Consider the following 55,761-nt stretch of genomic DNA (forward strand, 5'->3'; position numbering starts at 1 on the left):
TTTTGGCGTGATGAGCGGGCATGTGCGAAAGACTCTCAGGCTCTCAGGGCCGTTGCCCCACCGCACGGCGAGCCGCCGCCTGCGCGGCCTCGTGCTCGGCCGTCACGTTGCCGATGCCGGCCAGCTCATACGGCCGCTCGATGTCCAGCGCCGCCTGCTCGGCCAGTTTCAACTTGGACACCGATTCCTCCAGCAACTGGCTAAGGTTGCCGTCGCGCGGCGCACTCATCACCATCTGGTAGACCTCTTCGAGCCGGATCGGCATCGCCACCAGCGTCGCCTCCAGCGCACTGCGGCGCGATGCGATGCGCGCCTGCCGCGACAGCGCCTCTTCGTACTCGGCCTTGGCGCGCCGCAGCTGGGTCTGCTCTTCCTGGTCGAGCTGGCCGCCGGCCAGCCGCTCGCTGACCGCGCGCAGCTTGCGCTGCACACTGGAAACGAAGTCGTTGCCCTGCGGGCTGCGCAGCACCGCGTCGCTGACGCACATGCGCAGATAGTCCAGCGTCAGGTCGTCCAGCTGCTCGACCTCGCGCGTGGTCAGGCTGGTGCTGCGGTCGCTGGCGGTGCGGTACAGCGAGGCCACGCGGTTGCACATCTGCTCGAAGCTGCGCAGGTGGTTGGAGCCGCCGTGCGAATGCACCTCGCGCAGCAGCGTCTCGCGGCGGGCTTCGCGCTGCTCTCGCCGCACCCTCTCGTTGACCGCGAGCTGGAAGTTCGGCAGGCCCGGCACGATGGCCAGGCCGATCATCTCCAGCGCGGTCAGGCCCAGCAGACCCAGCACCAACGCGTCGCCACCGAACGGGAACGACGCCAGCACCGAGGCTGCGGCAACGCCCATCACCATCAACTGGTTCTTGCGGTGCCAGAGAAAAGCCTTCCAGTACGAGGGCTTGTCGTCGTCGCCGCTCATGCGGCCCCCTTTGTCGTGCGCTGGCTCACACGCTGACCCTCAGGTTGCCGTGTGCGCCGGAGGCGCGCAGGTGACCGACGACCTGCTCGTGCAGCCGGCGCGCCTCGGCACTCATCAGCCAATCGCCGCTACGCGGCTGCCTCAGCGGGATGTGGAAGTCCTCGATGATCCGCGCCGGCTGGCCCGACAACACGATGACGCGGTCACCGAGCAGCAGCGCCTCCGTCACGTCGTGGGTGACGAAGACGACCACGCAGGGGTGGGCCGCATGCAGCTTGCACAGCAGTGTCTGCATGTTGGTGCGCGTCTGCGCATCGAGCGCGCCGAAGGGCTCGTCCATCAGCAGCACCTTGGGCCGCAGCACCAGCGCCCGCGCCAGCGCGACGCGCTGGTTCTGCCCGCCCGAGAGCTGCGACGGGTACTGGTCGCGCTTGTCGGCCAAGCCCACCTCCTGCAGCATCTGGTCGACCCGCTCCTTCGCGTCCTTCTCGGTCACGCGACGTTTCCACTCGCTGAACGTGAACGGGTACATCACGTTCTGCCAGACGGTCAGGTCGGGCCGGTTGGCATAGTGCTGGAACACCATTACCGCATCCGGGTGCGGGCCGGTGCAGGGTGTGCCGTGGATCTCGACCCGGCCCGAGGTCGGCGTCTTGACGTTCCACGGCCGCACGCCGCCGAGCATGCGCAGCAGCGTGGACTTGCCGCAGCCCGAGGCGCCCAGCAGCATGTTGATCGACGGCGCTTCGAAACTCAGCGAGACGCGGTCGAGCACACGCAGCGTGCCGCCGTCGGCGCGGGCGTACTCTTGCACGATGTCGGTCGCGGCCAGCAGCGGCTTCGCGGCAACCGCGGGCGCAACGGGAGGCAGCGCGCTCATTCCTTGGTTTCCCACTTGTACAGCGCCCGCTTGAGCGCCATCAGACCCTGGTAGGTCAGCAGCGCGACCGCCATGATGACGATGATGCCGGCGAACACCTGGTCAGTTGCGCTCAAACGGCGCGCGTTGGCGATCAGCTGGCCCAGGCCTTCCTGCGCGTTCACATACTCGGCCACCGTGATGTACGTCCAGCTGACCGACACGCCGACGATGATCGCGTCCATGATGCGCGGCATCGCCAGCGGCACCAGCACCTTGCGGATGCATTCCCACGGCGTGGCGCCGATGTCCTGCGCGCTGACGAGGTAGCCTTCGGGCACCGCGCGGATGGCGTCGCGCACCAGCGGCGTCAGGTAGACGATCGAGCCGACGAACAGGAAGGCGATCTTCATGAACTCGCCGATGCCGAACCACATCACCATGATCGGCAGCAGCGCCGCCACCGGTGCCGAGCGGAACGGGTCGATCAGCGGCGAGAAGATGGCGTTGATGCGCGGCGACGCCCCCATCAGCACGCCCAGCGGGATGCCGATCACGATGACCAGCAGCGACGCGGTGGCCACGCGGCCGACCGACCAGAGCGTGGCCGAGGCCAACTGGCTGTGGCCTTCGTACCAGCCGAGGTAGGCCATCGCCTGCGCCACCGCCCACGGCGACGGCAGCTGGTTCTTGCTCAGCAGGCCCGAGGCCGACAGCGCCGTCCACACCAGCAGCACGGCCAGCACGCTGCCCAGGCCGAGCAGCCGCTGCTGCGCCGGCGCCAGCGTGCGGTAGGGGTTCCAGAAGTCGGTCATTGGGGCCCCTCGCCCGACGAGTACGTCGGCCGATCCCCCGAGGGGATGCGGGCCGGCTTGGGAGCGGCCCGGCGCTCGGCCCGCCAACAGACGGTCCAACTCGGATGCCTCATGCTATTTGCTGAACACCGCCAGGCGGGTCGAGCGGTTCAGCGAACGACAGGTGTCCAGCGTCATGTCGGCGGCTTCCGGGTTGGTTTCGTCGCACAGCGGGCGCGTCGAGCCGTGGCCGGTGACGCGCAATCTCGCGCGCGGCACTTCCCACTGCTTTTCCAGGTAGTCGGCCACCGACTTGGCGCGCGCCAGCGACAGCGACTGGTTCGCCGCCGCCGAGCCGACCGAGTCGGTGTTGCCGCTGAGCTCGAAGTAGGCACTGCCGTTGTTCTCGATGAACGGCACCATTTCCTTGTCGATCACCTGTTGTGCCTTCTTCGACAGCTCGAACGAGCCCGACGCGAAGGTCACCGACACCGGCTTGGTCACGACGGCCGGCGTGGCCATCGCCACGGCGCGGCCCTGCTCGGAGTAGGTCTCGGTCGGCTTCGCGGCCTGGGCCTGGGCCTGGGTGTTGCGCTGCAGCGCCTTCTTGATGAAGCGGAAGTCGAAACTGTCCTGCGGCGGGATCACCGGCGACTTCGGGTTCGCGAGCGAGCCTTCGGCGCGGTAGATCTGGTCGAAGCGGGCGTAGACCCGCTCGTAGTGGTTGACGCCACCGGCCAGGCCGAGGATGCGGGCGTTGTCGGCCAGGTCGGTCCACAGCAGGTTGGCGAACAGCGACTTGATGAACGGCGCGCCTTCCTTGGCCGCCAGCAGCTTGAAGAACTCTTCGGTCTCGACCAGCGCCTGCACCGCGTTGTCGGGGTTGGCGCGGGCCGCCGTCACCCCATCCATCCAGCCGTCGACGAAGGCCTGGAACACGGCCTCGTTGTCGGGCTTGGCCAGCTCGCGCTGGTCGCAGACCATCATGTCGTAGATCAGGTTGTTGGCGGTCTTGGTCGAATAGACGACGTGCGCGCCCTTGACCTCGCGCAGCGCCAGCGACAGGTCCGGATCCCACAGCACCGCAGCGTCGACATTGCCGGCGGTGAATGCGGCGCGCACACCGGCGGTGCCCTCTTCCGGCTTGATGAAGATCGGCTTGATCTGCTTCTTCTGGCGTGCGGTCAACGAGGCACTGTCGATCGCATCGATCAGCATGCCGTGCGACGGCGTGTACTGCAGCAGCGCCACCGACTTGCCGGCCAGGTCTTCGATCTTCTGGATGCTGCCGTCCTTGGCGATCACTGCGTCACCGCCCTGGGTGTTGTCGACCAGCATCACGCCCTTGCCGTCGTGGCCGGAGTTGCGCAGGTTCGGATGCTCCTGGGCCCAGAAGTCGGACGTACGCCAGGCGCATTGCGCGGTCTTGGCTTCGAACAGGGTGGTCAGCGTCGGGATGTCGTCGTTGATGACGAACTCGACGTTCAGCCCCAGCTTGGCGTAGATCGAACCGGGCTTGGTCTTCAGGCTGTTGCCGTTGGCCACCAGCGCCGGCGCATAGCCGTGGAAGCTGACCAGGCTGACGCGCAGCGGGTTGCCGGCGCTGCCCAGCTTGCCGCTGGCCGGCGCCGCCGGTTTGGCGGGCGCAGCGTCGGTGCCTGCAGGCGCGCCGCCGCCTTCGGCCGCGTTGCCGCTGCCGCCGATGGTGGTGCCGGCCACGGTGATGCCGCCGTTCTTCAGCTTGTCCTTCAGCACGAAGTTCCAGCCGATCGAGCCCACGAGGCCCAGGCCAACGATCAGGAGAAGCCCTTTGGTAAGGCCCGTCATCTGGTATGCCATGCCCGCCGATTCCTTATGGGGTGAGGTTGGTTTTGAACTGCGCGATCAAACCGCGAAAGTCAGCGGCCGCACGCGACAGCGTCGCCAGCTCCTGGCTGACCGCTTCTTTCTTCATCTGCAGCGCAGACTCGATCGCCGCGCTTTCCTGCGCGCCGCGCGTGACCTCGCGGGTCAGCAGGCCCTCGAGGTCGGCGATCTGGCGCTTGACTTCGGCCACCGCCGCGTCCTGCTTGCGGCGCAGCTCGGCCAGCTCGGCCTGGGCCTGGGTTTCGGCCTGACCCAGGCCGGCGCGCAGGCCGGAGGCGTGCTGTTCGATCGCCGCGATCTTGGCCGCGGCGTCGCCGAGCGGGTCGTCGATGGTCCAGGATTCGTCGGCCGCGTCGATCGCGTGGATCGTCTGGCGGCGCAGTGTCTCTTCCATCGCGTTCAGGCCGGCCACCAAGCGCAGCAGGCGCTCGGCCGGGTAACTGCAAGCGGGCACCTGGCTGGCGGCGTAGACCTGTTCCAGCGTCTGGCCATCCGGCACCGGGGCCGCGGAGGCGAGGCCGGTGTCGGTGGTCGGAGCGCTCGCCGACGCCGCCGGTTCGGCGGCCGCGCCGCTGTCTGCGGGCGCGTCCGGGCTGGGCGGAACGTGGTCGTCGCCCAGACCTTCCTGGCGGACCAGGCCGGCCCTCTCCAAGAGGCTCATCATTCCCTTCATCGGCCCTCCTGCTCGCTTGATGCTGTTGGCAGCGCGAATCCTCTCACATCCGCCCGCCCCGGCGCACAGATGAGCCGAAGGCGGATAGCGGCGTCAGATCAGGGCGGCGTCCAGGATTTCAACCCAGTGTTTGACCGGTCTTGCGCTGGCCGATTGCAGGTGCTGGATGCAGCCGATGTTGGCCGAGACGATGGTGTCGGCAGCGATCGGCGCCAGCGCCTTCAGCTTGCGGTCGCGCAGTTGCAACGACAGCGCCGGCTGCAGCACCGAGTAGGTGCCCGCCGAGCCGCAGCACAAATGGCTGTCGACCGGCGCCTTCTGGACGTCGAAGCCGAGCGCGGCCAGGTGGGTCTCGACGCCACCGCGCAGCTGCTGGCCATGCTGCAAGGTGCACGGCGGGTGGTAGGCCAGCGGCACCGGTTCGCTGCGGCGCGCGGCCAGCTTGGGCAGCAGTGCGGGCACCAGGTCCGGCAGCAGCTCGCTCAAGTCCCGGGTCGCCTCGCTGATGCGCCGCGCCTTGTCGGCATAGGCGGGTTCATGGGCGAGCGCATGGCCGTACTCCTTCACCGTCACGCCGCAGCCCGACGCGTTCATCACGATCGCTTCGACCCGGCCGGCGTCAGTCAGCCCCTCGACCAGCGGCCACCAGGCGTCGATATTGCGGCGCATGTCGGCCAGCCCGCCCTCGTGGTCATTCAAATGTGTACGGATCGCGCCGCAACAACCGGCGTCGTCGGCGACCAGCGTCTGGATGCCGGCCGCGTCGAGCACGCGGGCAGTGGCCGAGTTGATGTTGGGCATCATCGTCGGCTGCACGCAGCCCAGCAGCAGCAGCACCTTGCGCGGGTGCGTGCGGGTCGGCCAGCGGTGCGCATCGGCCCCGGCGCGCTGCGGCACCTTGGCCTTCAGCGCAGCCGGCAGCAGCGGGCGCACCAGCTGGCCCAGCTTCATCGCCGGGCCGAACAGCGGCGAGGTCAGGCCCTCTTTCAGCAGCCAGCGAGTCGCGCGTTCGCTGGCCGGCCGCTCGACCTTGGCTTCGACGACGCGGCGACCGATGTCGACCAGCTCACCGTAGCGCACCCCGCTCGGACAGGTCGATTCGCAATTGCGGCAGGTCAGGCAACGGTCCAGGTGCAGCTGCGTGGCCCGTGTCGGCTCGGCGCCTTCGAGCACCTGCTTCATCAGGTAGATGCGGCCCCGCGGCCCGTCGAGCTCGTCGCCCAGCAACTGGTAGGTCGGGCAGGTCGCGGTGCAGAAGCCGCAGTGCACGCAGCTGCGCAGGATCGCCTCGGCCGCCTTGCCGTCGGGCGTGTCTTTGAACTCGGAAGCGAGGTTGGTCTGCATCAGGCGAGTTCGTACGCAAGCACCCAGTAGTAGGTCGACTCGCTCCAGCGTGGATCGCGAGCGCGCGGGCCGAGCAAGGCAAAGGCTTCGTCGCGGGTCGGGAAGTTCTTCAACACCTCGTGCGTGCTGCCGTCGTCGAGCCGGCGCTGCTGGTAGGTGTTGCCTTCGGCGTCGCGGCGCGAAATCGGCGTCACGCTGCCGGCGACGAAGCGGTTGTCGCAGATCACCACCCGGGCGCCAGCGTCCAGGCGGTCGTGCAGCGTCGCCAACCAGCCGGCCAGACGTGCCAGCGGCACATGCGACCACCAGAAGCCGGCGAACGCAGCGTCGAATCGCGTATCGGCGGGCAGCCCGTCGAGCGTGTAGGCGTCGACCGTGCGGAACTCGACCGTCGGCGGCATCGGCTTGGCCTGGGCCACCGCCATCGTCTCGGGGTTCAGGTCGGTCGCCAGCCAATGCGTCGCACGGGTGGCGCCATGCGGCGTCCACCAGCCGGTGCCGCAAGCGATCTCGAGCACCCGGCGGCCGGCGAACGGCTCGGGCAGCCAGGCCTCCAGCGCGCGGACGTCCGACTGCCGCTCGGGCTTGAAGTAGACCTTGTCATACTCCCGCGCACGGCGGGCGTAGTAGTCGGCCATCGTGGCCTCGGTCGCGTTCGTTGTCGAGATCATGGGGTGTCGCCGAGTCGGCCGGGGTTGAACAGCTGGAGCGGGTCGAACGCGTCCTTCAGCGCGCGCTGCAAGCGGGCCTGCACCGGCGGCAGCGGGTGGAAGGCGCCGCCGGTCTTGTCGCCGCGCCAGACCGTCGCGTGGCCCAGCGCGTCGGCCGCAGCGTCGCGCACCCGCCCGGGTGGCTCGTCGCTGATCAACCAGCGTTGCGCGCCGCCCCATTCGATCAGCTGCTCGCCGCGCAACTCGATGCGCGGCGCCGTGGCTGCGACGGACAGGCGCCACAGCCGCGAGCCGGCGGCGACCGCGGCCTCGACCTGGTCGAAGTACTCGTCGTGCTGGTCGCGCAAGCCGGTCCAGAAGCCCTCGGCCAGGCCGTGCGCGATGGTCTCGCCGCCCAGACGGCGCGCCGCGGCAGCGACCGCGGCCTGGGCCCCCTGCAGGCGCAGGATCAGCGCACCATCCCACCACGCGCTGGCCGACAACGGCAGCGGCTGCCCGGCCCATTCGTTGACGTGGCGCAGCGCATTGGCCTGGTCCATGTCGAAGCGCAACGTGACGCGACCGGGGGCGACCGGCAGCACCTTCAGCGACACCTCGCAGACCACCCCCAACTGCCCCATCGAGCCGGCCAGCGCACGGGAGATGTCGTAGCCGGCGACGTTCTTCATCACCTGGCCGCCGAAGCTCAGGATCTCGCCACGGCCGTTGATGATCGTCGCACCGAGCACATAGTCACGCACACCGCCCACCGCCGCGCGCGCAGGCCCGGCCAGACCAGCCGCGACCATGCCGCCGACCGTCGACCCTTCGGCATAGTGCGGTGGCTCGAACGGCAGGCACTGGCCCTGCTCGGCCAACGCCACCTCCAGCTCAACCAGCGGCGTGCCGGCGCGCACCGTCACCACCAGCTCGGTCGGCTCGTAGGCGCTGATGCCCGCCAGCGGCCTGACGTCGAGTGGCTCACCGCGCAGCGCGCCGCCATAGAAGTCTTTCGTGCCACCGCCGACGATGCGCAAGGGTTGGCGCCTGTCGGCCGCGTCGCGCACGGCGTCGACCAGCATCTGCACGGCAGCGTCGGCAACCACGTTCAGAACCGCTCCAGGTTCGCAAAGGGCAGCAAGCCCTTCTTCACATGCATCTTCCCGTACTCGGCGCAGCGCTGCAGCGTCGGCAGCAGCTTGCCGGGGTTCAGCAGCTCGTGCGGATCGAACGCGTTCTTCAACGCCCGCATCTGCGCGATCTCTTCGGGGCTGAACTGCACGCACATCGAATTGAGCTTCTCGACGCCGACGCCGTGCTCGCCGGTCACCGTGCCACCCATCGCGACGCTGGTCTCGAGGATGTCGGCGCCGAACAGCTCGGCGCGGTGCAGCTGGTCAGCGTCATTGGCGTCGAACAGGATCAGCGGGTGCAGGTTGCCATCGCCGGCGTGGAAAACGTTGCAGCAGCGCAGGCCATACTTGGTTTCCATCTGCGCGATCGCGATCAGGATGTCGGCCAGCCGCTTGCGCGGGATCGTCGAGTCCATGCACATGTAGTCGGGGCTGATGCGCCCCGACGCCGGGAACGCGTTCTTGCGCCCGCTCCAGAACTTCAGCCGCTGCGCCTCATTGGCCGAGACCTCCATGCGCGTCGCGCCACTGCCGGCCAGCACGTCCATCATGCGGCCGATCTCTTCTTCGACCTCTTCGGGCGTGCCGTCGCTCTCGCACAGCAGGATGGCCTCGGCGCCGAGGTCGTAGCCGGCGTGGACGAAATCCTCGACCGCTGCAGTCATCGGCTTGTCCATCATCTCCAGCCCGGCCGGGATGATCCCGGCGCCGATGATCGCGGCCACTGCGTCGCCGGCTTTGCGGATGTCGTCGAAGCTGGCCATGATGCAGCGCGCCAGCAGCGGCTTGGGCGTCAGCTTGACGGTGACTTCGGTGATGACCGCCAGCATGCCTTCGCTGCCGACGACCAGCGGCAGCAGGTCGAGCCCCGGCGCGTCGAGCGCGTCGCCGCCGAACTCGACCCGCTCGCCGTCGACGGTGAAGCCCTTGACCTTCAGCACGTTGTGCAGCGTCAACCCGTACTTCAGGCAGTGCACGCCGCCCGAGTTCTCGGCGACGTTGCCGCCGATCGTGCAGGCGATCTGGCTCGATGGGTCGGGCGCGTAGTACAGCCCCAGCGGCGCCACCGCTTCGCTGATCGCCAGGTTGCGCACGCCACATTGCACGACCGCGGTGCGGCTGAGCTTGTCGAGCTTCAGGATGCGGTTGAACTTGGCCAGGCCCAGCGTCACGCCCAACTCGTGGGGCATCGCACCGCCCGACAGTCCGGTGCCGGCACCGCGGGCCACCACCGGCACCTTCAGGGCGGCGCAGGCCTTCAGCACGGCGCCGACCTGGCTTTCGTTCTCGGGCAACGCGACGACCAGCGGGCGCTGGCGGTAGGCCGTCAGCCCGTCGCACTCGTAGGGCGTGGTGTCTTCGCTGGTCCACAGCAGCGCGTGCGGCGGCAGCACCGCCTGCAGCGCAGCCACCACCTCGCGCTGGCGGGCGGCGCGCGGTGAAGCGTCGACAGGCGGGGAAACGGTCACCGCAGACATGAGCGCCGACTGTAGCAACGCGAACTGAATCGCGGCTGAAGTCGAATCGGTGCGTGGGGTCGATTCAGCTGGGGCTTGGGATGCGCTGAATTGATGGGTGTCAACCGCCAGCCATCAGGAGCGCTTGCGCGTCGCCGGCTTCTTGGCCGCCGCGCGCGTGGCCGCCTTGACGCCGCCGCCCACCGCCTGGGCCGCGACCTTGGTCGCCTTCACCGGCACCTGCGCGCCCAGTTCGACCGCGCGCTTGATCGTTTCGCCGGCGGCATCGAAGCTTTGCTTGACCATCGCGCCTGCCAGGTTCTTGGCCGCGTCGGTGGCGCTGTCTTTCATCGCGCCGGCGGCCAGCGTCGTGAACTGCTTGGTCAGCGCGCCCCACCACTGCATCGGGTCGACCGTGCCCATCGGCGTCTCGACCTGGGTCTTGGACGAAGCGGCGGCACGCGCCTTCCTGGCGGCGGGCTTGGGTGCCGGGGCTTCGGCAGGCTCGGCCGCCTCGGGCTCCGGCACCTTCAGCTTGATGGAGTCGCGCAGCTCGCCCATCTGCACGTTCATCGTCTTCAACGTCGACAGCGTCATGCGCTGCACTTCCAGCGCCTGGATCGTCGCGCCCAGCATGCGGGCGTTCTGCTCGAGCCAGAACTGCACCGTGCGCAGCTCTTCGATGCGCTTCTCCAGCTCCTCGGGGTTCAGCGTCGGCGCAATCCACTGGCCCATGTTGGGCAATGCGGCGCCGGCGTTCTTGACCAGCCCCTGCAGGAAATCGAAGCCCGGAACCATCTTGGTGAAACCGGCTGCATCGGCCATTGCACGCCTCTTGTCGCTTGCTGGGATGGCGGCGATGGTACGCCCGGCCGGCGGCACGGGCGCTTTGGTGGGAACCCGGGCGCGGCGGCTTGTTTCGTCAGCGCGACGCCGCCGAGGCCGCCGCCGCGGGCAACCCGCCTTCGATGCGCTGGACATCGAAGCCGTGCGACTTCAGCAAGGCCGGCACGCCTTGCTCGCCGATCAGGTGCAAGGCGCCGACGGCCACGAAGAGCCGCTCGCCAGCGTCGTGCCGGGTCTGCAGCTGTGCCGCCATCGTGACATTGCGCTCGTCGATCAGGCGACGCATCAGGCGCTTGTCGTCGTCGCTGTCGACGCACCGGCACCAGTCGGCATAGCTGCTGAGCTCTGCCCAGTCCGAGCGGGCCCAGGCCTCGGCCAGGCGCTGCAGCGTCGGCAGGGCGTGACCGCTGTCCAATTCGTCGAGCGCATGGCCGACGAAGGTTTCGGTCTCGGCCGGCGTCGGCTGCAGCAGCAGGCCGATCTGGGCTTCGGGCGTTTCGAGCGACAGCACCGGCTTGTGGAGGCCGCGCGCATAACCGGCCAGGAAACCATCGATGCCGTAGGCCGGCTCCAGCCCGGCACGCCGACCGGCCATCACCGTCAGCGTCACGGCTTGCATCTCGGGCTTCAGCGCGGCGAGCTCCTGGCCGGCGCAGGCCTTGTCCATCTGCGCACGCAGGCGACGCTGCAGCGGACCACTGATCACCGGCTGTCCCGGCGCGGCGGCCAGCACGGTCATCAGGCGGCGCTGGATGTCCGGGTCCAGCATGTCCAGCTCCAGCGCGACCCGGTCGACCGATTGCAGCGCATTGCGCACCTGCGGCCCGGGGAACATCCAGGGCTTGCGGGCGACGTGCAGCGTGCCGTACAGCCAGGAGGTCTTGCCGCCCTTGCTGACACGCCAGAGAAAGCCGCGGTCGATCGCGTCCTGCATGCCGCGCTGCACGTCGTCGGCAGTCAGTGGCTTCGGCTGTGGCGGGCACGCGTCGGTGGCGGGCGCAGCCTGCAGGGCCGGCGGTGCGGCCCACAGGACCAAGGCGACGGCAACGCCAGTGACCCAGGCGGCGAGCGTCATGCCAGCTCCACCACGGTCTGCTCGATCGCGCCGAACAGGCTGTGACCGTCCCTGCCTTTCATCTCGATGCGGATCGTGTCGCCGTACTGCATGAAGGCGGTCCTGGCTTCGCCCTGGTCGATCATCTCCAGCGCGCGCTTTTCGGCGATGCAGCTGTAACCGCGCGAAGCGTCCTTGTTGCTCACGGTGCCGGAGCCGACGATCGCGCCGGCGCGCAGGTTGCGGGTCTTGGCGACGTGGGCGATCAGCTGGCCGAAGTGAAAGTTCATCTCCGGCCCGGTCTCGACCAAGCCGACCTTGCGGCCATTCCAGGTCGACTGCAGCGTCAGGTGAACGCGGCCTGCCTGCCAGGCGTCGCCCAGTTCGTCGGGCGTCACGGCCACCGGGCTGAACGCCGTCGCCGGCTTGCTTTGGAAGAAGCCGAAGCCCTTGGCCAGCTCGGCGGGCACCAGGTTGCGCAGCGTCCAGTCGTTGACCAGCATCAGCAGCCGCACGCCTTCGAGCGCCTGCGCCGGCGACACGCCCATCTCGACGTCGCCGGTGATCACCGCGACTTCGGCCTCGAAATCGATGCCCCAGTCGGCGCTGGCGAACCGCGCATCGTCACAGGGGCCGAGGAAGTCGTCGCTGCCCCCCTGGTAGACCAGCGGGTCGCCGAGGAACGACTCCGGCATCTCGGCGCCGCGCGCCTTGCGCACCAGCTCGACATGGTTCAGATAGGCCGAGCCGTCGGCCCACTGGTAGGCGCGTGGCAGCGGCGCCATGCACATCGCCGGGTCGAACGGGAAGGCGTGCCGCGCCTTGCCATGGTTCAGCGTGGTGGTCAGGTCCTGCAACTGCGGTGACAGGAAGTTCCAGTCGTCCAGCACCTGCTGCAGTCGGGTGGCGATGCCGTTGGCGTAGTGCGCGGTGGCGAGGTCACGCGAGACGACGACCAGCTGGCCGTCGCGCGAACCGTCCTTGTAGGTGGCGAGCTTCATGTACGTGGAATCGGGGCTGGGCCGCCAGGCAGAGGCGGCCGAAGTTGATGGCACCATTGTCCGATGCCCTGGCCCGCCTTCACCTTCCCTGCCCCGACGCAACTGCCGGCACGCGCGCCGGCAGTGAACTGGCGCCGCCGCGGCCAGGCCGCCGCCGTGGTGCTGGCGGTGCTGCTGGCCCATGGCTGGTTGATCGGGCCGGTGCACGAGCCGATCGGCCGTGCACCCGGGCACAGTCCGGCCATTCAGCTGGTGACGCTGCCGCCGGCCAAGGCACCGGCACCGGCGCCTGAGGTGATTGCGGCGCCAACGCCAACGCCCTCACCGCCGGCCGAACCACCGCCGCTGCTGGCGGCGCCCGAGCCGGCGCCCGCCAGCGAACACCGCCCGCCGCCCGATGGGCCGATCGACTGGATGGCGGGCCCGCGGCCGCCCGAGTCGGTGGCGGGCACCGAGCCGACGCCGGCCGACGAAGCCGGCTCGACGCCAGCGGCGCCGGTGCCCGGCACGGTGGCCAGCGCACAGGACATCGAAGGCGGCGGCCGGCCGCCGATCTACACCACGCAGCGGCCTGAGCAGTCGTTCAAGCTCGACTACCGCGTCGAGCGTGGCGACGACGCCGGCACGGCGCAGCTGAGCTACGACCTGCAGACCGGCGGCATCTTCCGGGTGCGCTTCACCGCCGAGGTCAACGGCAAGGCGGTGATGGACTGGATGTCGCGCGGCTTCTTCAATGCCGCCGGCTTTGCGCCTCAGCGCATGGTCGAGCGCCAGCGCGGGATCGACGCGCGGGCGGTCAATTTCCAGCGCGACGAAGGGGTGATCACCTTCTCCAGTTCGAGCCGCGCGTTCGCGCTTCATCCTGGCGCTCAGGACCGCACCAGCATGTTGCTGCAGCTGGTCGCGATCGCCCAGGCCCAGCCGGGCGGGCTGCGTGCCGGCCAGCACATCCGCATGCAGGTGGCCTCGTTGCGTGGCCATGTCGGCGAGTGGGATTTCGAGGTGGTCGGCGACGGGCAGGTCGAACCGAACGGTGTGCCGATTCCGGTCGTGCACCTGAGGCGCGAACCGTCACAGCCCTACGACCAGCGGATCGAGCTGTGGTTGGCACGTGACGCCGGGCACCTGCCCGTGGGACTGCGCTTCACCCAAGTGCCCGGCCGCAGCAGCGAGGCTTTTTGGCTCAGCACCCCATTGCCCGCGGTCGAAGCGCCCTCCTCGGCGCCCCCTCGCAGCGACCCTTGAATCCAGCCGCCTTGTCTCCATTTGCCTGGCATGGGGGCCTGCTTGGCCTCGGGCAGTACATGGAGCATCACCGCATGAACCTGGTCTACAACTCCGACAGCTACGCCGTCGTGCAGATCTCGCTGGAGCAGGCCGACAGCGCCCCCGGCGACGGCGAAGGGGCGTCGACCAGCCACGCAGACGTGGTGCGCGGCGGCTACGAGATCGTCGACAAGGCGGCCAAGAAGGGCATCTTCATCGATGGCGCGCTGGCCCAGCGCTTCCGCGAGGGCGTGCAGGCGCTGGCCGAAGAGCACGAGCCCAGTACCGAAGAGATCGACGACTACATCGCCGGCTACACCCAGCTCGCACAACAGCCGCTGACCCTGCACTGATCAGCCACCGGGCACCGCGTCGGCACGACCGACGCGGCGGTCCACATCGCTCGCGGACTTTCAGACTCTTTCGTCGAAGGCACCCTGCACGCCGAGCGCCGGGCCACTCCCAAGCCGTCCGCGGCCCCCCCCCCCGGGGGAGCGGGCCGATGTACTCGTCGGCCGAGGGCTCCATCTGGCGGGGCTTGCCCTCGCGCGGCGGCTGCGCCAAGATCAGCGCCACTTCGACGGCGACGGTGCGCCCTGCGCCCAGCCGCCGCCGGTGGAGGAGACGAAGTGGTCAAGCGTCTAGCCGATGCGCGCGTGGTGCTGTCGCCCGGCCTGGCCGATGCGCCGGTGCTGGACCGCCTGTGCACGCATTTCGTGCTGACCTTGACGCTGGCCCAGGCCGGCCGGCTGAACCTGCGGCGCGACTGGGGTGGCCTGATCGGCCTGACCGGCCGCCACCTGGTCTGGCCGCTGCCAGTGCTGCACCGCCTGCGCGCCTTCCTGCAGCGCCGCTGCGCCGCCAACGAGCACTGGACGGGCCACGAACGCCTGACCGACGATGGTTTCATCGAGCGCCACGGCGCCTGGCATGGGCCGTACGAGGAAGGCTCGCTGTTCTTCTACATCGACGAGTACATCAAGGACGCGCCGAAAGACCTGCTGGCGATGCTCAACGCAACGGCCGACTGGCTGGAGCGCGACCTGAAGAAGCACGCCACGCTGGTCGAGAAGAACATCGATGCGCTGGGCCAGCTGCTGCAGCTGAACCCAGCCGAACGTGCCCTGCTGCTGTACGGCACGCTGGCGCGCTACCAGCGCGAACTGCGCGGGCTGCTGGTCGAGTTCAAAGTCTCGAACGCGCAGGAGGCGTTCGCGATGCTGGCGCGCGTCGCGCAGGTCGACGAGCGCGAGGTGGCCGAGGCTTTGCGCGCCGGCTCACGGCTCGAGCGCATCGGCATGGTCGAGAACCTGATCTCGGAGCACAACATCACCGATCTGGCCGACCTGATGAAGGTCAGCGAACAGCTGCCGCCGGTGCTGATGCGCGAGTACCGCGACCCGAGCGACCTGATGGCGGTGTTCACGCGACCCGCGCCGCGCACCGAGCTGGCCGCCGGCGATTTCGAGTTCGTCGCCGAAGAGGTGCAGGTGCTGTGCGCGCTGCTGCGCAATGCCGTCGAGCGCAAGGCGGCCGGCGTCAACGTGTTGCTGTACGGCCCACCCGGCACCGGCAAGACCGAGCTGGCCAAGGTCTGCGCGGAAGCCGCCGGGCTGGAGCTGTACGAGGTCGAGTACGCCGACCGCGACGGCAACTCGCTGACCGGCCGCGACCGTTACCGCTCGCTGCAGATCAGCCAGGTCTTCCTGAAGGGCGGCGCCCATGTCGCGCTGCTGTTCGACGAAGTCGAGGACGTGTTCCCGGCGATCCCCAGCGACACCGCGCAGCTGATGGCGCGGCTGGACGCCGGCGATGGTGCCTCGTCGGCGAGTGTGAGCGGCAAGGCCTGGGTCAACCAGATCCTCGAAGCCAACCCGGTGCCGGTGATCTGGATCACCAACCGCATCGAGCAAATCGACCCGGCGTTCCGCCGCCGCTTCCAGTACCACCTGGAGCTGAAGTCGCCGCCGCCGGGCGCACGCGAGGCGCTGGTGGCGCGGGCGCTGGCCGGCTCGGTGGTCAGCGAGGGCTTTGCGGCACGCCTGTCGAGCCGGCGCGGGCTGACACCGGCGCAGATCCGCACCGCCGTGCGCTTTGCCGAGTTGGCGGGCCAACCGGGCGAGGTCGAGGGTCTGATCGAGCGTCAGCTGGCGCACGCCGACCTGGCGCTGGGCAGCTTCGGCCACCGCGAGCGCGGCGCACGGCCGAGCGTGACCCACTACGACCTCGGGCTGCTGAACGTCGAGTCGCGCTTCGGCGTGCCGCAGATCGTGGCCGCGCTGCAGCGCCGGCCACACGGCGCGCTGTGTTTCTTCGGCCCGCCCGGCACCGGCAAGACGGCGCTGGCCGAGCACATCGCGAGCAGCCTGGGCCGGCCGTTGCTGGTGCGCCAGGCGAGCGACATCATGAGCAAGTTCGTCGGCGAGACCGAGGCCAACATGGCCCGCATGTTCGACGAAGCCGCGACGGAAGAAGCGGTGCTGCTGCTCGACGAAGCCGACAGCTTCCTGCGCAGCCGCCGCTACGCCGAACGCCACTACGAGGTCAGCGAGGTCAACGAGATGCTGCAGGGCATGGAGCGTTTCCCCGGCGTCTTCATCTGTACCACCAACCTGTTCGAAGACCTGGACGAAGCAGCACTGCGGCGCTTCACCTTCAAGATCCGCTTCAAGGCGCTGCAACTGGCGCAGCGGCTCGCGATGTTCATCGCCGAGGCGCTGGCAGGCGAGGCCGCGGCGTTGACCGACGAACAGCGCCAGCGCCTGGCCGCGCTCGACGAGCTGTCGCCAGGCGACTATGCCGCGGTCCAGCGTCAGGCCGACGTGCTCGGCGCACCGTTCACGCCGGACGAATTTCTGGCCCAGCTGGAAAGCGAGCACAGGGTCAAACCCGAGGTCCGGCACCGAAGAGCGGCGGGATTCACGCAAACTCCATGATTGTTCAGGCGCCGGCATGGCGCCGTGAATCGGCGGGCCCAATAATGCCCGCGCCCTGCCGCCCGCCCCCCAGCGCCCCACCCACCACATGACTGTGACGTCCGTCGAACTGGTCAATTCCCTTGCCGCCCCTGAGTTGCACGGCCCGACCATTGCCGGCGCTGCGCTGCTGGCCGGCTTGATGTTCGGCCTGGTTGGGCATGGCTTGCGCAAGCTCCGCTCGACCGACACCGTCACCGCGCTCGGTTGGTGGGGCGCCGGTGCCGTTGCAGGCGGTGCCGGCCTGTGGGCGTTGCACTTCTTCGCGCTGACCGGTCTGGGCTTGCCGTGGGAGCCGCACTTGCGCGGTTGGCAGATGGCCGGCAGCGGGCTGGCCGCCACGCTGGGCCTGGCCGCGGTGCTGGCGACCGCCCGCCTGCGCTGGGGCGATACCGCACGCCAGGTGCTGCAAGGGTTGGGGTTGGGTGCGCTGTGGGCGATGGTGCAAAGCCTGTCGCTCGCCAGCCTGTCCGAGCCGCCCATGGCCAGTGCCGCCGGGCCGGCCTGGCCGCTGCTGGCGCTGGCTGGCGTCACCACCGCCGCCACCGCCGCGCTGGGCCTGGCCTTCAGCCCGCGCTGGTCGGCCCTGGGGCCATTCGGCCTGCGGTTGTTCCTGGGCGCCACCGGTTTTGCGCTCGCGTCAGGCCTGACCCAGGCGTTGACGCTGGGCAGCCTCGGCTTCGTCGAGAACCCGCCTCCGGCCGGTGTGCTGCTGGTGGCCGTCGACGCGTTGCAGTGGGCCTGCGCCGCCGGCGCGCTGGCCTTGCTGCTTGGCCTGTTCGGCGTGCTGATCGATTCACGTGCCTCGCACCGCAACCGTGCGCTGGCCTCGTCGCTGAGCGAAGCCAATCGACGCTTGCGTGAACAGGCGCTGACCGATCCGCTGACCAAGCTGCCGAACCGGCTGCTGTTCGAAGAGCGGCTGGCCAATGCGCTGGAGCTGGTCGACGACCCGTCGGCCCCGCCCGGCGGCACGCTGGCGGTGATGTTCATCGACCTCGATGGTTTCAAGCCGGTCAACGACTCCTTCGGTCACAGCGCCGGCGACGCGGTGCTGCGCGAGATCGGCCGCCGGCTGCAAAGCCTGGCTCGCCAGTCGGACGTAGTGGCCCGGGTCGGCGGCGACGAGTTCCTGCTGCTGGCCGAACGGCCCGGCACGCCTGCCGGCGCCGGCCACCTGGCGCAGCGTGTGCTGCAGTGCCTGGCCCAACCCTGCAAGTTGCCCAATGGCGCCGAGGTGCGGCTGTCGGGCTCGGTCGGCATCGTGATGTACCCCGAGCATGGCCCGGCGCAGAAGCTGCTGGCCCGCGCCGACGCGGCGATGTACGCCGCCAAGCGCGCCGGCGGCTCGGGCTTCGCCATCTTCGAACCCGGCATGGAACAAGACAGCCGCGCGCAGCTGGAGCTGCAGCACGAGCTGCGCGGCGCGATCGAACGTGCCGAGTTGGTGCTGTATTACCAGCCCAAGATCGACGGTCGCTCGGGCCAGATCACCGGCGTCGAGGCGCTGGTGCGCTGGCAGCACCCGACCAAGGGCGTGATCTCGCCCGGGGTCTTCATCCCGATCGCCGAACGCTTCGGCCTGATCAGCGCGCTGGGCCAATGGGTGATCGACGAAGCCTGCCGCCAGCTGCGCACCTGGCTCGACCAGGGTTTGCGCATGCGGGTGTCGATCAACATGTCGGCCCACCAGCTGCGGCAGGAGAACCTGGTCCAACGGATCCGTCGCTCGCTGCATGCGCACACGGTCGACCCGGCGCTGCTGACGATCGAGATCATCGAGTCGGTGTTGATGGAAGACGCCGCGGTGCAGGCCTTTGCCGGGCTGGCGCAGCTGGGTGTCACGCTGTCGATCGACGACTTCGGCATCGGCTATTGCAACTTCGCGCTGCTGCGCAAGCTGCCGGTGACGCAGCTGAAGGTCGACCGCAGCCTGTTCACCGACATCCAGCACAGCTCGGACGCGCTGGCCGTCGTCGACGCGATCGTGAAGATGGCGCATGCGCTGGGCCTGCGCGTGGTGGCCGAGGGCGTCGAGACCGATGCCCAACGCGACATGCTGCTGGCGCTGCGCTGCGATGAACTGCAGGGTTATCTGTTCGCCAAGCCGATGTCGGCCGAACGGCTGACGCTGTGGGCCATGGGCGACGAAGGCGTGCACATGGCCGATTTCCGGCCGTCGATTTATGCGGCGGCGCCGCAGACGCTGCAGTAGCGTCCGCACCGTACCAGCCCGTTGCGCGGGCGAGCGCCGTCAGACGAGCACTGGCGAAGGCGCCGCCTCGCGGGTGATCTGATCCGGCGCCGCCACTGAAGCGGCGTCCGGCGACACCTTGGCCACCCGGCGCTTGCGCGGCTTGCTGACCTTCGGCGCAGGGGCCTCAGCCCCCTCGGCCCTTTGCGCCCCTTCTTCGACCCCATTGGCCGCCGTTGCCTTGGCTTGCTTGGCCCGACCCTTGGTGCCCTGGGGGAACTTGGCCTTCAACTCGGCCCGTGCCGCAAGGTAGGCCTGGGCCTCTTCTTCACTCATCCCCAGCGTGGCGAAGACCTGGGCCACCTCGGCCAGCGGGGTATGGTTGGTGAAGGTGTGGATCAGGTGGCCCCGGCGGCCGCCGAACATCAGCTCGATGCGCCGCGCGCGGTGGCTGTACAGCAGCGCATAACGCTGCAACCCGACGCGAAACCAGATGACGTTGCCGCCGGCGCCGTCCTTCTCGCTGACCCGGACGTGTGCACCCGCATTCTTGCGCCACAGGATGCCGCCAGCAATCGCCAGCAACACCTCGTTGACCTCGCCAGCGTGATGATCCGAGCGTTCGAACACCCCGAGCAAATGCTCCTGAAGATCATCCACGCTCTTTAAAGCGATTGCCATCAACATCCCCCTGGGTTCATGGGCTGCCGCCGAGCTCATGACTCGGGCGGCTACATAACGCCGACTTTGCCGGCGTTACCTCCCAAGTCAACACCCCTAGATTGAAGAGGGATTCAGGCCCGGCGCTTGCTCACGGCGGCGGCCAATTGCCGCAGCACCGGTTCGGTGTCGGCCCAGCCCAGGCAGGCATCGGTGATCGACACGCCGTGCTTCAAGGCCTGGCCAGGCACCAGGTCCTGGCGGCCATCCTGCAGATGGCTTTCGACCATCACGCCGGTGATGCGCCGCTCGCCCGCCGCGATCTGCGCCGACACATCGGCGCCGACTTCGATCTGCTTGCGATGCTGTTTGCTCGAGTTGGCATGCGAGAAGTCGATCATCACTTGTTCGCGCTGGCCTGCGCCGCGCAGCACCGCGCAGGCGGCTTCGACATCGGCCGCGCTGTAGTTCGGCTGCTTGCCGCCGCGCAGGATGACGTGGCAATCGCTGTTGCCGCGCGTCTCGAAGATCGCCGCCTGGCCCATCTTGGTCATGCCCATGAAGGCGTGCGACGCGCACGCGGCCACCACCGCGTCGGCCGCGACCTTGACGCCACCATCGGTGCCGTTCTTGAAGCCGACCGGGCAGCTCAGGCCCGAGGCCAGCTGGCGATGGCTCTGGCTCTCGGTGGTGCGAGCACCGATCGCGCCCCACGAGACCAGGTCGGCGATGTACTGTGGGCTCAGCAGGTCGAGGAACTCGGTGCCGGCCGGCAGGCCCAGCGCGGCCACGTCCAGCAGCAGTGCGCGGGCGCGGCGCAGGCCTTCGTTGATGCGGAAGCTGCCGTCCAGCCGCGGGTCGTTGATGTAGCCCTTCCAGCCGACCGTCGTGCGCGGCTTTTCGAAGTAGACCCGCATCACCACCAGCAGCTCACCGCGCAGCTCGTCGGCCAGCGCCTTCAGGCGCTTCGCATACTCGATCGCCTGGTCATGATCATGAATCGAGCAAGGGCCGACGACGGCGATCAGGCGGTCGTTGCGCCCTGCCAGCACATCAGCCAGTTCGCGGCGCGCGTTTTCGACCAGGGCCTGCGCCGCTTCGGGCATCGGCATCTCGTCTTGCAGCAGCGCTGGCGAAATCAGCGGTCGCACCGCCCCGATGCGCACGTCGTCGACGCGGGTGGAGTCGTGGGTGGCCAGCGCATCGGCCGGCGGCAAGCGAGACGCGCCACCGACCTCGTGGTCGTGTTGCCAGTCGTCGGGTCGGTTCACGGTGTCGCTCCTTGCTGCCAGGTTCGATGCTGAGGGGTTCCCAGCTGGACATCGGATTATCGACGGCATGGGACACTGGCCAGCCCCCAGCCGGAGCACAGACGATGATCCTCGAACACGCCGACATCCGCATCGCCCCTGGCCAGCAGGCCGCCTTCGAAGAGGCGATCACGCGCGGACTGAGAACGGTGATCTCGCGCGCGAAGGGCTTTCGCGGCGCCCAGGTGCAGCGGGGCGTTGAAAGCCCCGAGCGCTACCTGCTGCTGCTCCACTGGGACACGCTGGAAGACCACACGGTGGGCTTTCGCCAGGGCCCGTTGTTCACCGAGTGGCGGGCCATCGTCGGGCCGTTCTTCGCGGTACCGCCGGTGGTTGAACATTTCGAGCTGGCGGTCGATACGCCGCAGAGCTGAGCCCCGCAATGCGCGCAGCGGCCGGGTTGGCGGTACCGCGCAGCCTCACGTCAGACGCTTACCCACGCGGCACCCTCAACCCGGCGATCCACTGCCCAGCCGAGCGTCCAACGATCGCATGGGCAAACCCGCCTTCTCGCTTGCAAGCCCACCATGACAGGCGGCCCGCAAGAGACAAACTTACTGCTTGACCGCCTCAACCTGGATGACCAGCTTGATCGCATCGGGGAAACCGTAGTTCAGGCCGTAGGTGACGCCGAACTGGCTGCGCACCAGCATGGTCTCGAAGTCGCCGCCGCAGACTTCGCGCTTGAGCATCGGGCTCTGGTAGCAGTTGAAGTTGTTGGCCTTCAGCGTGACCGGGTTGGTCTTGCCGTTCAACGTCAGCATGCCAGTCACTTCGCCGACCTTGTCGCCGTTGAAGCTGAACTTGTCACCGACGAACTTGGCGGTCGGTTGGGCTTCGACGTTCAGGATTTCGGCGCTTTTCAGGTGCTTGTCGAACGGCGCCGTGCCGGTGTTGATCGAGCCGGTGTCGATCGTGATCTCGACCTTGCCGGTCTTGCCGGCGCGGTCGAACTGGACCGTGCCTTCCTTCTTGTCGAAGCGGCCGCGGTTGGTCGAGGTGCCGAAGTGCGGGACTTCGAAGGTCACGAAGGTGTGCGTCGGGTCGATGGCATAGGTCGCGGCCTGCGCTTGGGCGCCTTGGGCCACCAACGTCATCAGGGCGCCAGCGGCGGCGATCAGCGAGGTCTTGTGGTTCATGCGGAAGTCTCCTGGGGACAGGGGTTGGAAAACAGTAGGCGGCAGTGGGTCACAGCGGTGCCACGCCGGTGACGGCGAGCTTGAACTTCACCTGCACGTCGTTGGCGACCATCGAGGTGTCGGCCCATTCGCCTTCACCGATCTTGAAATCGAGCCGCTTGATCGTGAACGCGCCGGTCGCGACGGTCACGCCACCGGCACTCTGGGCCAGCGCAACCGGCACCACGACGTCCTTGACGTTGCCCTTGATCGTCAGCTTGCCGGCGACCTCGAACTTGCCGCCGCCGAGCGCCTTCAGGCTGCTGGATTGGAAAGTGGCCTGGGGAAACTTCGCGACGTTGAACCAGACGGGCTTCGGCACCTCGGCATCGGTCTCGGGCGAGCCGAAGCCGGCGCTGCCGGTGTCGATCGTGAAGTTGACGCTGCCGGCCTCGGGCTTCTTCGGGTCGAAGCTGATCTGCGCGTCCCACTTGCGGAACTTGCCGTCGACGGGCACGCCCATCTGCTTGGAAGTGAAGCCGATCTCGCTTTGCGCGGGGACGATTTTTTGTGCCTGGGCCAGCGCGAGTGAGCTTGCCAGCAGCAAGGAGGCGGCGAGCGTAACGGAACGGGTCAGTGCAGACATTCGAACAACCTTCGAAGAAATCGATTCAGAAAAAGTTCAGCGGCCGGGGCGCATGCGGTTGATCAGTCCGTCGCGGTCGAAGAAGTGGTGCTTCACCGCCGCGCCGACGTGCAGCAGCACCAGCACACCCAGCGTCCATGCCAGGAATTCGTGACGCTCCTTCATCACCTCGGCCAATGCCTTGTCGGGCGAGACGAAATCGGGCAGCGGCAGGACACCGAACCAGACCACCGGGAAGCCCGCGGCCGAGCTGTAGGCCCAGCCGGCCAGCGGCACCAGGAAGAACAAGGCATATAGCGCCCAGTGCGTCAGGTGGGCCATGCGCTGCTGCCAGCGCGGGCCCGGTACGTCGGGCGGCGGGCGGTGCGTCAGGCGCCACACCAGGCGCAGGATCGACAGCGCCAGGATCGTGATGCCAGCCCACTTGTGCCAGTTGAACAGCTTCAGCCGCGTCGGCGACATCGACAGCTCGCTCATGTACCAGCCGACACTGAAGCTGATGATGATCATCAGCGCCAGCAGCCAATGAAAGCCGATGGCCACGCCGGTGTAGCGCAGGCGGGTCGTGGAGGTGGCGGTGGTGTTCATCGTGGTCGCAAGTGTGGCGAGGCGGATCGAGCCATCGGTTCAGCCCGATTGAGGCGGCATTTCAGTTTTGCTGAATGAGGAACCAGCCGCAGAAGGATCACCCGATCGGCCGATCGAACGGCTCGGCGCGTTCGGGCGCCACCAGCAAGGCCTCGAACACGGGGCCGAGCCGTCGTGCGTCCCCGACCGGCAGCAGTTGGTGCCGCAAAGCGAAGTCCAAGGTTGCAAGGGCCGCGTCGGTGGTCATTTCACCGTCGGCGGCACGTTGCAAGGCGTTGGCCATCGGTAACAGCTGGTGCTCGGCGACCTCGCCGTCCTGGTTCTGCGGCACCCGGCCCGGCGCCAGGCCTAAGTCGTAGACGAACAGCCACTCGTGCTGCCAGCCCTCGGGGATGTCGCAGGCCAGCTCGACCACGCGGCCTGCCGCCAGGCCACCCAGTTCGTGCGGGTGCAGGCCGGCTTCTTCCCAGGCCTCGCGGCAGACGGCCTGGCGCGGTGTCTGGCCGTGCGGCACGCCGGAGCCGACCAGGTTGTCGAGCCGACCGGGGTCGGTCGGCTTGTTCCAGGCGCGGCGGGCGATCCACAGCTGCTGTGGTCGACCCGTTGCGTCGGCCACATAACCGTTGATGTGGGCGCCCAGCGTCTGCGCGCCCCAGAAGCGCGACGAGGCGCGTTCGATCACCGCGGCCAGCGCGCCGTCCTCGTTCCACAGCGCAAAGGGCTCGTCGCGCCAGGCCCGAATCAGGCCTTCGGCGCGCAGCGCCGCGTTGACGTCGGCGAAGGCAGCTTCGCGCGCGCCGCGCGGCACCGTCATCGACCAGGCGCCGTCGGCCTCTTCGCGAAACCATTGCGGCCATGCCGCCAGGGCCAGGCGGCCGGCGGCGTCGATCGAGCCGACGCGCCGGCCGTCGAGCATGAACGGCGCACGCGGGCCTCGTTCGCTGCGGCGCGCCGCCGCAAGGCAGTCCCAGGCGCTCATCGGCTCACCGCCCACAGGTTCAGCGCCAGGCCGGTCATCACCAGCCCGGCAGCACCCAGCTTCCAGGCCGGCAACGCCTCGCCGAACGCGATCGCCGACGCCCCCATGCCGAACACCGGCACCAGCAGCGCCGCCGGCGTCACGGTGGCGGGCGGGTGGCGCGCGAGCAGCCAGTTCCACGCACCGTAGCCGAACAAGGTGTTGCCCACCGCCTGCCAGACCACCACGGCCCAGGCGGCCGGGCCAGCCGCGACCAGCGCAGCCCCGACGACGTCCACGCCGCCATCGAACACCAGCGACAGCAACACCAGCGGCGGCACCGCGAACAGGCTCGACCAGACCATGAAACCCAGGGCGTCGACCTTGCCGGCGCTGCGCGCCACCGCATTGGCCAAGGCCCAGCAGAAGGCGGCCGCCAGCACCATGCCCAGCCCGGCCAGGCTGATGCCGGCGCCCCCCTGGTGCGCCTGCCAGCCGATCCAGCCCATGCCGGCCACCGCCAGCGCCAGGGCCCCGATCTGCGCCAGCTTCAGGCGCTGGCCGGCCAGCGCAATGGTGAAGAAGACCTGTGCCTGGACCACCAGCGATGCCAGCCCGGGCGAGATGTCAGCCTTCATCGCCAGGAACAGCAGGCCGAACTGACCCGCGCCGAGCAGCACGCCGAAAGCCGCCAGCCTGGCCCAGCCGGTCGCCGGGCGGCGAATGAACAGCAGGAACGGCAGCGACGACAGCGCAAAGCGCAACGCGGCGAGCAGGAATGGCGGCAGCTCGGCCAGCCCCCACTTGATGACCACGAAGTTGGTGCCCCAGACGGCAACGACGGCCAGGGCGAGCGCGAGGTGGGAAACGGGCATGGGGCGGCAGTGTAGGCAGACGCACCCGCCTGCGCCGGCCGCGGGGCTTCCCCCACAATCCACTGGATGAGCACCTCCTTGCAGCGCATGACCGAAGCGGCCTATGTACGCTTCACCGAGGCCGCCGTGGCCGACTATGCAGACGACAACGTCGCCGCGGGCCGCTGGCCCGCCGAAGGTGCGCTGGAACGCTCGCGGCTGGAGCAAGAGCGCCTGTTGCCGCAGGGCCTGGCGACGCCGGGCCAGCATCTGTTCACGATCCACGACGACGCATCGGGCGCCGCCGTGGGCGTGCTGTGGTTGTCGGTGACCGAGCACCCCGGCGGCCGCTCGGGTTACGTCTACGACGTGGCCATCGACCCGCCGCACCGTCGGCGCGGCCACGCCCGCGCGGCCTTCCTCGCGCTGGAAGCGGTCGCGCGCGAACTGGGGGTCGACGACATCGGCCTGCATGTCTTTGCGCACAACGAAGGCGCGCAGGCGCTGTACCTCGCGCTGGGCTACGAGCCCACCGGCATCAACATGAAAAAGCGCCTCGCGCCATGAGCGTGCGGGTGTCGCGGCTGGGCTCGGGCGAGCGCGACACCGCGCGTGCGCTGTTCGCGCTGCTGGCCGAGGTCTTCGACGAGCCGCACCAGCCGCGCGCCGACCAGGCGCTCGACGAGTTGCTGGCCCGGCAGGATTTCTGGGCCCTCGCGGCATCGGACGACACGGGCCGGTTGCTCGGGGGCCTGACCGCGCATCGCCTGCCGATGACGCACCACACCGGCTCGGCGCTGTTCATCTACGACATCGCGGTGCTGCCGGCCGCGCAGCGTCAAGGCGTCGGCCTCGCGCTCGTGTCCACGCTGCGCACATGGGCCGCGCAGCAGGCCATCGCCGATGTCTTCGTCTTCGCCGACAACGAAGACGCGCATGCGCTGGACTTCTACCGTGCCCTCGGCGGCCGGGCCACCGCGGTCACGATGTTCGACTTCGGTGCCGACTGAAGCCCCGGGTCAGATCGTCATCGGGTCGACATCGACCGCCCACCGGACGATGCCCTTGTGCTGGGTGCGCAGTGCCGGCAGCCCCGCGACCCAATGCGCCAGCAGCCGCTGCAGCGCGGCCCGCGAACCGGACTCGACCAGCATCTGGCGTCGCTCCTGCCCGGCGACCCGCGCCACATGGGGCGGCACCGGCGCGTACAGGCTGATGTGCTCGGCCAGACCCAGCGTGCCGGCCAGCGCGTGCGCCTCGTCGCGCGCGGCACGCAAGAACCCTTCGGCGACCGCCGCGTCGCGCGCCTCGGCGCGCAGCAAGGCCAGGTGGGCGAACGGCGGCAGGCCGGCCATCTCGCGCTCACGCAGCTGGCTGGCCGCGAAGCGCGCGTAGTCGTGCGCCTTCAGCGCCGCAAACAGCGGATGCCCCGGGTTGGCCGTCTGCACCCACATCTCGCTTTGTTGCGCCACCTCGGCCGCACGGCCGGCGCGGCCCGCGGCCTGCATCAGCGTGGCGAACAGACGCTCGGGCGCACGGAAGTCGGCGGTGAACAGCGCACCGTCGGGGTCGACGGCGGCGACCAGCGTGACGCGCCGGAAGTCGTGCCCTTTGGTGACCATCTGCGTGCCGACCAGCACATCGACCTCGCCGGCGTGCATCGCCGCCAGTTGCTGCTCCAGCGTGCCCTTGAGCCGGGTGGTGTCGGCGTCGATGCGTGCGACGCGGGCCGGCCCACCCCCGGGCCCCACCACGCCCTGCAGCAGCTCGCCCACCTGCTCTTCGAGCTTCTCGGTGCCGCGACCGATGGGCTGGATGTCCAGGTTGCCGCATTCGGGGCAGGCGCGCGGCACCCGCTCGGTGAAGGCGCAGTGGTGGCAACGCAGCGTGCGGTCGAGCTTGTGGAAGACACGCCAGGCACTGCAATGCGGGCAGGCGCTCTTCCAGCCGCAGGCGGTGCAGTGCAACACCGGTGCAAAGCCGCGCCGGTTCAGAAACAGCAGGCTTTGCTCGCCGCGCGCGACGCGCGCCTCGACTGCCGCCTTCAAGGCCGGTGCCAGCGCCAACGGCGGCTCGCCCGGCGCCGGCCGCGGCTGCTGCGTCATGTCGATCACCTGCACGCTCGGCAGCGGGCCCTGCCCGACCCGCTCGGCCATCGTCAGCAGCCGGTAGCGGCCGGTCTGCGCGTGGTGCCAGCTCTCGAGCGACGGCGTGGCCGAGCCCAACACCACCGGCGCGTTCTCGAGCCGGCCGCGGTAGACGGCCAGGTCGCGGGCGGAATAGCGGGCGCCGTCCTGCTGCTTGTAGCTCGGGTCATGCTCCTCGTCGACGACGATCAGCCCGAGCCGGGGCAGCGGGCAGAAGATCGCCAGCCGGGTGCCCAACACCAGTTCGGCCTGGCCGCGGTGCGCGGCGAGCCAGTTGGCCAGCCGCTGGGCCGGCGTCAGCGCACTGTGCAGCGAAACCAACCGCCGGCCGGGGAAGCGCGCCGCGAAACGTGCCTCCAGCTGCGGTGTCAGGTTGATCTCGGGCACCAGCACCAGTGCCTGCTGGCCGACGGCCAGGGCGGCCTCGGCCAAACGCAGGTAGACCTCGGTCTTGCCGCTGCCGGTGACGCCGTGCAGCAGGTGGCAGGCCGGCCCGGCCGAGTCGAATGCGGCCAGCACGGCGGCCTGTTCGCCGGTCAATGGCGGGCGCTGCGGCTCGGCGGCAGGAGAGCCATCAACAGCGGCCTTGGCAAGCCTTTTGTCCTGCAGCCGCATGCGCTTGGCCAGGCCCGCGTCGTCGAGCTTGCGCAGTTCGGGCGGCAGCACCGCCAAAGCCACCTCGCCCACCGCTCGTTGGTAATAGCGGGCGCTGAATTCCACGAGGCGGCACCAGGCGCTGGGCAGCGGCGGCAGGCTGACTAGCACTTCGGCGACCGGCTTGAGGGCAAAGCCTTCAGCGCCTTCCCGGTCTTTGTTGTCGGGCGCGAAAGCCTGGTCCGGCGTCGGCCAGACGATGCCGGGCACATCGCGCCGGCCCAAAGGCACGCGCACCAGCGTGCCGGGCGCGAGCGGCTGCTCACTCTCGTAATCGAGCGTGTCGCCCAGGCCCGCATGGGCCGGGGTCTCGACGGCCACCCGAAGCCGATTCATGCGACGCGGGCTGCTCGGTTGCTCACTCGACACGTATCTAAGAGCAACAGATCAACAGTGGCGCTTAAGTTCATGATTCCAAAGAGCTTTCGGACTTGCCCACCGTTCCTGTGGATAACATTGTGGGAAAGCTGCGGTCGGGCGTGCTAAATGCTTGATGCGCCGTGCACCGGCTTGGGTTGCCCGTTTCTGTGGCAGATCCTAAAAATTCTTTTTAATCAAACACTTGCCACGAGTCGCCGCGATTTTGATGGTTTTATGACGTGGCCCACAACGGTGATCTGTCGCACCCTGGCTTTTGGGGATAAGTCAAGCCCTTAGCAGACACTCACCCGGTGAAACCCCCATACCACATCACAAGGGCGCAGGCGTATGGCAGCGTTTGCGCAACAGCCGAGAGTGGCTGTGAACGGCCTCCACCAGCGCCGACACGTGCTCTGGCGGGGTGTATTGGCTGATGCCATGGCCGAGGTTGAAAACGTGGCCATCCCAGGTGCCGTCGGCCCGCTGGGGCGGACCGAAGCTGTCCAGCACGCGCCGCGCTTCGGTCGCCACCACCTCGGGCGGCGCGAACAGCACGTTCGGGTCCAGATTGCCTTGCAGGGCCACCTGGTGGCCGACGCGGGCGCGCGCCTGGCCGAGGTTGACCGTCCAGTCCAGGCCCACCACATCCGCGCCGCTGGCGGCGATCTCGTCGAGCCACAGGCCACCGCCCTTGGTGAAGACGATGGCCGGAATGCGCTGGCCGTCGTGCTCGCGCTTCAGTTGCGCCAGCACCCGCTTGGTGTAGGTCAGCGAGAACTGCTGGAACGCGCCATCGGCCAACACACCGCCCCAGCTGTCGAAGATCATCACCGCCTGCGCACCGGCATCGATCTGGGCATTCAGGTAGGCGGCCACCGCGTCGGCGTTGACGGTGAGGATGTGGTGCATCAGGTCCGGCCGGCTGTACAGCAGGCTCTTGACGAGGCGGTAGTCGTCGGAGCCTGCGCCCTCGACCATGTAGCAGGCCAGCGTCCACGGGCTGCCGGAGAAGCCGATCAGCGGCACGCGGCCGTTCAGCGCGCGGCGGATCGAGGTGACCGCGTCGAACACGTAGCGCAGCTTGGCCAGGTCCGGCGCGACCAGCGCAAGGATCGCGGCTTCGTCACGCAGCGGGTGAGCGAAACGCGGGCCTTCGCCCTGCGCGAAGCTCAGCCCAAGGCCCATCGCGTCGGGCACGGTCAGGATGTCGGAGAACAGGATCGCCGCATCCAGCGGGTAGCGTGCCAACGGTTGCAGTGTCACCTCGGTGGCAAAGTCGACGTTGGTCGCCAGACCCATGAAGCTGCCGGCCTTGGCGCGGGTGGCACAGTACTCGGGCAGGTAGCGGCCGGCCTGTCGCATCAGCCACAGCGGCGTGTGCTCGGTGGGCTGGCGCCAGCAGGCGCGCAGGAAGGTGTCGTTCTGGAGCAGGGCAAACATGGGTGGGATTATCGGCGCCGCCCCGCCCTGGCCGCTTGACTTGGCACGAGCCGGCCCCATCTTCAGCCCGCGGGTAACATGCCCGCGCCTTGGCCCACTCCCTTGACGGAGCCTCGACGAATGAAACTTTTCGCCCGCCCTCTGCTGACCGCCTCGGCCCTTGCCACCACGCTGGCGCTGACCGGCTGCGGCTACAACGACTTCCAGCGCCTGGATGAACAAGTCAAGGCCGGCTGGTCCGAGGTGCTGAACCAGTACCAGCGCCGCGCCGACCTGGTGCCCAACCTGGTCGCCACGGTCAAAGGTGAGGCCAATTTCGAACAGGAAACCCTGACCAAGGTGGTCGAGGCACGCGCCAAGGCGACCTCGATCCAGGCGACGCCGGAGCTGATCAACAATCCCGAGGCATTCCAGAAGTTCCAGGCCGCGCAAGGCGAGTTGACCGGCGCGCTGAGCCGGCTGATGGTCGTCAGCGAGCGTTATCCGGAGCTGAAGGCCAACCAGGGCTTTCAGGAGCTGCGGGTGCAGCTCGAGGGCACGGAAAACCGCATCACCGTTGCGCGCAACCGGTACATCAAGACGGTGCAGGACTACAACGTGCTGACCCGCAGCTTCCCGACCAACCTGACCGCGATGATGTTCAGCTACACCGTCAAGCCCACCTTCACGGTCGAGAACGAGAAGGCGATCTCGGCGCCGCCGACGGTCAGCTTTGACAAGGCCGCACCGGCCACACCAGCGGCGTCGAAGTAACGCCCGGCCCGCCTCGTATGCCGCACCGATGGCCCGGCGGCGACGCCAACCTGCTGCGTGCCTGGGCCGTCCGGCTGCTGCTGGCCTGGGCCGCCTGGCTCGGGCTGGGTGGTCTGGCCCAGGCCCAGGATCTGCAACCGGTGCCGACGCTGGCCGCCCGTGTCACCGACACCACCGGCACCTTGAGCGCGAAGCAGAGCGACGCGCTCGAAGCCAAGCTCGCCAAGTTCGAACGCGAGGCCGGCACCCAAATCGTCGTGCTCATCGTCGCGACGACGAAGCCCGAAGACATCGCCGCCTATGCCCACCGCGTGGCCGACCAATGGAAGATCGGCCGTCGCGAGATCGGCGATGGGCTGCTGCTGCTGGTGGCCAAGGACGACCGGCGCGTGCGCATCGAGGTCGCCAAGGCGCTGGAGGGCGCGGTGCCCGACCTGGCGGCCAAGCTGATCATCGACAACGCGCTCCGGCCCGCCTTCAAGGCCGGCGACTACGCCGGCGGTCTGAACGCGGCGGTCGACCAACTGGCGGCACGCGTGCGCGGTGAGGCGCTGCCCGTGCCCGACGCGAAGAAGCGCCGCCCGCCCAGCAGCGGTGGCTTCGGTGGCGTCGGCTGGGACCAACTCGCACTGTTCTTCTTCATCGGCGTGCCGATCGTCGGTGCGCTGCTGACCGGCCTCTTCGGCCGCAAGCTGGGCGGCCTGGCCACCGGTGGCGCGGCCGGTGGGCTGGCCTGGCTGTTCGGTGCGCCCGTCCTGCTGGCCGGGGTGGCGGGGACGATCGCCCTGGTGCTGGTCGGCGTGCTGGGCATCGGCTCGGCGGCGCGCCGGGGGATGGGCATGCGCGGCGGCCACGGCATGCCGGTCATCTGGGGTGGCGGTGGCGGCGGTGGTGGGGGGGGCGGCGGCTTCTCGTCCGGCGGCGGTGGTGACTTCGGTGGTGGCGGCGCTTCGGGGGATTGGTGATGCACAACGGCAAACGCTCCTGGCCGGCACGCATTGCGCGGCTGCTCAAGCACCGCTGGTGGGATGAGGCCGACGCCCGTCGCATGCTGCCCAGCGACGCGCTGGACCGGCTGCAGGCCCGCGTGGCCGACAGCGAGCGGGCGCATTCGGGTGAGATCCGGATCTGCGTCGAGGCGGGGCTGCCGCTGTCGTATCTGTGGCGCGACGCCAGCGCACGTGATCGTGCGGTGGCGATGTTCGGCAAGCTGCGGGTCTGGGACACCGAAGCCAACAACGGCGTGTTGATCTACCTGCTGCTGGCCGAACACGCAATCGAGCTGGTGGTAGACCGCGGGCTCGCCCACCTCGTCGACGAAGCCCGCTGGCGAGCGCTGGTCGGGAGCCTGGGCGAGGCGCTGCGCGCCGGACGCTTCGAAGAGGGCCTGATGCACACGATTGCCGAGGTCGACGGCTTGTTGTGCGAGCACTATCCGCTCGCCGATGGCGCGATCGCCAATCCGAACGAGTTGCCCGACCGACCGCACCTGCAGTAGCACCTGGCGGCAGCTGGCCGCCGCGCGGGCTGTCAACAGCGCCCCCCTAGCTTGCGCTGCGCCCCTAGTTCGGGGGGCTGTCGCGGTCGCCGGCAGCATCTACAAACCGGTCATGCACGCCCATTCGCACCTCCACCAGGCCCCAGGCCTCGACCCCGGTGCGCGATGAACCTGCAAGCACGCGTCCACCGCCGATTGCACAAGCATCGGTCCAACGGGACCGGCCATGCCGGTCTGGCGCGTGACAGCCATGTCGCCGCGGCGCCCCCGGCAGCGCCGATGCACGGTCGCCCGATCCCCGTCCCGCGCGAGTTGCTGCTGGGCTATCTGAGTGCTGGCGAAGACGCCGCGGCAAGGTGTCCCAACAGCGCGGCCGACTGGGCGGTGCTGCAGACCGCGGCACAGGCCTTGATGCACAACGGCGAGCCCCTGCACCTGGGAGTTCGCGCCGGCGAACTGGCCCAGCGGGTGCGATGGTTTCGTCGTCTGCTCGCGCTGTGGCCCATGGCCGAACGTGAACGCTGGCTGGGCGAAAAGCTGACCGAGAGCCAGCGTCATCCGCTGGCGGCTTCACCGCTGCACGACGAGCTGGATCCCCGCCTGTTCGACCCGATGCTGGGCCAGGAGCAGCGGCTGAGTCTGCAGGCCCTGTGGCTGGCCGTTGTGGCCCCCGGTGCGGTTTGCCTGGACGCAGGCCGGCGCGAGCGCGAGCTTGGCGAGGCCCGGGCCTTGCTGCGACGCTGGCTGGGCTGACCCTCCCGCCATCAAGACGCGGGCCAAGGTCGCAGCGGCTTCACCGGCCCGTTGAAGCTTTCCCGGCGCGGCGGGCCGTCCAGAGGCGGAAACTCCAGCGCTTCCGGCGGCACTGCGGTGTCGGGCAGGTGGTCCAGCAAATGGCGGATCAGTGTCAGGCGGCCGCGCCGCTGGTCGTTGAAGTCGACCAGTACCCACGGTGCGTGCTTGGTATGGGTGGCCTTCAGCATCGCGTCGCGGGCGCGGCCGTAGTCGGCATAGTGCGCGCGCGCCTTCAGGTCGATCGGCGACAGCTTCCAGCGCTTCAGCGGGTCCACCAGGCGCTCGGCGAACCGCTCCTCCTGCTGCGCCTGGTCGACCGTCAGCCAGTACTTGAACAGCAGAATGCCGTCATCGACCAGCATCTGCTCGAACACCGGCGCCTGTTTCAGGAAGGCCCGTGCCTCGTCGTCGGAGCAGAAGCCCATCACGCGCTCGACGCCGGCGCGGTTGTACCAGCTGCGGTCGAACAGCACCATCTCGCCGGCTGCCGGGAGCCAAGGCACATAACGCTGGAAGTACCACTGGGCGCGCTCGCGCTCCGTCGGCTTGGCCAATGCCACCGCGCGCACCTGCCGCGGGCTCAGCGTCGCGGTGATGGCCGAGATCACGCCGCCCTTGCCGGCGGTGTCGCGCCCTTCGACCACGACCACCAGGCGCTTGCCGCTGGCCTGCAGCCAGCGCGCCATGTTGTTCAGCTCGACCTCGAGCGCGGCCAGCGCCTCGGCGTAGGCGCCTTTGCCGAGCTTGTTGCCGATCTCAGCGTCCACACCACGCGGCCGGCGGGCCGCCTTGGGCTTGTCGGTCTTGGGCTTGCCTGCTTTGTCCTTGGCCATGCGACGCTCCAGCAACAGGGGTGCCGCCGATTGTGGCCTCGCCATGAAAAAACCCGCCGGGTGATGCGCACCGGCGGGTTCTCGTGCGAGCGCCGAAGCGACTCAGCGGCTCTTGCGCAGCTTCTGGATCGCGGCGATCTGCGCCGCCATTGCGGCGAACTCGCCCTGAGCCTTGGCGAAGTCGATGTCGCTCTTCGCGTTCTTCATCGCGTCCTCGGCCACTTTCTTGGCTTCGAGCGCCTTGGCCTCGTCCAGGTCGTGGCCGCGGATGGCCGTGTCGGCCAGCACCGTGACCGACCCCGGTTGAACCTCGAGGATGCCGCCGGCAACGAAGACGAACTCTTCCTCGCCGTTGTCCGCGCGCTCGATGCGCACGGCACCGGGCTTGATGCGGGTGATCAGCGGCGTGTGGCGCGGCAGGATGCCGAGCTCGCCGTTTTCGCCCGGCAGCGCGACGAACTTGGCCTCGCCGCTGAAGATGCTCTCTTCAGCGCTGACCACGTCGACGTGAATGGTTGCCATGTCAGTACTCCGTTACGTGCCTCAGACCGAACCCGGCAACCGCTGCGGAACCGGCTTTGCCGGGCCGCTGGCGGCGCCCCTTGAAGAGGAGGCGCCGAAGGCGCATCCGGGGTGGGTCATCAGTTGATCTTCTTGGCCTTCTCAAAGGCCTCGTCGATCGTGCCAACCATGTAGAAGGCCTGCTCGGGCAGGTGATCGCATTCGCCGGCGACGATCATCTTGAAGCCGCGGATGGTTTCCTTCAGCGGCACGTACTTGCCCGGCGAGCCGGTGAACACTTCCGCGACGTGGAACGGCTGCGACAGGAAGCGCTGAATCTTGCGGGCGCGGGCCACGGCCAGCTTGTCTTCCGGCGACAGCTCGTCCATGCCCAGGATCGCGATGATGTCGCGCAGTTCCTTGTAGCGCTGCAGCGTGGCCTGGACGGCACGGGTGGTCTCGTAGTGCTCGAGGCCGACGACGTTCGGGTCGACCTGGCGCGAGGTCGAGTCCAGCGGGTCCACCGCGGGGTAGATGCCCAGCGAAGCGATGTCACGCGACAGCACGACGGTGGCGTCCAAGTGGGCGAAGGTCGTGGCAGGCGACGGGTCGGTCAAGTCATCCGCAGGGACGTACACGGCCTGGATCGAGGTGATGGAGCCGACCTTGGTCGACGTGATGCGCTCTTGCAGGCGACCCATTTCTTCGGCCAGCGTCGGCTGGTAGCCCACGGCGGAAGGCATACGGCCCAGCAGCGCGGACACTTCGGTACCGGCCAGCGTGTAGCGGTAGATGTTGTCGACGAAGAACAGCACGTCACGGCCTTCGTCGCGGAACGACTCGGCGATCGTCAGGCCGGTCAGTGCCACGCGCAGACGGTTGCCCGGGGGCTCGTTCATCTGGCCGTAGACCATCGCCACCTTCGACTGCGACAGGTCCTCTTGGACGACGACCTTCGAGTCCGACATCTCGTGGTAGAAGTCGTTGCCTTCACGGGTGCGCTCACCCACGCCGGCGAACACCGACAGACCCGAGTGGGCCTTGGCGATGTTGTTGATCAACTCCATCATGTTCACGGTCTTGCCGACGCCGGCACCACCGAACAGACCCACCTTGCCGCCTTTGGCGAACGGGCAGATCAGGTCGATCACCTTGATGCCGGTTTCGAGCAGCTCTTGCGACGGGCTCAGCTCGTCGTAGGCCGGGGCCTTGCGGTGGATCGAGGCGGTCAGCTCACTCGCGACCGGGCCACGCTCGTCGATCGGGTTGCCCAGCACGTCCATGATGCGGCCGAGCGTCGCCTTGCCGACGGGCACCATGATCGGGTTGCCGGTGTTGCTGACGGTAAGGCCGCGGCGCAGGCCGTCCGACGAGCCCAGCGCGATGGTACGCACGATGCCGTCGCCCAGCTGCTGCTGCACTTCCAGCGTCAGCGCCGAGCCTTCCATCTTCAAGGCGTCATACACCTTGGGCATGCGGTCACGTGGGAACTCCACGTCCACCACGGCGCCGATGCACTGAACGATCTTGCCTTGGGCTTGAGTGTTCGACATTTGTCTGTCCTTCAATTCAGAATTCGTGTGGGTCTCGGGCCGAGGCTTAACCGCTGATGGCGGCGGCACCGCCGACGATCTCGGAAAGCTCTTTGGTGATCGCCGCCTGGCGCGTCTTGTTGTAGACGAGCTTGAGTTCGCCGATCAGCGTGCCGGCGTTGTCGGTCGCGGCCTTCATCGCCACCATGCGCGCGGACTGCTCCGACGCCATGTTCTCGGCGACCGCCTGGTAGACCAGCGCTTCGACGTAGCGCGTCAGCAGCTCGTCGATCACCGTCGCGGCGTCCGGCTCGTAGATGTAGTCCCAGCCGTAGGCCTTCTTCTCGGCCTCGGTCTGGGCCAGCGCACCGGCCGTCAGCGGCAGCAGCTGCTCGACCACCGGCTCCTGCTTCATCGTGTTGATGAACTTCGTGTAGCACAGGTACACCGCGTCGACCTTGCCTTCGACGAAGGCATCGAGCATGACCTTGACCGGGCCGATCAGTTTCTCGATCTGCGGCGCATCGCCCAGGCCGAGCGCGTGCGACACGACCTTGGCGCCGATGCGGTTCAGGAAGCCGTTGCCCTTGGTGCCGATCGCCACCGCCTGCACCTGGCCACCGGCGGTCTGCACGTCACGCATCTTGTTCGTGACGGCGCGCAGGATGTTGGTGTTCAGGCCACCGCACAGACCCTTGTCGGTCGTGACGACGATGAAGCCCGACGCACCGGCCTTGCCGCCCGAACGCATGTAGGGCGACTGGTACTCGGGGTTGGCCTGCGACAGGTTGGCCGCGATATTGCGGATCTTGTCGCTGTAGGGGCGCGCGGAACGCATGCGTTCCTGCGCCTTGCGCATCTTCGACGCAGCGACCATCTCCATGGCCTTGGTGATCTTCTTGGTGTTCTCCACCGATTTGATCTTGCCGCGTATTTCCTTGCCGACCGCCATGACGGTTCTCCTTGTTCAGAGTGTCAGGCGGGGCTTCAGGCGAAGGACTTCTTGAACGCGGTGATCGCGCCCGACAGCTCTTCTTCGGCAGCCTTGTCCATCGCCTTGTCGGCTTCCAGCTTCGCCAGCAGGGCGGCGTGGCTGGCCTTCAGGTGCTGGTGCAGGCCGTGTTCGAACGCCAGCACCTTCTTGGTGTCGATCGAGTCGAGGAAGCCCTTGTTCACCGCGTACAGCGTAGCGGCCATCAGGCTGATCGGCAGCGGCGAGTACTGGGCCTGCTTCAGCAGCTCGGTCACGCGGGCACCGCGGTCCAGCTGCTTGCGGGTGGCTTCATCCAGGTCCGATGCGAACTGCGCGAACGCGGCCAGTTCACGGTACTGCGCCAGGTCGGTACGGATACCGCCGGACAGCGACTTGATCAGCTTGGTCTGGGCGGCGCCACCGACGCGCGACACCGAGATACCGGCGTTGATCGCGGGGCGGATGCCGGCGTTGAACAGGTTGGTTTCCAGGAAGATCTGGCCGTCGGTGATCGAGATCACGTTGGTCGGCACGAAGGCCGACACGTCACCAGCCTGGGTTTCGATGATCGGCAGCGCCGTCAGCGAACCGGTCTTGCCCTTGACCTCACCCTTGGTGAAGGCTTCGACGTAATCGGCGTTCACGCGGGCCGCGCGCTCGAGCAGGCGGCTGTGGAGATAGAACACGTCGCCAGGGAAGGCTTCGCGGCCCGGCGGGCGGCGCAGCAGCAGCGACACCTGACGGTAAGCCACGGCCTGCTTGGACAGGTCGTCATAGACGATCAGCGCGTCTTGGCCGCGGTCGCGGAAGTACTCGCCCATCGTGCAGCCCGAGTAGGCCGACACGTACTGCATCGCGGCCGATTCCGAGGCCGATGCGGCGACGACGATGGTGTAGTCCATTGCGCCGGCCTGTTCCAGCGCGCGCACCACGTTCTTGATCGACGAAGCCTTCTGGCCGATCGCAACGTAGACGCAGGTCATGTTCTGACCCTTCTGGTTGATGATCGCGTCGATCGCCACGGCGGTCTTGCCGGTCTGGCGGTCGCCGATGATCAGCTCGCGCTGGCCACGGCCGATCGGCACCATCGAGTCGATCGACTTCAGGCCGGTCTGCACCGGCTGGTCGACGGACTTACGGGCGATCACGCCCGGGGCGACCTTCTCGATCACGTCGGTCATCTTGGCGTTGATCGGGCCCTTGCCGTCGATCGGCTGACCCAGCGCGTTGACGACCCGGCCGATCAGCTCGGGGCCGACCGGCACTTCCAGGATGCGGCCCGTGCACTTGACGGTGTCGCCTTCGGAGATGTGCTCGTACTCGCCCAGGATCACCGCGCCGACCGAGTCACGCTCGAGGTTCAGCGCCAGGCCGAACGACGGCTGGCCGTCCTTGCCGGCGGGAAACTCGAGCATTTCGCCCGCCATCGCATCGGACAGGCCGTGCACGCGGACGATGCCGTCGGTCACCGAAACGACGGTGCCCTGGTTGCGGATGTCCGTCGAGGCGCCCAGGCCTTCGATGCGGCTCTTGATCAGTTCGGAAATTTCAGCGGGATTCAGTTGCATAGCTTTCTCCGAAAGCGTGAGGCGCTAGCGTCGGGCTGGTCGCCGTAAATGGTGTTGCCGTGGAGCGCGTGGGCTGCGGATGTTCAGTGGGTCAGCGCGACGCGCATCTGCTCGAGCCGGGCGCGAACGGAGGTGTCCAGCACCTCGTCACCGACTTCGACACGGATGCCGCCGATCAGCGACTCGTCAACCGCGACGCTGGCGTTCAGCTTGCGGCCGAAGCGCTTTTCCAGCGTGGCGACGACATCGGCCAGCTGGCCGGCGTCGAGCGCGAACGCGCTGGTGATCTTGGCGTCGGACACCCCCGAGCTGGCGTTGACCAGCGCGCGGTACTGCGCGGCGATCTCGGGCAGCGCGTTGAGGCGGCCGTTGTCGATGACGGTACGCAGCAGGTTGGCGACCTTGGGCGACAGCTGCAGACGGGCGACGCCGCTGACCAGCTCGAACACCTGTGCCGCGCTGACCTTGGGGCTGTCGGCGAACTGGCGCAGTTGCGCGTGGCCGGCGACCTGGCCCAGCGTCTGCAGCTGGTCAACCAGGCCGGAAGCGTCGGTGCCGGCGCTGGCCTTGAACAGGGCTTCCGCGTAGGGGCGGGCGATGGTGGCGAGCTCGGCCATGATCAGAGTTCCGTCTTCAGGCGGGTCAGCAGCTCGGCGTGCACGCCGGCGTTGACTTCGCGCTTCAGGATCTGTTCAGCGCCCTTGACGGCCAACAGCGCGACCTGCTCACGCAGGGCTTCGCGGGCCTTCATGGATTCTTGCTCGGCTTCGGCCTTGGCGGCGGCAACGATCTTGGCGCCTTCCTCGCTTGCGCGGGACTTGGCTTCTTCGATCAGCTGCTGGCCCAGGCGCTCGGCATCGGACAAACGCTTGGCGGCGTCATCCTTGGCGGCCGACAACTCGGCTTGGATCGTCTTCGCGGCGGCGGCCGATTCGGCCTTCGCCTTGTCGGCGGCCGACAGCCCATCGGCGATCTTCTTCGCGCGCTCGTCCAGCGCGGCGGTGATCGGCGGCCAGACGAATTTCATCGTGAACCAGACCAAGATCAGGAACACGATCATCTGGACGATGAGGGTACCGGTGATGCTCACTTGATTGCCTCGAACGGTGGCGGGGATCTTCAGCGAAGGGCGCGGCAGCTCATGCAGCCACGCCCCAAGCCTCTCAACACGACCGTGCCGTATTACTTGGCGGCTTGAGCGGCCACGGCTTGGGCGATCTGGCCCAGGAACGGGTTCGCGGTGGCGAACCACAGGGCGATACCGGTGCCGATGATGAAGGCCGCGTCGATCAGGCCGGCCAGCAGGAACATCTTGGTCTGCAGTTCGCCCATCAGCTCGGGCTGGCGAGCGGCGGACTCCAGGTACTTGCTGCCCATGATGCCGATGCCGATACAAGCACCGACAGCGCCCAGACCAATGATCAGGCCGGCGGCGAGGGCAACAAAGCTAATGACTTCCATGATGACTCCTAGTCGAGAAAGGTTGTGTTGTTGAGGAAAAGGGAAACAGGAACCGAGAGAAAGAGAACGCCGCTCTCTTAGTGAGCGTCGTGTGCCTGACCGATGTAGACCAGCGTCAACATCATGAACACGAAGGCCTGCAGCGTGATGATGATCAAGTGGAAGGCCGCCCAGACGAAGCCGGCGACGATGTGGCCGAACGCGAGGCCGATGCCCATGCCCGTGCTGACCGTACCCCAGGCGCCGCCCATCAAGGCGATCAGCAGGAAGATCAGTTCCCCCGCATACATGTTGCCGAACAGACGCATGCCGTGCGAGACCGTCTTGGCGACGAACTCGATGATCTGCATCAGGAAGTTGAACGGGGCCAGCGCCCAGTGGTTGCCGAACGGCGCCGCGAACAGCTCGTGCACCCAGCCGCCGAAGCCCTTGATCTTGACGTTGTAGATCAGGCAGGTGACCAGCACGCCGACCGACAGGCCCATCGTCACCGACAGGTCGGCTGTCGGCACCGAGCGCAGGTAGGCGTGGCGCGGGTCACCGCCGCCGGCGGCATAGATCTTTTCCCAGATGAACGGCAGCAGATCGACCGGCAGCAAGTCCATCGCGTTCATCAGGAAGATCCAGAGGAACACGGTCAGCGCGAGCGGAGCGACCAGCTTGCGGCTGGTGGCGTTGTGCACGATGCCCTTGGCCTGCGACTCGACCATCTCGACCAGAATCTCGACGGCGGCCTGGAAGCGGCCCGGCACGCCGGAGGTGGCCGAGCGCGCCGCACGCCACAGGAAGAAGCAACCCAGCACCCCGAGCAGGATGGAGAAGAACATCGAGTCCCACGCCACCACGGAGAGGTCGAACGGACCGTTCAGCTCCTTGTTGCGGGCGTGGGTCAGGTGGTGGACGATGTATTCGCCCGGCGTGGGTGCGTGCTCTACGGCTTCGTGACCTTCGGCTGCCATGTTGTTGTCGTCCGTGCTAACTGTTCAATTGGCGTTCAACTTGTCGTCTTGCGCCCACGCCATGCGAGCGCGACCCAATACACCTTGATGCACAGCACCAGCGCCACCAGCAAGGCTGGCCAGCTCAGGTGCGGCACCAGTCTCGGTGCCCCGACCAGCAGGGCCACCGACACTCCTAACTTCACCATCTCCCAGAACATGAAGCTGACGGCGGACACGCCGGGCGCCATGCTCGAGAGCCGGCTGGTCATGCCACGCGCCATCAAGGCACCCGGCAGGACCACCGTGCCGGCGCCATACAGCGCCGACCAGAAATACGACGGCTCACCCATCAGCAGCCACGCAAGCGCAGCCACGACGCCTCCGACCACGGCCTGGGCCGCGACCACCCGCCATGGTGAGACAGCGGGGTTTCGCGCCGCCAGGGCCCGAGCCTCTTCTCGGGTCAAGGCCTTGAACGGCGGCTTTGCGCCCTCATCATCCAGATCGGCCCATGGATCAGACGGGCCCGGTCGCGGCGTGCCCGGCTGTTGAGCGGGGACGGCTGGCGGCGGGGTCTGGGGTGAGTCGGAGGCTGCGGTCGGCAAAGCCTCGGGATTATACGAGCAAACCCTCGGCCGTCCGATGACGCGCTACTTCCGGCCGGATATGGAACGCATAAGGAGCCCTGACGCGGCTGCCGGTTACGCCATGGTTACGGCGCCTTTGTCGGCGTCAACAAGCGGCAGGGTGCGGCTTGTTGAGCTTCTTTACACCACAGCAAAGTTCACCGGCAGGCCCGGCACGTCGACCCGCAGGCGCAGCACCGCACCGGCCCACGGCTGGGTCGCCAGTTCGTCGGCCGGCCGCTTCTCGCGCGCGGTCGTCACGTACAAGGTCTTGAGGTCTGCGTCGCCGAAGCAGGCCATCGTTGGGCAGCGCACCGGCAGCTTCACCTCGCGCAGCACCTGGCCGTCCGGCGCCAGGCGCAGCAGGCGCTGGCCTTCGAACATCGCGCTCCAGTAGCAGCCTTCGCTGTCGACTGCCGCGCCGTCGGGCCGACCACCGTAATCCTCCAGCCGCTGGTCGGTCGACTTGAGGGGGAACTGCGCGAAGACGCGCCGGTTCGACAGCGAGCCATCGCTCGGGTCCATGTCAAGCGCCTGGATCAGGTGGGCCTTGGTATCGCTCCAGTACAGCGTGCGCCCGCTCGGGCTCCAGGCCAGCCCGTTGCTGACAGTGACGTCACCGGCCATGCGCTCCAACTGGCCATCGCACCAGCGGTACAACGCGGCCAGCGCCGGCTCGCGTGGCTCGTAGATCGTGCCAACCCAGAAGCGCCCCTGCGGATCGGCCTTGCCGTCGTTGAAGCGCTCCTTGGCCTGGTCGTACGGCGACGCGGTCAACAGGCGGCGCCGGCCACTGGATGGATCGAACCGCCACAGGCCGTCGCGCATCGCCAGCAGCAGACCGCCGCCGAGCAGTGGCGCCACGCTGCACGGCTCACAGTCGAAGTCCCACGCTCGGTGGTGGGCGCTCGCCGGCTCGTAACGGTTCAACCGCCCGCCAGGGATGTCGCACCAGTACAGCGCTTCCTCGCCCGGGTGCCAGAACGGCGACTCGCCCAGCAGCGACGGCGGCACGGGCAACGGCCGCGCTTCGAACAGTTCTGCGTCGGCCGCGCCGCTCATACCCGCGCGATGTCCAGCGTGAACCAGGCTTCGAACGCTTCACCCGGTGCGAGCTTGCGCAGGCCATGGGCCTGCGAATCGGCCATGTGGATCGCGTTGCTGACATGGGTCACCGGCTCGACGCAGAAGTACGGCTTGTTCTGCGGCGTGAAGACCACCAGGTACGGCGTCGACGCGCGCAGGCTCATGCGCAACTTTTCGTCGCGGATCTTCGCGTCGCCGCGCCAGCCCTCGAAGCAGTTGTCGAAGTCGAGGTGGGCGATGTCGCCGTCGATGCCGGCCTGCGGCACCTTGCGCGTCGGCAGGCCACTCGCGTCCGGCTCCCAGCGGTCGGTCAGCTCGATGTGCAGGCGGCTGCGCGTGCGCTTGGGGAAGTACGGGTGCCAGCCCAGGCCGACCGGCTGCGGCCCGTCATGGCGGTTGGTGATGTGCAGGCGCGTGGTCAACGACTCGGGGGTCAGCTCGAAGACCTGGCGCAGGTCGAAGGCGAAGGGCCAGTGCGCATCGGGCTGGTGCGAGTAGGCCAGTTCGGCACGCTGCGCGTCGCTCGACACCACCGTCCATGGCCGCTGCCATGCGACGCCGTGCACCGAATGCGGGTTGTCGTCGAAGTTCTGTTGGGTGGTGTAGTCCTGCCCCAGCCAGCGAAAGCGGCGAAAACCCAGGCGGTTCGAGTACGGCGCCAACGGATAGTTGCCCGCCAGGCGTGACGTGGCGAGATCAGCCGGCTCGGTGCTGCGCAGCACCGGCAAATCACCGAGCCACAGGCCGGCCATGCAACCGCCCAGATCGGGCCGCAATGCCAGACGCAGTTCGCCGGCGGTGAGTTCGAGGGAAGTCGAGGTGGTGATGGCTAGGCCCTCCTCAGGGCAGGCACGGCGAGCGTGCGGTGGTCATGTGCAAGGGGGAGATGGCGGCGGCAAGGCCGACGTCCGGCGCATCCTACGCCGGACGGGTGGCGCGCCTCACTCGCGCGCGAAGATGCGCTCGACGGCGGTGTCGATGATCATGCCGCAGGCGCTGTAGATCAACGAGCCGATCAGCGCGGCGGCGAAACCGGCGACCTCGAAGCCATCGAGCAATCGGGCAGCAGCCCAGAACATCAGCGCGTTGATCACGAACAGGAACAAGCCCAGCGTGATCAGTGTGACCGGCAAGGTCAGCAGCACCAGCAGCGGGCGCACCAGCGTGTTCAGCAGACCCAGCACCAACGCCGCGCCGAGCGCAGCAGTGAAGCTGGCCACGGTGACGCCACCGTACAGGTTGGCAACCAGCAGCAAGGCGGCAGCGAGCAGAAACCAACGGACAAGGAGCTTCATCGAATGCGTCTTCCTTTGGACGGTGACTCAACGCATGGTCGACAACCACTGCGCAGCGGCATTGTGCGGTGCCCGCGCATGCGCGCAAGTGGGGTCCGCCGGCAGGTGATCGACGAACTGCGTCGAATCGTGTCGGTCGTCCCTCGTGAAAATACGGGTGACGGTATCCAAACGCTCCCAGGTGATGCCCAGGAGCGACAAATGCGGGTCACTCCGGGGCATCAAAGGCTGTTTTACGAGGGAAAACGGCTTCTCAGCCCCTCGTACACGCAGTACCATTCGGGGCGCTGCGGATCTTGTGAGAAATGGAAGTCCACGCGGCTTCCACCCGGGCCCGGCACATCAACACCTCACTTGATGGAGAGAATCGACATGGCAACTGCGAAGAAGGCCGCTCCGGCCAAGAAGGCCGCTCCGGCGAAGAAGGCGGCTCCGGCCAAGAAGGCCGCTGCTCCGGCGAAGAAAGCGGCGCCAGCCAAGAAGGCTGCGCCCGCGAAGAAGGCCGCTCCGGCCAAGAAGGCCGCGCCCGCGAAGAAGGCCGCCCCGGCCAAGAAGCGCACCCCGAACGCTGCGTTCATGAAGGCGATGACCCCCAGCGCTGCGCTGGCTGCGGTCATCGGCGACAAGGCCGTGCCGCGCACCGAGGTGACGAAGAAGGTCTGGGAATACATCAAGAAGAATGGCCTGCAGGACAAGGCCAAGAAGACGATGATCAACGCCGACGCCAAGCTGAAGGAAATCTTCAAGAAGGCGCAGGTCTCGATGTTCGAGATGACCAAGTTGATCAACAGCCACCTGAGCTGATCAGGCAGGCGGCACGCAAGCCGCCTGGCCCCACGATGAAGAGCCGGCACCCGCCGGCTTTTTTCATGTTTCTTCCGGCGGGCGAGCCGTGCGGCCCGCGCGATGCGGGTCGCAGCTTCAGGTACCGTCGAACGCGCGCCGCGCGTCGATGACCCTTCGCACTTCTTCGATCAGGCGGTTCAAGTCGATCGGCTTGGTCCAGTAGTCGTCGAAGCCGGCGGCCAGCGCCGCTGCGATCTGCTCATTCAGTGCATCGGCCGACAGCGCGACGCACAGCAGATCGGCGGTGGCCGGTTGGGCGCGCAGCCGGCGCAACACCTCGAGCCCGTTCATGTCAGGCAGGTTCATGTCGATCAGCGTCAGATCGGGCCGCACTTGCGCGGCCAGCTCGACACCGCTGCCGCCGTCGTGCGCGACATGCAGCGTCCAGCCCGGCTGGGTGCGGAAGACTTCTTCCATCAGCAGCACATTCAGTGGCTCGTCTTCGATATAGAGCACGATGCGGCCGCCCGGGCCATCCGTCAACTCGGTATCGGCGAGTGGATCGGTCGCCGGGGCCCTCCCGCCGGTCGTGCCCGCGGCGGCCATCATGCGCAGGTTGAAGCAACTGCCGCGGCCCGGCTCGCTGAGTGCGTCGATGTCGCCGCCCATCGCGCGGGCCAGCCCACGCGCGATCACCAGGCCGAGACCGGTGCCGCTGATGCGGCGGCGCTCGGCGCCGAGGCGATGAAACGGCTGGAACAGCTGGGCCAGTTGATCGGCACGCAACCCTTCGCCCTGGTCGCGGATGGCCAGCAGCGGCGTCGCCGCGACATCGTTCGTTTGCTGCAGTGTCACGGTGACACGGCCCCCTGCGCGGTTGTACTTGATCGCATTGGACAGCAGGTTGACCAGCACCTGCTCCATCGCCGCCGCATCACCCTGCACGCGTGCACCCGGCGGCACGGCCAGCTGAATGGACACTGATCGGGCGGCGGCCAGCGGCTGAACCGCTTCGATGCTGGCCCGCAGCAATTCGGTCAAGCTCAGCGCCTCGCTGCGCAAAGTCAGCACGCCCTGCTCGATGCGGGACAAGTCCAGGACGTCGTCGACCAGCGCCAGCAAGGCCTGTCCCGCCTGGCGAACGCCGTCCAGCCGGTGACGCTGCGCGCCCACCAGCGGCTGTTCGCGGTCCAACCCCATCAGCTGGGCGAAGCCGATGATGGCGTTCAGCGGCGTGCGCAGTTCATGGCTGACGCGCGACAGGAATTCGCTCTTGGCACGACTGGCGCGTTCGGCGCTGTCGTGCGCCAGGCGCAGCGCCTCGTGTTCGCGCAACGCGTCCTGCGCCTGGCGACGTTCGGTGATGTCCCAGGTGAAGCCATGGAAGACGACGCGGCCGTCGGCCTGACGCTCGGGCGTGGCACGGGTCTCCAGCCAGCGCTGCTGGCCGTCGCCACGCTCGAAGCGAAATTCGACCCGCATCGGTCGCATCGTCTGCATCGAAGCCAGCACGGCGTCGACGAAGCAGGAGCGGTCAGCCTCGACGATGCGGCGCAGCGTTGGCGTCTGGTCGCCGTCGCCGCCGATCAACAGCCGCACGCCATCGTTGACATACAGGTAGTGCGGGAGCGTGCCATCGGGCTCCAGCCGCATCTGGAAGGCTGCGCCCGGCAATTGCGCCAGCAGCTTGTGCATGCGCTGGTCGCGCTCACGCGTCTCGCGGCTGGCCAGCACCTGGGCCGTCACGTCGCGCGCACTGCCGCGCCAGCCTTGAAAGCCACCGCGGTCATCGAACACCGGCACCGCACTGCGGGAGATGTAGAGGCTGCCGCGGTGCGGCGTGTCGAGGCGGGTAACCACGCGCGCCAGCGGGAGGCGCTGGGCCAGACGGGCGTGCAGCGTGGCGCCGTTCGGCAAGGCATCGCCGGTGCCGTCCACGCAAGGTTCGTCGGCGAGCGGCTGGCCAAGCAGCAGCGGCACCGGCATGCCGGTCAGTCGCTCGAACTCGTCGGACAGCCAGCGGTGCCGCAACGCGGCGTCGAGCTCCCACAGCCAGTCACCCGACGCGCGCGCCAGGTCGGCCAGGCGCTGGCGCTCACGGTCCAGGTGTTCGCGCGCGTGCTGGGTGGTGAGCAAGGCTTCGGCGGCCAGCGCCAGCTGGGCCAGTTGCTGGCGCTGGGCGTCGTCGAGCCGATGCGACCGCGGACTGGCCACGCACAGCGTGCCCACCGCATGGCCATGAAGTCGCAGCGGGGTGGCGGCGTAGAAGCACCACGGCTCGCTGCCGGCCGCCGCGGGCAGCTCGGCGAAGCGCCGATCGAGCCGGATGTCCGGCACTTCGAGGAAGGTGTCCGCTGCCACCGCGTGGGCACAAATGGCCTCGGCGCGAGGCAGCGTGCGCACCATGGTCGCCTCGCCGTCATCGACGCCGACCTGACAGGCATGCCGGTCACCGACCAGCGAGATCAGGCCGACCGGGCAACCACAGAGTCGCCGCGCGGCGTCGGCGAGGGCGCGCAGGGCCCCCAGGGGCGCGGCTTCGCACAAGCCGTCGCTGTCGGGGCTGAACCAGCCCAGGTCGCGCAATGCCGTCTGACGCAGACTCTCGTCAGCCGGCTCAGGCGCGGGTCGCCTTGCCATCGTCCCTCTCCGCCAGGGCTGGCGAAGGCCGTCCCAACGTCCCGGGCGGCCCCACCAGCGAAAGGCTGATTGTGGCGCAGCGGCCGAGCCTCAGTGGCCGAGCAGCGGTGCCAAAAAGCGCCCGGTGTGGCTGGCTGCACAGGCCGCCACAGTTTCTGGCGTGCCTTCGACCACCACCGTGCCGCCGCCGGCGCCGCCTTCTGGGCCCATGTCGATCAGCCAATCGGCCGTCTTGATGACGTCGAGGTTGTGCTCGATCACGACGATGGTGTTGCCGGCGTCACGCAGCTGGTGCAGCACCTTCAGCAGCTGTGCGGTGTCGTGAAAGTGCAGGCCGGTGGTCGGCTCGTCGAGGATGTACAGCGTGCGTCCGGTGTCGCGCTTGCTGAGTTCCAGCGCCAGCTTGACGCGCTGCGCCTCGCCGCCGGACAAGGTGGTCGCACTCTGCCCCAGCGTGATGTAGCCGATGCCCACGTCGAGCAGCGTGCGCAGCTTGCGGGCGATGGTCGGCACGGCGTTGAAGAACTCGTGCGCGTCCTCCACCGTCATGTCCAGCACCTGCGCGATGTTGCGGCCCTTGTAGAGGATCTCCAGCGTCTCGCGGTTGTAGCGCTTGCCATGGCAGATGTCGCACGGCACATAGACATCGGGCAGAAAGTGCATCTCGACCTTCAGCACCCCGTCGCCCTGGCAGGCCTCGCAGCGGCCACCGCTGACGTTGAAGCTGAAGCGTCCTGCACCATAACCACGCTCGCGCGCCGCCGGCACCTCGGCAAACAGTTCGCGGATCGGCGTGAACAACCCCGTGTAGGTGGCCGGGTTCGAGCGCGGCGTGCGGCCGATCGGGCTCTGGTCGACGTTGATCACCTTGTCGAAAGCCTCGAGGCCTTCGATCGAATCGTGCGGCGCCGCCTCGGCGTGGCTGTTGTAGAGCTTGCGCGCCACCGCGGCATACAAGGTGTCGTTGACCAGCGTGCTCTTGCCCGAGCCCGAGACGCCGGTGACGCAGGTGAATAGGCCCACCGGTATGTCCACCGTCACGCCCTTCAGGTTGTTGCCGCGGGCGTTGACGATCTTCAACGCGCTGGTGCCCTCGCCGCCCACCGCCAGCGTGGGGCGCGGCGGCACGTCGATGCGCAACACGCGGCCCAGGTACTGGCCGGTCAGCGAATCGGTGTTCGCGGCCACCTCGTCCGGCGTGCCGGCAACGATGACCTGGCCGCCATGCACGCCGGCCCCGGGCCCCATGTCGACGCACCAGTCGGCGGCGCGGATCATGTCTTCGTCGTGCTCGACCACCAGCACGCTGTTGCCGAGGTCGCGCAGGTGCTTCAGCGTGCCGATGAGGCGTTCGTTGTCGCGCTGGTGCAGGCCGATGCTGGGCTCGTCGAGCACGTACATCACACCGGTCAGACCCGAGCCGATCTGGCTGGCCAGTCGGATGCGTTGCGCCTCGCCGCCAGACAAGGTGTCGGCGCTGCGGTCCAGGCTCAGGTAGTTCAGGCCAACGTCGTTCAGGAACTTCAGCCGCGCGCGGATCTCGCGCACCACCTTGTCGGCGATCTCGGCCTTGGCACCGGTCAACGCGAGTTGCTCGAACCAGGCCAGTGCATCGGCCAGCGTCAGGTGCTCGGCTTCGTAGATCGGCTTGCCACGCTCGGCCTCGGTGCCGGGCAGGAAGACATGACGCGCCTCGCGCTTCAGCCGCGTGCCCTGGCAATGCAGGCAGGGCTTGGCGCTCTGGTAACGCGCCAGGTCCTCGCGCACCGCGACCGAATCGGTCTCGCGGTAGCGGCGCTCGAAGTTCGGCAGGATGCCTTCGAACGGGTGTGAACGCTTGACCACGCGGGTGCGGCCCCCCTTGCCTTCTGCCTCGTAGAGGAACTCGATCTCGTCCTCACCCGAGCCGTGCAGCAGCACCTGCTGGGCTTGCGCCGGCAGCGCCTCGAAGGCCAGCTCGATGTCGAAGCCGTAGTGCTTGGCCACGCTGTCGAGCAGCGAGAAGGTGTAGGCGTTGCGCCGGTCCCAGCCTTTGACGGCACCCGCGGCCATCGACAATGACGGGAAGGCCACCACCCGCTCGGGGTCGAACACCGTCTGCACGCCCAGGCCGTCGCAGTGCGGGCAAGCGCCGACTGGTGAGTTGAACGAGAACAGGCGCGGCTCCAGTTCGGGCAGCGAATAGCTGCAGACCGGGCAGCCGAAGCGGGCCGAAAACAGGTGCTCGCGGTCGGAGTCCATTTCCAGCGCCATGGCGCGGCCATCGGCGATCCGCAGCGCCGCCTCGAAGCTCTCGGCCAGTCGCTGCTTCATGTCGGGCCGCGTCTTCAGCCGGTCGATCACGACGTCGATGTCGTGCTTTTCGGTCTTCTTCAGCTTCGGCAGGTCGGTCGCCTCGACCACCTGGCCGTCGACACGAAAGCGAACGTAACCCTGAGCCTGCCAGTCGGCGAACGATTCGACGAACTCGCCCTTGCGGTCACGCACCACCGGCGCCAGCACCATCAGGCGCGTCTCTTCGGGCAGCGCCAGCACCGCGTCCACCATCTGGCTGACGCTTTGCGCTGCCAGCGGCAGCTCGTGGTCCGGGCAGAACGGCGTGCCGGCACGGGCATACAGCAGGCGCAGGTAGTCGTGGATCTCGGTCACCGTGCCGACCGTCGAGCGCGGGTTGTGGCTGGTGGCCTTCTGCTCGATGCTGATTGCCGGCGACAGGCCTTCGATCACGTCGACATCGGGCTTGTCCATCAGTTGCAGGAACTGCCGCGCATAGGCCGACAAGCTCTCGACATAACGCCGCTGGCCCTCGGCGTACAGCGTGTCGAAAGCCAGGCTCGACTTGCCGGAGCCGGACAGGCCGGTGATCACCACCAAGGCGTGCTTGGGGATGTCGAGGTCGATGTTCTTCAGGTTGTGGGTGCGGGCCCCCCGCACGCGGATCGCGGGCGTTTCGGGCGCGGTGTCGGCGCGCTTGGTGCGCGCTGCGGCGGGCTTCTGGCGGGGCGGGAGCGGGTCGGGCATGGGGTTCTGCGAGGGCAACCGGCCATGATACCGATGGGTGGCGGCGGACGCACCCTGGGGGCCAGCAAGCGGGTCGGCGGGCATGCGCAGCCGCGCGATCCAGGCCGTCGACGAAGGTTCACAAATTTTTTCGTTCGTGCCTTTTGCTTGTCATCCCTGACCAGGACCCCCGCGTTGACCCTGATACCTTATCCCCAGAACAAGGGGGAAACAGGTCCAACCGATGTCAACGATCATGCAGAAGTCAGCCCTTACCAACCGCCAAGCTCATTCGCGCGACGCCAAGCACGTGCTGCCGCCGCCCGAAAAGGGCCAGAAGTTCGAGCCGTTCTGGACGGCTGCCTTTGGCAGCGACCGCCAGAGCCTGGCCCGCCAGCAGAAGTCAGACCAGAAGCGCTGACGCCGTCAGCCACCGGCCCAGCGTCGCCCGGGAGGGCCGACGCCCGGCCCGCGTGTCGGCCGGCGCGGCGAAGCGGCCGACGGCCCCGGCACGCAAGGCGGGCACACCGGCGCCGTCCGGCCACCTTCCGCAACCTCGGCATCCAGCACCACCTGGATTTCCGGCAAGCACCGCAAGCGCCCCTGTCGCGCGGCCTGTCGGCCCGATGGCGGCCGTGTGCCGTGGCCCAGTGGCCGGCTCCGTCCGGCCGGCGCGCGCCCGAACTCAGCGTGACGCCGGGTAGGTTTCTTTTGTACCGGTCAGCTCGCAGCGCTTCAGGTGGCCCGAGTCGACGGCCACCTTGCAGACAGCAAAGCTGTCACGTGTGGTGCAGCGCCGCTCGTCCGGCTTGCCAGGCAGCGTCGGGCAACCGGCCGCCGTCAGCCGTTGGGGCCAGTCGGCCATCAGCCGCCGCGGCGGCTCAGAGGCCGGCGCATTGCCGTCAGCCAGCGCCTGACCGGCCAAAAGGCCGAGCGTCAGCAATCCGGCGGCCCGCCAGCACTGGTTGGAAATAGAACGTAACGCCATCGTCGGCCTCACCCTAGGTCCAACTGTTCCAGAACCTGCAGGATCTGGCGACCGTAGGCCTCCAGCTTCTTGGCCCCGACTCCGCTGATGCCGGCCAGCGCCGCCAGCGAGTCGGGCGCATCGGCAGCCATCTGCGCCAACGTCGCATCGTTGAACACGATGTAGGCCGGCAGGTTGTGCTCCTTGGCGACTTCGCTGCGCCAGGCCTTCAATGCGGCAAAGCGCGCCTGGCCCTGCGTGTCCAGCGTGGCGGCAGCGCGCGGCACCTTGGGCGACGCGCCGGCCTTGCCGCGGGAGCTGCGCGAGCGCGGCGTCGGCTCACGGGCCTCACGCAGCTCGATCTGGACCTCGCCGCGCAGCACCGCGCGGGCGCTTTCGGTCAAGGCCAGCGTGTTGTATTCGCCTTCACTGGCCAGGTGGCCGAGCGCGATCAGTTGCCGGATCACGCCACGCCACTGCGCCTCGCTCAGATCGGCGCCGATGCCGAAGGTCGACAGCTTCTCGTGGCCACGCTCACGGGTCTTGTCCGTCGACTTGCCTCGCAGCACGTCGATCAGGTGGCCGGCACCGTAGCCGATGCCCGAATGCTGGCGAAAGCGGTAGATGCACGACAGCGCCTTGCGCGCCGCTTCGGTCGCGTCCCAGCGCTGCGGCGGGCTGAGGCAGTTGTCGCAGTTGCCGCAGCGGTAGCCGGCGGGCTTGCCTTCGCCGAAATACGCCAGCAAGCGTTGCCGCCGGCAGTCCAGGCTTTCGGCCAGCGCCAGCAGCGCGTCGAGCTTGCCGACCTGCAGGCGCTTGAAGTCTTCGCCGGCGGTGCTCTCGTCGATCATGCGGCGCTGGTTCACCACGTCGGCCAGGCCGTAGGTCATCCAGGCGTCGGCCGGCTCGCCGTCGCGGCCGGCGCGGCCGGTCTCCTGGTAATACCCTTCGATGTTCTTCGGCAAGTCCAAGTGGGCCACGAAGCGCACATCGGGCTTGTCGATCCCCATGCCGAAGGCCACGGTGGCCACCATCACCAGCCCATCCTCGCGCAGGAAGCGATCCTGGTGGCGACGCCGCACGTCGGCGTCGAGCCCGGCGTGGTACGGCAAGGCCGCCAGGCCCTCGCCGCTCAGCCACTCGGCCGTCTCCTCGACCTTGCGCCGGCTCTGGCAGTAGACGATGCCGGCGTCGCCCTCGTGCTCGTCGCGCAGGAAGCGCAACAGCTGGGTGCGTGCGTTGTCCTTCTCGACGATGGTGTAGCGGATGTTCGGCCGGTCGAAGCTCGAGACGAAGGCGCGCGCCTCGGTCAGCTGCAACCGGTCGAGGATGTCGGCGCGGGTGTGCTCGTCGGCGGTCGCGGTCAGCGCGATGCGCGGCACGGTCGGGAAACGATCCGCCAACTGGCCGAGCTGCAGATACTCCTCGCGGAAGTCGTGGCCCCACTGGCTGACGCAGTGCGCCTCGTCGATCGCGATCAGGCTCAATCGCCCACGCTCGTGCAGCGAATCGAGCATCGCCAGGAAGCGCGGGTTCGTGATGCGCTCGGGGGCTGCATACAGCATCACCAGCCGGCCCGACAACAGCTCTCGCTCGACCACCTGCGCACCGGCCGAATCGAGCGTCGAGTTCAGGAAGGCCGCATGCACGCCGGCTTCCTCCAATGCGCCGACCTGGTCGTGCATCAGCGCGATCAGCGGGCTGACCACCACCGTCACGCCCTGCCCGGCGCGGTGGCGGGCGATCGCCGGCACCTGGTAACACAGGCTCTTGCCGCCGCCGGTGGGCATCAGCACCAGCGCGTCGCCGCCGGCAATCACATGGTCGACGATGGCCTGCTGGTGGCCGCGAAACTGGGCATAACCGAAGACCTCGTGCAGCAGGGCGGCCGGGTCGACGGCAGGGGAAGTCGAAAGCATCGGGACGGATGGTAGCGGCTCGTCCTGACGGCACCCTGCCTAGACAAGCCCAGGCCGGCCACACGAGCGCTTACAGAAGTGGCCGCACTTCATCGCCGCTGGCCGCAGTTCGTCGCATCACCTGTGGCGAAAGCGCCAACTCGCGGGTTGGTCCCAGCAACTTCGCCATTGACAGCACCAAACAATCACCGGCACTCGGCGCGCAGCACGGGTGGCAGGCTTTTTGCATCGCGCTGCCGCCGTCGCTTCGCGACGTGAGGGGTGGCGCCCGGCCCACAAGGCGGAACAGGCGCCGCGCAGTGAAATTCGACAGGAGGACACATGTTTCAGCGCACCAAGCTCTGCACGCACTTGTTGCTGGCTTTCGGCGTTATGCCCGCGTTCGCGCAGGACGCCCCCGCCCCCACGCAACGGGTGGAGATCACCGGCTCGTCGATCCGCCGCATCGAGGCCGAAGGGGCGCTGCCCATCACGGTGATCTCGCGCGACGCCATCGACAAGGCGAGTGTGAACACGGTCACCGAGCTGATACAGGCATTACCGGCCATGACCGGTGGCAATTTCACGCAGTCCGCGAGCTCGGTCAACGGCAACGGATTCGGCAACACCACCGCGGCGATTCACGGCCTCGACCAGAAGTACACCCTGGTGCTGCTCAATGGCAGGCGCGTCGCGCCCTTCGGTGGTTTCGGCGCCTCGGGTGGGGATGGTTCGGTGAACCTGTCCAGCCTTCCGCTCGATGCGATCGAGCGGGTCGAGGTGCTGACGGACGGCGCCTCGGCGCTTTACGGTTCCGACGCCATCGCAGGCGTCGTGAACTTCATCACCAAGAAGAACGTCACCGACTTCAGCGTGTTCTTCAACGGCAGCGCCCCTGAACAATCGGGTGGCGGCAAGTGGAGCGCCGGCATCAGCAAGGGCTTCGGAGATCTCGAGGTCGACGGCTACAACTTCCTGCTGTCCTACAGCCACGACGTGCAGGAAGTCCTGATGGCGAGCCAGCGCGATGTCTCCAAGCGCGGCGGCCTCATCACGTTCACGCTCGACGGGCGAAAAGTGGTCTTCGACCAGACCTCCCGCAATACCTTGCCGGGCAACCTCTTCCTCGACAGCGGCGCCGCTTTCAGCCCGTACTTCGACCTGAACGGAAACTGCGGAACGGATCCGGCCGTGTTCGCTTCCGGCACTCGATGCCGGACCAACTATGCCGCGACGGTGCAGAACATCCCGGATTCCGAGCGCGACAGCGTGTACCTTAGCGGCCGGATGAAGCTCGGCGGCGACCACACGCTCTTCGCCGAAGCGCTGTTCTCGAAGTTCGCCATGACCGCGGCGTTCGCGCCACCAGCGCAGCCCATGGGCCTCGGCGACCAGGACATCGCGGGCCGGCCCCTCGACATCCTCTGGGACAAGTACGTCGTTCCCTACCAGGCGTTGACTGGCGACACGAGCACCGGGGCCCAGATGGGCTACCGGGCCATGGAGGCCGGCAACCGCACTGACGAATGGGTGACCGAAGCGCAGCACTACGTGCTTGGCATCGAAGGCACCGCCATGGGCTGGGACTACGGCACCAGCCTCACGTTCTCGTCGAACCAGAGCCAGGACAAGCTCGCCGGCGGCTATCTCGACTTCGAAAAGTTCGTGGACCTGATCAAGACCGGCCAATACGATCCTCTGGTGCCTATTGAAGGTCAGACCCTCGATGCCGCGTTGCTGAGCGGCACCTTCCTGAAGACCGACGTCTCGCAGAACGTGTTCAACCTGCATGCCTCGAAGGACATGTTCGCGCTGCCCGGCGGCAACTCCGTTCTGGGCCTCGGGTTCGATTACGCCCGCCAGAATTTCAAGCAGGAAACCAGCGACCTGGCGCAGTTCGGCAACGGCACGCCGGACCAGGCCGGCGCGACCAACTACGCCGTCGGCGGCTTCTACGGCTACGTGCCGATGGAAGCGAGCCGCAACAACTACGGCCTGTTCGCCGAGCTGCTGATGCCGATCGCGCGAAAGACCGAACTGACGGCCTCGGTTCGCTGGGACCACTACGACAAGGTGCACAACAAGATGCCCTTCAAGCAGGTGGCGAACGACCTCGAGCCGCTGCCAGCCGAGGACGAGGGCAACACCTTCAGCCACGCGACCTACAAGCTGAGCTTCCGCACCCAGCCGGCCGATGGCGTGCTCCTGCGCGGCTCCTTGGGCACGGGATTCAAAGCCCCCTCGGTCAACCAGATCGCGGCGCCGCTCGCGTTCGCGACGAACACTTCGGGAAGCTATGTCTGCCCGTACCCGACACACGCGACGTGCATAGCCAACGGCACCGATCCCGCGCAATGGGACCTCGTCTCGTTGGGTAACCCGGCCAGCGGAAGCGCAGGCCTCAAGGCCGAGACGTCCCGCCAGTGGACCCTGGGCGGGCGTTGGGACGCAGCGCAGATGTTCTCGGTGGGCCTCGACTACTGGGCCGTGAAGCTGAAGGACCAGATCCTGAACGGCATGCCCGAGGGCTACGCGTTCGCCAACGCGGAAGCGCTGCAGGATTTGTTCATCAAAGACTACCGGGACCCGTCGGGGCCCGTCACGATAGCCCTCCTCCAACAGCCGTTCAATGCCGGCAAGGCCAGCTACCAGGGCATCGACTGGGAATTCGACTTCCGCACGGCCACGCCGATCGGGAAGGTGACGGCCAGCCTGAGCGGCACGCACATGCTCAAGGCCGACTACGAACTTCCGGGCGGAAAGCAGACCGACCTCGGCAAGTTCGGTGGCGACAACAACGTCGTCTTCCGCAACGTCATGCGTTTGGCGCTGGGCCTGCAGCATGGCGATT

The 55,761-nt window shown here is 68.1% G+C and carries 52 protein-coding genes (1 of these 52 cut by a window edge); 14 read left to right on the top strand and 38 right to left on the bottom strand.

The window, feature by feature from the left end; translation table 11 throughout:
* Positions 1-43 precede the first annotated feature (43 nt).
* The 12 genes from VFY73_RS00640 to VFY73_RS00695 form a co-directional block, all read right to left on the bottom strand.
* Positions 44-910 (bottom strand): hypothetical protein, encoded by an 867-nt coding sequence (locus tag VFY73_RS00640; protein WP_329715963.1) that lies wholly within the window; start codon positions 908-910, stop codon positions 44-46.
* A 25-nt stretch (positions 911-935) separates the two neighbouring features.
* Positions 936-1,790, bottom strand: coding sequence for an ABC transporter ATP-binding protein (locus VFY73_RS00645; protein ID WP_329715964.1), 855 nt, complete (start codon positions 1,788-1,790; stop codon positions 936-938).
* Positions 1,787-2,584: an ABC transporter permease gene (locus VFY73_RS00650; RefSeq protein ID WP_329715965.1), complete on the bottom strand. Its 798-nt coding sequence runs from the start codon at positions 2,582-2,584 to the stop codon at positions 1,787-1,789. The genes VFY73_RS00645 and VFY73_RS00650 overlap by 4 nt, the downstream gene beginning before the upstream one ends.
* Positions 2,585-2,698: 114 nt before the next feature.
* Complete coding sequence (locus VFY73_RS00655; protein WP_329715966.1) at positions 2,699-4,402, bottom strand: phosphate ABC transporter substrate-binding/OmpA family protein; 1,704 nt, start codon at positions 4,400-4,402, stop codon at positions 2,699-2,701.
* Between the two features lie 13 nt (positions 4,403-4,415).
* Complete coding sequence (locus VFY73_RS00660; protein WP_329715967.1) at positions 4,416-5,090, bottom strand: methyl-accepting chemotaxis protein; 675 nt, start codon at positions 5,088-5,090, stop codon at positions 4,416-4,418.
* 105 nt (positions 5,091-5,195) lie between these two features.
* A complete protein-coding gene (glcF, locus tag VFY73_RS00665; protein ID WP_329715968.1) occupies positions 5,196-6,446 on the bottom strand; it encodes a glycolate oxidase subunit GlcF in 1,251 nt (416 codons plus the stop codon).
* Positions 6,446-7,117: a class I SAM-dependent methyltransferase gene (locus tag VFY73_RS00670; RefSeq protein WP_329715969.1), complete on the bottom strand. Its 672-nt coding sequence runs from the start codon at positions 7,115-7,117 to the stop codon at positions 6,446-6,448. Before VFY73_RS00670 ends, glcF begins: the two co-directional genes overlap by 1 nt.
* Positions 7,114-8,208, bottom strand: coding sequence for a glycolate oxidase subunit GlcE (gene glcE / locus VFY73_RS00675; protein WP_414654353.1), 1,095 nt, complete (start codon positions 8,206-8,208; stop codon positions 7,114-7,116). The genes VFY73_RS00670 and glcE overlap by 4 nt, the downstream gene beginning before the upstream one ends.
* Positions 8,205-9,707 (bottom strand): FAD-linked oxidase C-terminal domain-containing protein, encoded by a 1,503-nt coding sequence (locus tag VFY73_RS00680; RefSeq protein ID WP_329715971.1) that lies wholly within the window; start codon positions 9,705-9,707, stop codon positions 8,205-8,207. The genes glcE and VFY73_RS00680 overlap by 4 nt, the downstream gene beginning before the upstream one ends.
* Positions 9,708-9,821: 114 nt before the next feature.
* Positions 9,822-10,511, bottom strand: coding sequence for a PhaM family polyhydroxyalkanoate granule multifunctional regulatory protein (locus tag VFY73_RS00685; protein ID WP_329715972.1), 690 nt, complete (start codon positions 10,509-10,511; stop codon positions 9,822-9,824).
* Between the two features lie 97 nt (positions 10,512-10,608).
* Entirely contained in the window at positions 10,609-11,607 is a 999-nt protein-coding gene (locus tag VFY73_RS00690) for a TraB/GumN family protein (RefSeq protein WP_329715973.1), read from the bottom strand.
* Positions 11,604-12,587, bottom strand: coding sequence for a fumarylacetoacetate hydrolase family protein (locus VFY73_RS00695; protein ID WP_329715974.1), 984 nt, complete (start codon positions 12,585-12,587; stop codon positions 11,604-11,606). Before VFY73_RS00695 ends, VFY73_RS00690 begins: the two co-directional genes overlap by 4 nt.
* Positions 12,588-12,650: 63 nt before the next feature.
* On the opposite strand from VFY73_RS00695, the gene VFY73_RS00700 reads away from it, so the two are divergent.
* The 4 genes from VFY73_RS00700 to VFY73_RS00715 all read left to right on the top strand — a co-directional run bounded on the left by VFY73_RS00700 (position 12,651) and on the right by VFY73_RS00715 (position 19,043).
* On the top strand, positions 12,651-13,832 hold the full coding sequence (locus tag VFY73_RS00700; RefSeq protein ID WP_329715975.1) for a DUF3108 domain-containing protein: 1,182 nt from the start codon (positions 12,651-12,653) through the stop codon (positions 13,830-13,832).
* Positions 13,833-13,906: 74 nt separating this feature from the next.
* Positions 13,907-14,206: a BTH_I0359 family protein gene (locus VFY73_RS00705; RefSeq protein ID WP_329715976.1), complete on the top strand. Its 300-nt coding sequence runs from the start codon at positions 13,907-13,909 to the stop codon at positions 14,204-14,206.
* A gap of 276 nt (positions 14,207-14,482) precedes the next feature.
* Positions 14,483-16,789, top strand: a complete 2,307-nt coding sequence (locus VFY73_RS00710; RefSeq protein ID WP_329715977.1) for an ATP-binding protein — start codon at positions 14,483-14,485, stop codon at positions 16,787-16,789.
* A gap of 88 nt (positions 16,790-16,877) precedes the next feature.
* Positions 16,878-19,043, top strand: coding sequence for a putative bifunctional diguanylate cyclase/phosphodiesterase (locus VFY73_RS00715; RefSeq protein WP_329715978.1), 2,166 nt, complete (start codon positions 16,878-16,880; stop codon positions 19,041-19,043).
* A 39-nt stretch (positions 19,044-19,082) separates the two neighbouring features.
* Here VFY73_RS00715 and VFY73_RS00720 read toward each other — a convergent pair whose 3' ends face one another.
* Together VFY73_RS00720 and VFY73_RS00725 are read right to left on the bottom strand one after the other, a co-directional pair.
* On the bottom strand, positions 19,083-19,682 hold the full coding sequence (locus tag VFY73_RS00720; protein ID WP_329715979.1) for a hypothetical protein: 600 nt from the start codon (positions 19,680-19,682) through the stop codon (positions 19,083-19,085).
* Positions 19,683-19,816: 134 nt separating this feature from the next.
* Positions 19,817-20,953, bottom strand: a complete 1,137-nt coding sequence (locus VFY73_RS00725) for a 3-deoxy-7-phosphoheptulonate synthase (RefSeq protein ID WP_414654349.1) — start codon at positions 20,951-20,953, stop codon at positions 19,817-19,819.
* Between the two features lie 104 nt (positions 20,954-21,057).
* Here VFY73_RS00725 and VFY73_RS00730 point away from each other — a divergent pair, with 104 nt between their 5' ends.
* The gene (locus tag VFY73_RS00730; protein WP_329715980.1) at positions 21,058-21,366 is read left to right on the top strand and encodes an antibiotic biosynthesis monooxygenase; all 309 of its coding nucleotides are present in this window, start codon (positions 21,058-21,060) and stop codon (positions 21,364-21,366) included.
* A gap of 180 nt (positions 21,367-21,546) precedes the next feature.
* On the opposite strand, the gene VFY73_RS00735 is transcribed toward VFY73_RS00730, so the two are convergent.
* The 5 genes from VFY73_RS00735 to VFY73_RS00755 form a co-directional block, all read right to left on the bottom strand.
* Entirely contained in the window at positions 21,547-22,131 is a 585-nt protein-coding gene (locus VFY73_RS00735) for a YceI family protein (RefSeq protein WP_329715981.1), read from the bottom strand.
* Between the two features lie 49 nt (positions 22,132-22,180).
* Positions 22,181-22,756 carry a YceI family protein gene (locus VFY73_RS00740; protein ID WP_329715982.1) on the bottom strand — a complete coding sequence of 192 codons (576 nt, stop codon included), beginning with the start codon at positions 22,754-22,756 and terminating at the stop codon, positions 22,181-22,183.
* A gap of 36 nt (positions 22,757-22,792) precedes the next feature.
* The gene (locus tag VFY73_RS00745) at positions 22,793-23,344 is read right to left on the bottom strand and encodes a cytochrome b (protein ID WP_329715983.1); all 552 of its coding nucleotides are present in this window, start codon (positions 23,342-23,344) and stop codon (positions 22,793-22,795) included.
* A gap of 97 nt (positions 23,345-23,441) precedes the next feature.
* Entirely contained in the window at positions 23,442-24,323 is an 882-nt protein-coding gene (locus VFY73_RS00750; RefSeq protein WP_329715984.1) for an NUDIX hydrolase, read from the bottom strand.
* The gene (locus tag VFY73_RS00755) at positions 24,320-25,177 is read right to left on the bottom strand and encodes an EamA family transporter (protein ID WP_329715985.1); all 858 of its coding nucleotides are present in this window, start codon (positions 25,175-25,177) and stop codon (positions 24,320-24,322) included. The genes VFY73_RS00750 and VFY73_RS00755 overlap by 4 nt, the downstream gene beginning before the upstream one ends.
* A gap of 66 nt (positions 25,178-25,243) precedes the next feature.
* On the opposite strand from VFY73_RS00755, the gene VFY73_RS00760 reads away from it, so the two are divergent.
* Positions 25,244-25,723 carry a GNAT family N-acetyltransferase gene (locus VFY73_RS00760; protein ID WP_329715986.1) on the top strand — a complete coding sequence of 160 codons (480 nt, stop codon included), beginning with the start codon at positions 25,244-25,246 and terminating at the stop codon, positions 25,721-25,723.
* A complete protein-coding gene (locus VFY73_RS00765) occupies positions 25,720-26,166 on the top strand; it encodes a GNAT family N-acetyltransferase (protein WP_329715987.1) in 447 nt (148 codons plus the stop codon). The genes VFY73_RS00760 and VFY73_RS00765 overlap by 4 nt, the downstream gene beginning before the upstream one ends.
* 9 nt (positions 26,167-26,175) lie before the next feature.
* Here VFY73_RS00765 and priA read toward each other — a convergent pair whose 3' ends face one another.
* Together priA and hemE are read right to left on the bottom strand one after the other, a co-directional pair.
* Complete coding sequence (priA, locus tag VFY73_RS00770; protein ID WP_329715988.1) at positions 26,176-28,293, bottom strand: replication restart helicase PriA; 2,118 nt, start codon at positions 28,291-28,293, stop codon at positions 26,176-26,178.
* 354 nt (positions 28,294-28,647) lie between these two features.
* Entirely contained in the window at positions 28,648-29,757 is a 1,110-nt protein-coding gene (hemE, locus tag VFY73_RS00775; protein WP_329715989.1) for a uroporphyrinogen decarboxylase, read from the bottom strand.
* A 120-nt stretch (positions 29,758-29,877) separates the two neighbouring features.
* Here hemE and VFY73_RS00780 point away from each other — a divergent pair, with 120 nt between their 5' ends.
* From VFY73_RS00780 to VFY73_RS00795, 4 genes are all read left to right on the top strand, one after another.
* The gene (locus tag VFY73_RS00780) at positions 29,878-30,510 is read left to right on the top strand and encodes a LemA family protein (protein ID WP_329715990.1); all 633 of its coding nucleotides are present in this window, start codon (positions 29,878-29,880) and stop codon (positions 30,508-30,510) included.
* A gap of 17 nt (positions 30,511-30,527) precedes the next feature.
* Entirely contained in the window at positions 30,528-31,475 is a 948-nt protein-coding gene (locus VFY73_RS00785) for a TPM domain-containing protein (protein ID WP_329715991.1), read from the top strand.
* A complete protein-coding gene (locus VFY73_RS00790; RefSeq protein ID WP_329715992.1) occupies positions 31,475-32,008 on the top strand; it encodes a TPM domain-containing protein in 534 nt (177 codons plus the stop codon). The genes VFY73_RS00785 and VFY73_RS00790 overlap by 1 nt, the downstream gene beginning before the upstream one ends.
* A 165-nt stretch (positions 32,009-32,173) precedes the next feature.
* Positions 32,174-32,761 carry a hypothetical protein gene (locus tag VFY73_RS00795; protein ID WP_329715993.1) on the top strand — a complete coding sequence of 196 codons (588 nt, stop codon included), beginning with the start codon at positions 32,174-32,176 and terminating at the stop codon, positions 32,759-32,761.
* A gap of 11 nt (positions 32,762-32,772) precedes the next feature.
* On the opposite strand, the gene ppk2 is transcribed toward VFY73_RS00795, so the two are convergent.
* The 13 genes from ppk2 to VFY73_RS00860 all read right to left on the bottom strand — a co-directional run bounded on the left by ppk2 (position 32,773) and on the right by VFY73_RS00860 (position 43,619).
* A complete protein-coding gene (ppk2, locus tag VFY73_RS00800; protein ID WP_329715994.1) occupies positions 32,773-33,636 on the bottom strand; it encodes a polyphosphate kinase 2 in 864 nt (287 codons plus the stop codon).
* 102 nt (positions 33,637-33,738) lie between these two features.
* Entirely contained in the window at positions 33,739-34,158 is a 420-nt protein-coding gene (locus VFY73_RS00805; RefSeq protein WP_329715995.1) for a F0F1 ATP synthase subunit epsilon, read from the bottom strand.
* A gap of 119 nt (positions 34,159-34,277) precedes the next feature.
* Entirely contained in the window at positions 34,278-35,690 is a 1,413-nt protein-coding gene (gene atpD, locus VFY73_RS00810) for a F0F1 ATP synthase subunit beta (RefSeq protein WP_329715996.1), read from the bottom strand.
* Between the two features lie 46 nt (positions 35,691-35,736).
* Positions 35,737-36,621 (bottom strand): F0F1 ATP synthase subunit gamma, encoded by an 885-nt coding sequence (gene atpG / locus VFY73_RS00815; protein ID WP_329715997.1) that lies wholly within the window; start codon positions 36,619-36,621, stop codon positions 35,737-35,739.
* Between the two features lie 35 nt (positions 36,622-36,656).
* Entirely contained in the window at positions 36,657-38,210 is a 1,554-nt protein-coding gene (gene atpA, locus VFY73_RS00820) for a F0F1 ATP synthase subunit alpha (protein WP_329715998.1), read from the bottom strand.
* Between the two features lie 83 nt (positions 38,211-38,293).
* Positions 38,294-38,827 carry a F0F1 ATP synthase subunit delta gene (locus VFY73_RS00825; RefSeq protein ID WP_329715999.1) on the bottom strand — a complete coding sequence of 178 codons (534 nt, stop codon included), beginning with the start codon at positions 38,825-38,827 and terminating at the stop codon, positions 38,294-38,296.
* Positions 38,828-38,829: 2 nt separating this feature from the next.
* Positions 38,830-39,300 carry a F0F1 ATP synthase subunit B gene (locus tag VFY73_RS00830; RefSeq protein ID WP_329716000.1) on the bottom strand — a complete coding sequence of 157 codons (471 nt, stop codon included), beginning with the start codon at positions 39,298-39,300 and terminating at the stop codon, positions 38,830-38,832.
* 92 nt (positions 39,301-39,392) lie between these two features.
* Positions 39,393-39,671 carry a F0F1 ATP synthase subunit C gene (gene atpE, locus VFY73_RS00835; RefSeq protein WP_374565116.1) on the bottom strand — a complete coding sequence of 93 codons (279 nt, stop codon included), beginning with the start codon at positions 39,669-39,671 and terminating at the stop codon, positions 39,393-39,395.
* Positions 39,672-39,748: 77 nt separating this feature from the next.
* Positions 39,749-40,630, bottom strand: coding sequence for a F0F1 ATP synthase subunit A (gene atpB, locus VFY73_RS00840; protein ID WP_329716001.1), 882 nt, complete (start codon positions 40,628-40,630; stop codon positions 39,749-39,751).
* A 35-nt stretch (positions 40,631-40,665) separates the two neighbouring features.
* Positions 40,666-41,019, bottom strand: coding sequence for an ATP synthase subunit I (locus VFY73_RS00845; protein WP_329716002.1), 354 nt, complete (start codon positions 41,017-41,019; stop codon positions 40,666-40,668).
* 360 nt (positions 41,020-41,379) lie between these two features.
* On the bottom strand, positions 41,380-42,300 hold the full coding sequence (locus tag VFY73_RS00850; protein ID WP_329716003.1) for an SMP-30/gluconolactonase/LRE family protein: 921 nt from the start codon (positions 42,298-42,300) through the stop codon (positions 41,380-41,382).
* Positions 42,297-43,151, bottom strand: coding sequence for an aldose 1-epimerase (locus tag VFY73_RS00855; RefSeq protein WP_414654354.1), 855 nt, complete (start codon positions 43,149-43,151; stop codon positions 42,297-42,299). The genes VFY73_RS00850 and VFY73_RS00855 overlap by 4 nt, the downstream gene beginning before the upstream one ends.
* Positions 43,152-43,265: 114 nt before the next feature.
* Positions 43,266-43,619, bottom strand: coding sequence for a phage holin family protein (locus VFY73_RS00860; RefSeq protein WP_329716005.1), 354 nt, complete (start codon positions 43,617-43,619; stop codon positions 43,266-43,268).
* 372 nt (positions 43,620-43,991) lie between these two features.
* Between VFY73_RS00860 and VFY73_RS00865 the strand changes: the two genes are divergently transcribed.
* Positions 43,992-44,423, top strand: a complete 432-nt coding sequence (locus VFY73_RS00865; RefSeq protein ID WP_329716036.1) for an SWIB/MDM2 domain-containing protein — start codon at positions 43,992-43,994, stop codon at positions 44,421-44,423.
* Between the two features lie 117 nt (positions 44,424-44,540).
* Here VFY73_RS00865 and VFY73_RS00870 read toward each other — a convergent pair whose 3' ends face one another.
* Positions 44,541-47,045, bottom strand: a complete 2,505-nt coding sequence (locus VFY73_RS00870) for an ATP-binding protein (RefSeq protein ID WP_329716006.1) — start codon at positions 47,043-47,045, stop codon at positions 44,541-44,543.
* A gap of 90 nt (positions 47,046-47,135) precedes the next feature.
* Positions 47,136-50,066, bottom strand: coding sequence for an excinuclease ABC subunit UvrA (gene uvrA / locus VFY73_RS00875; protein WP_329716007.1), 2,931 nt, complete (start codon positions 50,064-50,066; stop codon positions 47,136-47,138).
* A gap of 223 nt (positions 50,067-50,289) precedes the next feature.
* Between uvrA and VFY73_RS00880 the strand changes: the two genes are divergently transcribed.
* Positions 50,290-50,466 (top strand): hypothetical protein, encoded by a 177-nt coding sequence (locus tag VFY73_RS00880; protein WP_329716008.1) that lies wholly within the window; start codon positions 50,290-50,292, stop codon positions 50,464-50,466.
* Positions 50,467-50,730: 264 nt separating this feature from the next.
* On the opposite strand, the gene VFY73_RS00885 is transcribed toward VFY73_RS00880, so the two are convergent.
* Together VFY73_RS00885 and recQ are read right to left on the bottom strand one after the other, a co-directional pair.
* The gene (locus tag VFY73_RS00885; protein ID WP_329716009.1) at positions 50,731-51,033 is read right to left on the bottom strand and encodes a hypothetical protein; all 303 of its coding nucleotides are present in this window, start codon (positions 51,031-51,033) and stop codon (positions 50,731-50,733) included.
* Between the two features lie 8 nt (positions 51,034-51,041).
* Positions 51,042-52,931: a DNA helicase RecQ gene (recQ, locus tag VFY73_RS00890; RefSeq protein WP_329716010.1), complete on the bottom strand. Its 1,890-nt coding sequence runs from the start codon at positions 52,929-52,931 to the stop codon at positions 51,042-51,044.
* Between the two features lie 321 nt (positions 52,932-53,252).
* Here recQ and VFY73_RS00895 point away from each other — a divergent pair, with 321 nt between their 5' ends.
* A protein-coding gene (locus VFY73_RS00895; RefSeq protein ID WP_329716011.1) for a TonB-dependent receptor crosses the window boundary here: on the top strand, positions 53,253-55,761 show its 5' portion. It continues 320 nt past the right edge of the window; 2,509 of the gene's 2,829 nt are visible here — the first part of the coding sequence; it begins with the start codon at positions 53,253-53,255; its stop codon lies off the right edge, out of view.

Origin of the sequence: Ideonella sp. (assembly GCF_036277275.1) — a bacterium.
Classification (GTDB): domain Bacteria; phylum Pseudomonadota; class Gammaproteobacteria; order Burkholderiales; family Burkholderiaceae_C; genus Ideonella.

Excerpts from the sequence above, each read along its gene's own strand:
- VFY73_RS00640 (WP_329715963.1), bottom strand. The coding sequence starts at position 910 with ATGAGCGGCGACGACGACAAGCCCTCGTACTGGAAGGCTTTTCTCTGG.
- VFY73_RS00645 (WP_329715964.1), bottom strand. The coding sequence starts at position 1,790 with ATGAGCGCGCTGCCTCCCGTTGCGCCCGCGGTTGCCGCGAAGCCGCTG.
- VFY73_RS00650 (WP_329715965.1), bottom strand. The coding sequence starts at position 2,584 with ATGACCGACTTCTGGAACCCCTACCGCACGCTGGCGCCGGCGCAGCAG.
- VFY73_RS00655 (WP_329715966.1), bottom strand. The coding sequence starts at position 4,402 with ATGGCATACCAGATGACGGGCCTTACCAAAGGGCTTCTCCTGATCGTT.
- VFY73_RS00660 (WP_329715967.1), bottom strand. The coding sequence starts at position 5,090 with ATGAGCCTCTTGGAGAGGGCCGGCCTGGTCCGCCAGGAAGGTCTGGGC.
- glcF (WP_329715968.1), bottom strand. The coding sequence starts at position 6,446 with ATGCAGACCAACCTCGCTTCCGAGTTCAAAGACACGCCCGACGGCAAG.
- VFY73_RS00670 (WP_329715969.1), bottom strand. The coding sequence starts at position 7,117 with ATGATCTCGACAACGAACGCGACCGAGGCCACGATGGCCGACTACTAC.
- VFY73_RS00680 (WP_329715971.1), bottom strand. The coding sequence starts at position 9,707 with ATGTCTGCGGTGACCGTTTCCCCGCCTGTCGACGCTTCACCGCGCGCC.
- VFY73_RS00685 (WP_329715972.1), bottom strand. The coding sequence starts at position 10,511 with ATGGCCGATGCAGCCGGTTTCACCAAGATGGTTCCGGGCTTCGATTTC.
- VFY73_RS00690 (WP_329715973.1), bottom strand. The coding sequence starts at position 11,607 with ATGACGCTCGCCGCCTGGGTCACTGGCGTTGCCGTCGCCTTGGTCCTG.
- VFY73_RS00695 (WP_329715974.1), bottom strand. The coding sequence starts at position 12,587 with ATGAAGCTCGCCACCTACAAGGACGGTTCGCGCGACGGCCAGCTGGTC.
- VFY73_RS00700 (WP_329715975.1), top strand. The coding sequence starts at position 12,651 with ATGCCCTGGCCCGCCTTCACCTTCCCTGCCCCGACGCAACTGCCGGCA.
- VFY73_RS00705 (WP_329715976.1), top strand. The coding sequence starts at position 13,907 with ATGAACCTGGTCTACAACTCCGACAGCTACGCCGTCGTGCAGATCTCG.
- VFY73_RS00715 (WP_329715978.1), top strand. The coding sequence starts at position 16,878 with ATGACTGTGACGTCCGTCGAACTGGTCAATTCCCTTGCCGCCCCTGAG.
- VFY73_RS00730 (WP_329715980.1), top strand. The coding sequence starts at position 21,058 with ATGATCCTCGAACACGCCGACATCCGCATCGCCCCTGGCCAGCAGGCC.
- VFY73_RS00735 (WP_329715981.1), bottom strand. The coding sequence starts at position 22,131 with ATGAACCACAAGACCTCGCTGATCGCCGCCGCTGGCGCCCTGATGACG.
- VFY73_RS00740 (WP_329715982.1), bottom strand. The coding sequence starts at position 22,756 with ATGTCTGCACTGACCCGTTCCGTTACGCTCGCCGCCTCCTTGCTGCTG.
- VFY73_RS00745 (WP_329715983.1), bottom strand. The coding sequence starts at position 23,344 with ATGAACACCACCGCCACCTCCACGACCCGCCTGCGCTACACCGGCGTG.
- VFY73_RS00750 (WP_329715984.1), bottom strand. The coding sequence starts at position 24,323 with ATGAGCGCCTGGGACTGCCTTGCGGCGGCGCGCCGCAGCGAACGAGGC.
- VFY73_RS00755 (WP_329715985.1), bottom strand. The coding sequence starts at position 25,177 with ATGCCCGTTTCCCACCTCGCGCTCGCCCTGGCCGTCGTTGCCGTCTGG.
- VFY73_RS00760 (WP_329715986.1), top strand. The coding sequence starts at position 25,244 with ATGAGCACCTCCTTGCAGCGCATGACCGAAGCGGCCTATGTACGCTTC.
- VFY73_RS00765 (WP_329715987.1), top strand. The coding sequence starts at position 25,720 with ATGAGCGTGCGGGTGTCGCGGCTGGGCTCGGGCGAGCGCGACACCGCG.
- priA (WP_329715988.1), bottom strand. The coding sequence starts at position 28,293 with ATGAATCGGCTTCGGGTGGCCGTCGAGACCCCGGCCCATGCGGGCCTG.
- hemE (WP_329715989.1), bottom strand. The coding sequence starts at position 29,757 with ATGTTTGCCCTGCTCCAGAACGACACCTTCCTGCGCGCCTGCTGGCGC.
- VFY73_RS00780 (WP_329715990.1), top strand. The coding sequence starts at position 29,878 with ATGAAACTTTTCGCCCGCCCTCTGCTGACCGCCTCGGCCCTTGCCACC.
- VFY73_RS00785 (WP_329715991.1), top strand. The coding sequence starts at position 30,528 with ATGCCGCACCGATGGCCCGGCGGCGACGCCAACCTGCTGCGTGCCTGG.
- VFY73_RS00790 (WP_329715992.1), top strand. The coding sequence starts at position 31,475 with ATGCACAACGGCAAACGCTCCTGGCCGGCACGCATTGCGCGGCTGCTC.
- VFY73_RS00795 (WP_329715993.1), top strand. The coding sequence starts at position 32,174 with ATGAACCTGCAAGCACGCGTCCACCGCCGATTGCACAAGCATCGGTCC.
- ppk2 (WP_329715994.1), bottom strand. The coding sequence starts at position 33,636 with ATGGCCAAGGACAAAGCAGGCAAGCCCAAGACCGACAAGCCCAAGGCG.
- VFY73_RS00805 (WP_329715995.1), bottom strand. The coding sequence starts at position 34,158 with ATGGCAACCATTCACGTCGACGTGGTCAGCGCTGAAGAGAGCATCTTC.
- atpD (WP_329715996.1), bottom strand. The coding sequence starts at position 35,690 with ATGTCGAACACTCAAGCCCAAGGCAAGATCGTTCAGTGCATCGGCGCC.
- atpG (WP_329715997.1), bottom strand. The coding sequence starts at position 36,621 with ATGGCGGTCGGCAAGGAAATACGCGGCAAGATCAAATCGGTGGAGAAC.
- atpA (WP_329715998.1), bottom strand. The coding sequence starts at position 38,210 with ATGCAACTGAATCCCGCTGAAATTTCCGAACTGATCAAGAGCCGCATC.
- VFY73_RS00825 (WP_329715999.1), bottom strand. The coding sequence starts at position 38,827 with ATGGCCGAGCTCGCCACCATCGCCCGCCCCTACGCGGAAGCCCTGTTC.
- atpE (WP_374565116.1), bottom strand. The coding sequence starts at position 39,671 with ATGGAAGTCATTAGCTTTGTTGCCCTCGCCGCCGGCCTGATCATTGGT.
- atpB (WP_329716001.1), bottom strand. The coding sequence starts at position 40,630 with ATGGCAGCCGAAGGTCACGAAGCCGTAGAGCACGCACCCACGCCGGGC.
- VFY73_RS00850 (WP_329716003.1), bottom strand. The coding sequence starts at position 42,300 with ATGAGCGGCGCGGCCGACGCAGAACTGTTCGAAGCGCGGCCGTTGCCC.
- VFY73_RS00860 (WP_329716005.1), bottom strand. The coding sequence starts at position 43,619 with ATGAAGCTCCTTGTCCGTTGGTTTCTGCTCGCTGCCGCCTTGCTGCTG.
- VFY73_RS00865 (WP_329716036.1), top strand. The coding sequence starts at position 43,992 with ATGGCAACTGCGAAGAAGGCCGCTCCGGCCAAGAAGGCCGCTCCGGCG.
- VFY73_RS00870 (WP_329716006.1), bottom strand. The coding sequence starts at position 47,045 with ATGGCAAGGCGACCCGCGCCTGAGCCGGCTGACGAGAGTCTGCGTCAG.
- uvrA (WP_329716007.1), bottom strand. The coding sequence starts at position 50,066 with ATGCCCGACCCGCTCCCGCCCCGCCAGAAGCCCGCCGCAGCGCGCACC.
- VFY73_RS00880 (WP_329716008.1), top strand. The coding sequence starts at position 50,290 with ATGTCAACGATCATGCAGAAGTCAGCCCTTACCAACCGCCAAGCTCAT.
- VFY73_RS00885 (WP_329716009.1), bottom strand. The coding sequence starts at position 51,033 with ATGGCGTTACGTTCTATTTCCAACCAGTGCTGGCGGGCCGCCGGATTG.
- recQ (WP_329716010.1), bottom strand. The coding sequence starts at position 52,931 with ATGCTTTCGACTTCCCCTGCCGTCGACCCGGCCGCCCTGCTGCACGAG.